The 57,671-nt window shown below is 37.0% G+C and carries 56 protein-coding genes and 1 tRNA gene (2 of these 57 only partly in view); 52 read left to right on the top strand and 5 right to left on the bottom strand.

Annotated features, from left to right (window positions below):
• From sfsA to CC204_RS07715, 20 genes are all read left to right on the top strand, one after another.
• Positions 1-74 carry the final stretch of a DNA/RNA nuclease SfsA gene (gene sfsA / locus CC204_RS07810; RefSeq protein WP_188634520.1) on the top strand. The gene continues 664 nt to the left of window position 1, outside the view, so only the last 74 of its 738 coding nucleotides appear in the window; its start codon lies off the left edge, out of view; the stop codon is at positions 72-74.
• A gap of 8 nt (positions 75-82) precedes the next feature.
• Positions 83-1,084 carry a Gfo/Idh/MocA family protein gene (locus CC204_RS07805; RefSeq protein WP_088269675.1) on the top strand — a complete coding sequence of 334 codons (1,002 nt, stop codon included), beginning with the start codon at positions 83-85 and terminating at the stop codon, positions 1,082-1,084.
• Positions 1,085-1,110: 26 nt separating this feature from the next.
• On the top strand, positions 1,111-2,388 hold the full coding sequence (locus CC204_RS07800; protein WP_088269674.1) for a DEAD/DEAH box helicase: 1,278 nt from the start codon (positions 1,111-1,113) through the stop codon (positions 2,386-2,388).
• 36 nt (positions 2,389-2,424) lie between these two features.
• Positions 2,425-5,139 (top strand): sigma 54-interacting transcriptional regulator, encoded by a 2,715-nt coding sequence (locus CC204_RS07795; RefSeq protein WP_088269673.1) that lies wholly within the window; start codon positions 2,425-2,427, stop codon positions 5,137-5,139.
• A gap of 149 nt (positions 5,140-5,288) precedes the next feature.
• Positions 5,289-5,609 (top strand): PTS sugar transporter subunit IIB, encoded by a 321-nt coding sequence (locus CC204_RS07790; RefSeq protein ID WP_088269672.1) that lies wholly within the window; start codon positions 5,289-5,291, stop codon positions 5,607-5,609.
• Between the two features lie 36 nt (positions 5,610-5,645).
• Positions 5,646-5,963 (top strand): PTS lactose/cellobiose transporter subunit IIA, encoded by a 318-nt coding sequence (locus CC204_RS07785; protein WP_087641064.1) that lies wholly within the window; start codon positions 5,646-5,648, stop codon positions 5,961-5,963.
• A 99-nt stretch (positions 5,964-6,062) separates the two neighbouring features.
• Positions 6,063-7,337, top strand: a complete 1,275-nt coding sequence (locus CC204_RS07780; protein WP_088269671.1) for a PTS sugar transporter subunit IIC — start codon at positions 6,063-6,065, stop codon at positions 7,335-7,337.
• A 605-nt stretch (positions 7,338-7,942) separates the two neighbouring features.
• Entirely contained in the window at positions 7,943-8,143 is a 201-nt protein-coding gene (locus tag CC204_RS07775) for a cold-shock protein (RefSeq protein ID WP_088269670.1), read from the top strand.
• 427 nt (positions 8,144-8,570) lie between these two features.
• On the top strand, positions 8,571-9,068 hold the full coding sequence (locus tag CC204_RS07770) for a hypothetical protein (RefSeq protein WP_088269669.1): 498 nt from the start codon (positions 8,571-8,573) through the stop codon (positions 9,066-9,068).
• Between the two features lie 62 nt (positions 9,069-9,130).
• Positions 9,131-9,613 (top strand): tetratricopeptide repeat protein, encoded by a 483-nt coding sequence (locus tag CC204_RS07765; protein ID WP_088269668.1) that lies wholly within the window; start codon positions 9,131-9,133, stop codon positions 9,611-9,613.
• A gap of 73 nt (positions 9,614-9,686) precedes the next feature.
• A complete protein-coding gene (locus CC204_RS07760; RefSeq protein ID WP_088269667.1) occupies positions 9,687-9,938 on the top strand; it encodes a hypothetical protein in 252 nt (83 codons plus the stop codon).
• A 664-nt stretch (positions 9,939-10,602) separates the two neighbouring features.
• The gene (locus CC204_RS07755; RefSeq protein ID WP_088269666.1) at positions 10,603-10,923 is read left to right on the top strand and encodes a PTS sugar transporter subunit IIB; all 321 of its coding nucleotides are present in this window, start codon (positions 10,603-10,605) and stop codon (positions 10,921-10,923) included.
• Positions 10,924-10,960: 37 nt separating this feature from the next.
• Complete coding sequence (locus tag CC204_RS07750; protein WP_087641070.1) at positions 10,961-11,281, top strand: PTS lactose/cellobiose transporter subunit IIA; 321 nt, start codon at positions 10,961-10,963, stop codon at positions 11,279-11,281.
• A gap of 127 nt (positions 11,282-11,408) precedes the next feature.
• A complete protein-coding gene (locus tag CC204_RS07745; RefSeq protein WP_088269665.1) occupies positions 11,409-12,860 on the top strand; it encodes a PTS sugar transporter subunit IIC in 1,452 nt (483 codons plus the stop codon).
• Positions 12,861-12,941: 81 nt separating this feature from the next.
• A complete protein-coding gene (locus CC204_RS07740) occupies positions 12,942-13,160 on the top strand; it encodes a hypothetical protein (protein ID WP_088269664.1) in 219 nt (72 codons plus the stop codon).
• 21 nt (positions 13,161-13,181) lie between these two features.
• Positions 13,182-13,379, top strand: a complete 198-nt coding sequence (locus tag CC204_RS07735; RefSeq protein WP_088269663.1) for a DUF3188 domain-containing protein — start codon at positions 13,182-13,184, stop codon at positions 13,377-13,379.
• Entirely contained in the window at positions 13,379-13,792 is a 414-nt protein-coding gene (locus CC204_RS07730; RefSeq protein WP_088269662.1) for a DUF3284 domain-containing protein, read from the top strand. Before CC204_RS07735 ends, CC204_RS07730 begins: the two co-directional genes overlap by 1 nt.
• Positions 13,793-14,068: 276 nt before the next feature.
• Positions 14,069-15,472 carry a PTS sugar transporter subunit IIC gene (locus CC204_RS07725; RefSeq protein ID WP_088269661.1) on the top strand — a complete coding sequence of 468 codons (1,404 nt, stop codon included), beginning with the start codon at positions 14,069-14,071 and terminating at the stop codon, positions 15,470-15,472.
• A 170-nt stretch (positions 15,473-15,642) separates the two neighbouring features.
• Positions 15,643-16,785 (top strand): GNAT family N-acetyltransferase, encoded by a 1,143-nt coding sequence (locus CC204_RS07720; protein ID WP_229677511.1) that lies wholly within the window; start codon positions 15,643-15,645, stop codon positions 16,783-16,785.
• 280 nt (positions 16,786-17,065) lie between these two features.
• Positions 17,066-17,139 (top strand) — tRNA-Arg (locus CC204_RS07715).
• Positions 17,140-17,279: 140 nt separating this feature from the next.
• Here the strand turns inward: CC204_RS07715 and CC204_RS07710 are convergent.
• The 3 genes from CC204_RS07710 to CC204_RS07700 form a co-directional block, all read right to left on the bottom strand.
• On the bottom strand, positions 17,280-17,786 hold the full coding sequence (locus tag CC204_RS07710; protein WP_088269659.1) for a GNAT family N-acetyltransferase: 507 nt from the start codon (positions 17,784-17,786) through the stop codon (positions 17,280-17,282).
• A 13-nt stretch (positions 17,787-17,799) separates the two neighbouring features.
• Positions 17,800-18,726, bottom strand: coding sequence for a hypothetical protein (locus CC204_RS07705; RefSeq protein WP_088269658.1), 927 nt, complete (start codon positions 18,724-18,726; stop codon positions 17,800-17,802).
• A 269-nt stretch (positions 18,727-18,995) separates the two neighbouring features.
• On the bottom strand, positions 18,996-19,616 hold the full coding sequence (locus CC204_RS07700; protein ID WP_088269657.1) for a Crp/Fnr family transcriptional regulator: 621 nt from the start codon (positions 19,614-19,616) through the stop codon (positions 18,996-18,998).
• An 822-nt stretch (positions 19,617-20,438) separates the two neighbouring features.
• Here CC204_RS07700 and CC204_RS07695 point away from each other — a divergent pair.
• Positions 20,439-21,293 carry an Ig domain-containing protein gene (locus CC204_RS07695; protein ID WP_162288332.1) on the top strand — a complete coding sequence of 285 codons (855 nt, stop codon included), beginning with the start codon at positions 20,439-20,441 and terminating at the stop codon, positions 21,291-21,293.
• An 86-nt stretch (positions 21,294-21,379) separates the two neighbouring features.
• Here the strand turns inward: CC204_RS07695 and CC204_RS07690 are convergent, their stop codons facing one another.
• Entirely contained in the window at positions 21,380-22,618 is a 1,239-nt protein-coding gene (locus tag CC204_RS07690; RefSeq protein ID WP_088269655.1) for an aminopeptidase, read from the bottom strand.
• Positions 22,619-22,872: 254 nt separating this feature from the next.
• On the opposite strand from CC204_RS07690, the gene CC204_RS07685 reads away from it, so the two are divergent.
• Positions 22,873-23,445, top strand: a complete 573-nt coding sequence (locus CC204_RS07685; RefSeq protein ID WP_088269654.1) for a TetR/AcrR family transcriptional regulator — start codon at positions 22,873-22,875, stop codon at positions 23,443-23,445.
• 56 nt (positions 23,446-23,501) lie between these two features.
• Here the strand turns inward: CC204_RS07685 and CC204_RS07680 are convergent, their stop codons facing one another.
• The gene (locus CC204_RS07680) at positions 23,502-23,945 is read right to left on the bottom strand and encodes a flavodoxin (RefSeq protein ID WP_088269653.1); all 444 of its coding nucleotides are present in this window, start codon (positions 23,943-23,945) and stop codon (positions 23,502-23,504) included.
• Between the two features lie 356 nt (positions 23,946-24,301).
• Here CC204_RS07680 and map point away from each other — a divergent pair, with 356 nt between their 5' ends.
• The 30 genes from map to CC204_RS07535 all read left to right on the top strand — a co-directional run.
• A complete protein-coding gene (gene map, locus CC204_RS07675) occupies positions 24,302-25,066 on the top strand; it encodes a type I methionyl aminopeptidase (RefSeq protein ID WP_087641081.1) in 765 nt (254 codons plus the stop codon).
• 25 nt (positions 25,067-25,091) lie between these two features.
• Entirely contained in the window at positions 25,092-26,006 is a 915-nt protein-coding gene (locus CC204_RS07670) for a YihY/virulence factor BrkB family protein (protein WP_088269652.1), read from the top strand.
• A gap of 132 nt (positions 26,007-26,138) precedes the next feature.
• On the top strand, positions 26,139-27,275 hold the full coding sequence (locus CC204_RS07665; RefSeq protein WP_088269651.1) for a glycosyltransferase family 4 protein: 1,137 nt from the start codon (positions 26,139-26,141) through the stop codon (positions 27,273-27,275).
• Positions 27,276-27,537: 262 nt separating this feature from the next.
• Positions 27,538-28,320: a glycosyltransferase family 2 protein gene (locus CC204_RS07660; protein WP_088269650.1), complete on the top strand. Its 783-nt coding sequence runs from the start codon at positions 27,538-27,540 to the stop codon at positions 28,318-28,320.
• Positions 28,320-29,153: a glycosyltransferase gene (locus CC204_RS21370; protein ID WP_188634515.1), complete on the top strand. Its 834-nt coding sequence runs from the start codon at positions 28,320-28,322 to the stop codon at positions 29,151-29,153. The genes CC204_RS07660 and CC204_RS21370 overlap by 1 nt, the downstream gene beginning before the upstream one ends.
• Positions 29,154-29,867 (top strand): glycosyltransferase family 2 protein, encoded by a 714-nt coding sequence (locus tag CC204_RS21365; protein WP_188634516.1) that lies wholly within the window; start codon positions 29,154-29,156, stop codon positions 29,865-29,867.
• 128 nt (positions 29,868-29,995) lie between these two features.
• The gene (gene rfbA / locus CC204_RS07650; RefSeq protein WP_088269649.1) at positions 29,996-30,865 is read left to right on the top strand and encodes a glucose-1-phosphate thymidylyltransferase RfbA; all 870 of its coding nucleotides are present in this window, start codon (positions 29,996-29,998) and stop codon (positions 30,863-30,865) included.
• Positions 30,866-30,878: 13 nt separating this feature from the next.
• Positions 30,879-31,451, top strand: a complete 573-nt coding sequence (rfbC, locus tag CC204_RS07645; RefSeq protein WP_088269648.1) for a dTDP-4-dehydrorhamnose 3,5-epimerase — start codon at positions 30,879-30,881, stop codon at positions 31,449-31,451.
• A 24-nt stretch (positions 31,452-31,475) separates the two neighbouring features.
• The gene (gene rfbB, locus CC204_RS07640) at positions 31,476-32,504 is read left to right on the top strand and encodes a dTDP-glucose 4,6-dehydratase (RefSeq protein WP_088269647.1); all 1,029 of its coding nucleotides are present in this window, start codon (positions 31,476-31,478) and stop codon (positions 32,502-32,504) included.
• Positions 32,505-32,693: 189 nt separating this feature from the next.
• Positions 32,694-33,536, top strand: a complete 843-nt coding sequence (rfbD, locus tag CC204_RS07635; protein ID WP_088269646.1) for a dTDP-4-dehydrorhamnose reductase — start codon at positions 32,694-32,696, stop codon at positions 33,534-33,536.
• A gap of 119 nt (positions 33,537-33,655) precedes the next feature.
• Positions 33,656-34,384: a glycosyltransferase family 2 protein gene (locus CC204_RS07630; RefSeq protein WP_088269645.1), complete on the top strand. Its 729-nt coding sequence runs from the start codon at positions 33,656-33,658 to the stop codon at positions 34,382-34,384.
• Positions 34,384-34,725 carry a DUF2304 domain-containing protein gene (locus tag CC204_RS07625; protein WP_088269644.1) on the top strand — a complete coding sequence of 114 codons (342 nt, stop codon included), beginning with the start codon at positions 34,384-34,386 and terminating at the stop codon, positions 34,723-34,725. The genes CC204_RS07630 and CC204_RS07625 overlap by 1 nt, the downstream gene beginning before the upstream one ends.
• Positions 34,725-35,069, top strand: a complete 345-nt coding sequence (locus CC204_RS07620) for a hypothetical protein (protein WP_088269643.1) — start codon at positions 34,725-34,727, stop codon at positions 35,067-35,069. The genes CC204_RS07625 and CC204_RS07620 overlap by 1 nt, the downstream gene beginning before the upstream one ends.
• A 151-nt stretch (positions 35,070-35,220) precedes the next feature.
• Entirely contained in the window at positions 35,221-36,015 is a 795-nt protein-coding gene (locus tag CC204_RS07615; RefSeq protein ID WP_088269642.1) for an ABC transporter permease, read from the top strand.
• Between the two features lie 51 nt (positions 36,016-36,066).
• Complete coding sequence (locus CC204_RS07610; RefSeq protein WP_088269641.1) at positions 36,067-37,284, top strand: ABC transporter ATP-binding protein; 1,218 nt, start codon at positions 36,067-36,069, stop codon at positions 37,282-37,284.
• A complete protein-coding gene (locus CC204_RS07605) occupies positions 37,274-40,417 on the top strand; it encodes a glycosyltransferase (RefSeq protein WP_088269640.1) in 3,144 nt (1,047 codons plus the stop codon). The genes CC204_RS07610 and CC204_RS07605 overlap by 11 nt, the downstream gene beginning before the upstream one ends.
• A gap of 105 nt (positions 40,418-40,522) precedes the next feature.
• Positions 40,523-42,667 carry a glycosyltransferase family 2 protein gene (locus tag CC204_RS07600; protein WP_088269639.1) on the top strand — a complete coding sequence of 715 codons (2,145 nt, stop codon included), beginning with the start codon at positions 40,523-40,525 and terminating at the stop codon, positions 42,665-42,667.
• A gap of 40 nt (positions 42,668-42,707) precedes the next feature.
• Positions 42,708-44,669, top strand: coding sequence for a DUF7657 domain-containing protein (locus CC204_RS07595; RefSeq protein WP_188634517.1), 1,962 nt, complete (start codon positions 42,708-42,710; stop codon positions 44,667-44,669).
• A gap of 29 nt (positions 44,670-44,698) precedes the next feature.
• Positions 44,699-45,853: an EpaQ family protein gene (locus CC204_RS07590; RefSeq protein ID WP_088269638.1), complete on the top strand. Its 1,155-nt coding sequence runs from the start codon at positions 44,699-44,701 to the stop codon at positions 45,851-45,853.
• Between the two features lie 133 nt (positions 45,854-45,986).
• A complete protein-coding gene (locus CC204_RS07585) occupies positions 45,987-47,381 on the top strand; it encodes a sugar transferase (protein ID WP_088269637.1) in 1,395 nt (464 codons plus the stop codon).
• A gap of 14 nt (positions 47,382-47,395) precedes the next feature.
• A complete protein-coding gene (locus tag CC204_RS07580; RefSeq protein ID WP_088269636.1) occupies positions 47,396-48,220 on the top strand; it encodes a glycosyltransferase in 825 nt (274 codons plus the stop codon).
• A 205-nt stretch (positions 48,221-48,425) separates the two neighbouring features.
• The gene (locus CC204_RS07575; protein ID WP_088269635.1) at positions 48,426-49,307 is read left to right on the top strand and encodes a LicD family protein; all 882 of its coding nucleotides are present in this window, start codon (positions 48,426-48,428) and stop codon (positions 49,305-49,307) included.
• A gap of 3 nt (positions 49,308-49,310) precedes the next feature.
• Positions 49,311-50,015, top strand: a complete 705-nt coding sequence (locus CC204_RS07570) for an IspD/TarI family cytidylyltransferase (protein ID WP_088269634.1) — start codon at positions 49,311-49,313, stop codon at positions 50,013-50,015.
• A 9-nt stretch (positions 50,016-50,024) separates the two neighbouring features.
• Positions 50,025-51,077 (top strand): NAD-dependent epimerase/dehydratase family protein, encoded by a 1,053-nt coding sequence (locus CC204_RS07565; protein ID WP_188634518.1) that lies wholly within the window; start codon positions 50,025-50,027, stop codon positions 51,075-51,077.
• 7 nt (positions 51,078-51,084) lie between these two features.
• Entirely contained in the window at positions 51,085-52,065 is a 981-nt protein-coding gene (locus CC204_RS07560; protein ID WP_088269632.1) for a glycosyltransferase family 2 protein, read from the top strand.
• Between the two features lie 29 nt (positions 52,066-52,094).
• Positions 52,095-53,471: an O-antigen ligase family protein gene (locus CC204_RS07555; RefSeq protein WP_088269631.1), complete on the top strand. Its 1,377-nt coding sequence runs from the start codon at positions 52,095-52,097 to the stop codon at positions 53,469-53,471.
• Positions 53,468-54,292, top strand: coding sequence for a LicD family protein (locus tag CC204_RS07550; protein ID WP_088269630.1), 825 nt, complete (start codon positions 53,468-53,470; stop codon positions 54,290-54,292). The genes CC204_RS07555 and CC204_RS07550 overlap by 4 nt, the downstream gene beginning before the upstream one ends.
• 24 nt (positions 54,293-54,316) lie before the next feature.
• Positions 54,317-55,237, top strand: a complete 921-nt coding sequence (locus CC204_RS07545; protein ID WP_088269629.1) for a WaaS/CpsH family glycosyltransferase — start codon at positions 54,317-54,319, stop codon at positions 55,235-55,237.
• Positions 55,238-55,329: 92 nt separating this feature from the next.
• On the top strand, positions 55,330-56,754 hold the full coding sequence (locus CC204_RS07540; RefSeq protein ID WP_088269628.1) for a lipopolysaccharide biosynthesis protein: 1,425 nt from the start codon (positions 55,330-55,332) through the stop codon (positions 56,752-56,754).
• Between the two features lie 198 nt (positions 56,755-56,952).
• A protein-coding gene (locus CC204_RS07535) for a C39 family peptidase (RefSeq protein ID WP_088269627.1) crosses the window boundary here: on the top strand, positions 56,953-57,671 show its 5' end (the start). Its footprint extends 1,663 nt past the window's final position; 719 of the gene's 2,382 nt are visible here — the first part of the coding sequence; its start codon is at positions 56,953-56,955; its stop codon lies beyond the right edge, outside the window.

The following is a 57,671-nucleotide window of genomic DNA, read 5'->3' as shown; positions in this document are numbered from 1 at the left end:
ATACAATAGCAGTAGCGCATCAAGTTCCATTTGATGTAACGAAAAAGTTTGAAGATCCAAATTCAGAAAGGTGAGGGTAAAGATGATTCACTTAGGTATTATTGGAACAAACTGGATAAGCCATCAATTTGTCAAAGCAGCATTGGAAACAAACCGTTACGATTTAACAGCGGTTTATTCACGCAAATTAGAAACGGCACAAAAATTTGGAGAAGAGTACGGTGATGTAGAGTACGCGACTGATCTGAAAACGTTCTTCGGTATCGCACACATGGATACCGTCTATATTGCTTCACCAAATTCCCTACATTTTGAACAAGCAAAACAAGGAATTTTAGCAGGGAAAAATGTGATCGTCGAAAAACCAGCCTTTTCTACACCAGAAGAAATGGCTGAAATCATTGAATTAGCGAATCAACAAAAGGTCTTTTTCTTTGAAGCTGCTCGAAATGTTCATGAAAAAAGCTTCAAGAAAATTGCAGACCTATTACCGCTTAAAAACCAAATCATGGGTGCAAACTTTACCTATATGAAATACTCTTCCCGTTATGACCAAGTATTGGCTGGACAAGAACCAAATATCTTTTCTCCGCATTTTTCTGGCGGAGCAATCGCTGATTTAGGCGTGTATCTTGTTTATGCGGCAGTTGGCTGGTTTGGTTTACCGAATGAAAGTCATTATTTTGCTCGTAAGCTGCCGACAGGAGTTGACGGTATGGGTACAGCGATTCTACGTTACGATTTGTTTGATGTGACGCTGCAAACAGGGAAGAATGCTGATGCCTTCTTAGATTCTGAAATTTATTTTGAAGGCGGCACATTGATCTTAGATAGTGTGAATGCAATCAGTAAAGCTGAATTTCATGATCGTAACCACCAAGAAAGAGACATCCTCTCGATTACGACAGAAGAAAATCCAATGATCGAAGAAGCACACGATTTTGCAGATGTTCTCGAAAATCCCAACGATCCAGTTCAAGGCGTCCGTTATGAAGAATGGGTCGAATTATCCCGCAATGTCAATAAAGTATTAACAACCTTAAGAAAAAGTGCCGGCATCGTTTTTGATGCAGATAAAGAATAAATTAGTTTAAAGAAGAAAGGATCATTATGACATTTATCCAGAATACACCAGAAGCTTGGCAAGAACATTGGCAAGCTTCTGGTTTTAGCGAGCCGTCGATCATTCAAGAAAGAAGCTTTGAGCCGCTAAAAGAAAAGCAAAATGTGTTAGGCATTTCGCCAACAGGCTCAGGTAAAACATTAGCTTATGTGTTACCGCTCCTTTTAAATGTAGAAAAAGATCAAGGCAGTCAATTATTGATTTTAGCTCCATCTCAGGAATTAGCAATGCAAATCAGCCAAGTCGCACGTGATTGGGCCTCCTTGCTCCAATTGAAAACACAACTGCTGATCGGTGGTGCCAACGTCAGCCGACAAGTTGAAAAACTAAAAAAGAAACCAGAAATTTTGGTAGGAACACCAGGCCGAGTGCTGGAGCTGATCAAAGCTAAAAAAATCAAAAGCCATTTACTACAAACAATCGTAATGGATGAGGTCGATCAGCTTTTTCATGAAAAAGAATTGAATTTGACTAAACAGATTTTGACGAGTGCACCGACTGATTTTCAGCTTGTCTTTTATTCTGCGACAGCGGATCGAGTAACTGAAGAAGCACAGAAACTAGCAGAGCAGCTGACGATCATCGATGTGACGGACGAAGATCATTCTGCTGGAACAGTCAATCATTATTACATGAACCTATCTCCGCGAAAGAAAAGTGCATATTTGAGAAGTTTGTCTTATACATCAGATTTTCGTGGTATGGTCTTCTTTAATCAAGTGGCCGATTTAGGCGTTGTAGAAGAAAAATTGATCTATGAAGGGCTACCTGTTGTTAGTTTAGCTTCTGATCAAAATAAAGCCTTACGCAAATTAGCGATCGACCAGTTTGCAGGTAAAAAAGCGGTCATGCTTTTAACCACAGATATTGCTGCCAGAGGGTTAGACTTTGAAGCAGTACCGTATGTTGTTAACACCGATGTTCCCTTATCTGAGGAAAGTTATATTCACAGATCTGGTCGCGTAGGAAGAATGGGTGCATCTGGCACAGTCATTACATTCGTCAATGATGCAACGAAGAGAGATTATCAACGGATATTGAAGAAAATTGGTTTGACAACACAAGAAATTTTCCTCTATGAAGGTGCCTTACACCTGACTAGAAAAGAAAAAAATGTGACTGAAGAAAAACCAACGCCTAATGAACGCCCTAAAAAAGCGCTGGTCGAACAACGAAAAGAAAAACCGAAAGAAAAATCAAAAAAAAGACCTAAAAATTCTAAGAATAAAGGGGCTAGACGTAAACCTTCCCCAGAGAAAAAATAGCACGTTCGTAAAGGTCCTGATTTAAGGAGGATATCCATGAAGTCTAGAAAAGATGAAATTCTTTCAGTATTAGAATCAAAAAAACAGGGAATGACAGCAGCGGATGTTGCTGAAGAATTGATGATCGATCGCAGTAATGCCAGCCGTTATTTGAGTGAATTATACAAAGAACGTAAAATCATTAAAAGTGACGGACGTCCAGTCATCTATTCCATTGCTGTAGAAGAAGAGAAAGTTCATGTCGATAGTTCCAGTGAAGTGACCTTTGACAATTTAGTTGGTGCCAATGATTCATTAAAAGTCAGTATCCAACAAGCCAAAGCCGCCATTTTGTACCCGCCACGCGGATTGCATACCATTATTTTCGGAGAAACCGGTACAGGGAAGTCCTTATTTGCTGAGTGTATGTACCATTTCGCCGTGGATTCTAACACGCTATCACCTGGTGCACCGTTTGTTTCCTTCAATTGTGCCGATTATGCTCAAAACCCTCAACTACTCTTCGGACATATCTTTGGGGTAAAAAAAGGAGCGTATACCGGCGCCAATGAAGATAGTCCCGGCTTGATGTCTGAAGCCGATGGCGGGATTTTGTTTCTCGATGAGATTCACCGCTTGCCGCCTGAAGGTCAAGAGATGCTGTTTACTTTTATTGATAAAGGCATTTACCGCCCGTTAGGTGAAAGTGGGCAAACCTATGAAGCATCGGTTCAAATTATCGGTGCAACAACGGAATCTTCAGAAAGCTTCCTAACAACGTTCAACCGGCGAATTCCAATGGCGATCACCTTGCCTTCATTAGACGCTCGTTCACTTGATGAGCGATATGAAATTATTTCTCTTTTTATCAAACAAGAAGCGAACCGTTTAAATCAACGAATCGATATCAAACGCGATGCGATCCTCGCCTTCATGTTGTATGATGCGGAGGGAAATATCGGTCAGGTAAAACGTGATTTGAAATTAGTTTGTGCCAAATCTTTTCTCCATTATCGAACACATAATGAAGAAAGCTTAGTCATTAGAAAAAGTGACCTGCCGCTGCAAGTTCAAAAAGGGTTACTGAAAATCAAAGAAGTCTCTGATCGTTTGGATCGATTTGTAGACAGTAAAAGTAATTATCTTTCATTTGAGCCTGGTACAAACGAAGTCGTCTGGTCCCAAGATCCAGCGCGTGATATGCAAGTGTATAATGAAATAGAAGAAAAAGTGGCGAAACTATCGGCTAATGAACTGGAAAACGTTGACTTAGAACAATTGATTTCCAGTGATATGGATGCCTATTTCCAAACCTACGTGGATGAATTGACCCAAAATCCTGTGCACAAAGAATTATTGCCGGAGCCTATTTGGAAATTGACCGATCGACTGTATGATATTGCCGAAAAAAGATTAGAGCGTACCTATAACGAAAAAGCACGTTTTGCCTTTGCACTGCATTTACAAAGTACGATCGAGCGTGTGCGTGAAGGGCATGTTATCGTGCATCCTAATTTAAATAATGTACGTAAAAACATGAAAAAAGAATTTCAAGTCGCGATGGATCTTTCTGCGATCATTGAAGAAGAGAACAATATTGAGATTCCCTTTGATGAAATTGGCTTTATCAGTATGTTCCTATCGATCAATCTTGGCAATAAAGAAAAGGTCCATGTCAATAATGTCGGTGTAGTCGTACTGATGCATGGCGATTCAACTGCTTCAAGTATGCTGAAAACGGCGCAGGAACTTCTGGGAACTGAAACGGGCGTGGCGATGAACATGCCATTGACGATGGAAGTCCAAACGATGTATGAACAGCTGAAAAACTTTGTGTTGTCTCATCGGGACGAACTGGCAAATGGTATGCTGCTGTTAACGGATATGGGTTCATTGAATTCTTTTGGAAACTTGATTTTCGAAGAAACTGGGATTCGTACAAAAGCCATTACGATGACGAGTACGATGATCGTTTTAGAAGCGATTCGGATGGCAAGTGTGGGCAGAAGTTTGGAAGATATTTATCAAAATATCCAAATGTCCTTTGAAAGTATCATTAGAGAACAATTCCGAACGAGTCCGCAGAATCAAAAAGAAATCAAAAAAGCAGTGGTCGTGACTTGTTTTACCGGCGAAGGTGTCGCTGCAAAACTATACCAGCGAATTTTACCTGTGATCGATGAAAATAAAGTTGAGATCATTCAAATGCAATTTTTAGAACGTGAAGCCTTTAAAAAACATATCGATAGTTTGATGGAAGAATACGAAATCAAAGCGATTGCTGGCACAGTAGACGTTGAATATCAAAATATTCCATTCTTCTCTGCCTTCGATATTTTCGACGATGAAAAATTGAATGTGCTAAAACGCATTGCAGGCGACGAGGTTCCAACAGAAAAAATCGTGAAATCATTAAGTGGTACGATTACTGCAGTGGATTCATTACAAAAGCTAATCGTCCTGCTGCAAAAGACGGTCCATCAAATCCAGACAGATATGCATATTATTGTAGAACCTGGTGTGGATGCAGGGATCGTGATTCATCTAGCCTTTCTAGTAGATGCTAGTTTAAAAGGAGAACCGACCAAAGAATTTGATAATTTGGCAGAGTTCATGAAGAAAAATCGCTTAGAAGCAGATGTTACGAGAACCAACTTAATGGTGATCGAAAAAGCGTATCGGGTTTCTTTCACAGAATCCGATGTCGCTCATGTAACAAGAATGTTTTTAGAAAATAAAATAAAAACGACGACAGCATACACACACAATTAACGAGTGTGTATGCTAAAAAATAACAGTGTGTACACAAAAATATATAGCTGAAATCCTGATTATTGCTGGGTTTTTAGCTATATATTTTTTTGGCACGCTTCTTGCTTATATAAGAGTATAACCAAATAAAAATGAAGGAGTGTCAGAAAATGGCTCAAAAAACAATTATGTTAGTTTGCTCAGCAGGAATGAGCACAAGTTTACTAGTAACAAAAATGCAAAAAGCAGCAGAAGAACGTGGGATGGAAGCGGATATCTTTGCGGTTTCAGCATCAGATGCAGATAACAATTTAGAAGCAAAAGATGTGAACGTCTTATTATTAGGCCCGCAAGTTCGTTTCATGAAATCACAATTTGAACAAAAATTAGAACCAAAAGGAATTCCGTTAGATGTGATCAACATGTCAGATTACGGTATGATGAATGGCGAAAAAGTGTTAGACCAAGCAATTTCTTTAATGGAAAAATAATCACGAAAAAATAAAAAGCGGATAGGAGTTTTACAAATGGAACAACAAAATTTAGAAGCAGTTATGGGTTTGATCATGTTTGGTGGAAATGCTAAAAGCGATGCAATGGAAGCGATCGCAGCAGCGAAAGCTGGTGACTTCGAGTTAGCAGATCAAAAAGTGAAGGATGCAGAAGAATCTTTAGTACAAGCTCACCATGCGCAAACAGGAATGCTGACACAAGAAGCACAAGGAAACCACATGGAAGTTACATTATTAACAGTTCACAGCCAAGATCACTTGATGACATCGATTGCGTTCACTGACTTGGCAAAAGAAATCATCGACTTATATCGTCGTATGGACAACAAATAGGATCCAAAAGATACACAACGTTTTTGAACGGGACGTTGTCAACACGATTTGAAAAGCATTTTGCTTTTTAGATAAATATTGTTTAGGGGGAAACACAAAATGAACAAATTTGTTCAATGGATGGAAAAATACTTTATGCCCAAAGCATCTGTGATTGCGGCACAACGTCATCTAGTGGCTATTCGTGACGCATTTGTCGTAACGATGCCGTTAATGATTTTAGGAGCACTTGCGGTGCTGATCAATAACCTACCGATTCCGGGATTTTCAGATTTAATGGACAAACTATTCCCAATGATCGCCAATGATGCGCCGATCTGGAAGAGTTTTGGCGGAAATATCTGGAATGGTACATTTGCTATTTTTTCAGTTTTGATTGCCTTTTTAGTTGCTTATAATTTAGTAAAATCTTACGGTAAAGACGGTATTGCTGCCGGTACTGTATCTGTCGCTTCATTCTTCGCAGTTGGCGGACTTAGCGGCATGGATGCAACAGGATTATTTATTGCTTTAGTTATTGCACTTATTTCAGGAGAAATCTTCCAAAGATTAGTTGGAAACGAAAAATTAGTCATCAAAATGCCAGACGGCGTACCGCCAGCAGTGGCTAAATCATTCGCTGCATTACTGCCAGCAATGATCACGATCAGCTTATTCAGCTTGATTACATCTATCTTCTTAGGATTCGGCGTTGAAAACATCGTTATATCATTCTATGAAGCAGTTCAAAAACCATTTATGGGCTTAGCAAACAGCTATCCTTCAGCATTATTGTTAGCATTTATTACACCATTCTTATGGTTCTTCGGTTTACACGGTGCAAACATGGTCGATCCATTGATGCAAACAATCAACGTACCAGCGATCGATGCAAACATCAAAGCACTTGAAGCGGGCGAAAAAATCCCGTATATCGTAAACAAACCTTTCTTTGATTCATTTGTAAACTTAGGAGGAACAGGTGCTACATTAGGTCTGTTGATCGCAATCTTTATCGTAGGGCGCAAAAACAAACCTTACAAAGTCATCACAAACTTAAGTTTAGCGCCGGGACTTTTCAATATCAATGAGCCTGTGATGTTCGGACTTCCGATCGTTTTAAATCCGATCATGTTCATTCCATTTATCATCACGCCAATGGTTCTTGTAACAACCGCTTACGTTGCTACAGCGAGCGGATTGGTACCAGGTGCGACATTCATGCCACCTTGGGTAACACCACCGATCATCGGCGGATTCTTGGCAACGAAGAGTATTGCCGGCGGAGTTTTAGCCGCAGTCAACTTATTGATCTCAGTTTTGATCTACATCCCATTTGTTAAAGTGGCAACAGATCAATTCTTGAAACAAGAACAAGCAGAAGCAGCGAAGTAATAAGTAAAAAACGCTCGATCATTTCTTAATGATCGAGCGTTTTTGTATGATATAAAAGTTATTTGATAGGATGTATGGTAGTTTTATTAAAAAATCACACATCGAAAATGGAAATCAATGTGTGGTTCGATTATTGAATTCTAACGTGGGCTTATTGACCTTGTATTTGCTACAATAACTAGCTGTATATATATATTAGGTGTTGATTTTATTTATATTGAATAATGAGGCAGTAACTATAGGATAAAACTATTATTTTAAAAAGGATATGGCTAAAATATTATGAGTATAAGTAGAAATCAGCCTTTTTTGATTAGATGCGGAAGGATCGTTTTCTTTGAGTGGGGACTAAGTGTAAAAAATACCTATACCAAAACCATTCGTTCTTAATACAAACTAACAGCTCGATAATAAGCTAGACAAAGAATAAATGCACTGCTAATAGAAAATCAAGCATTCGATCCATTTTTGTGTTATACTACATAAGTAATCGATTTTGAAACGTAAATTATAGTGTTATACATAAATAATATAATTCTTACTTTTGCTTATCAAATATTTATTGCAACAATTAGCATACTAGATATGCATCAGGAGGAATATATATGAACAACGGTACAGTAAAATGGTTTAATGCAGACAAAGGTTTTGGTTTTATCACAGGAGAAGATGGTCAAGACGTGTTTGCTCATTTTTCAGCTATTCAAACAGATGGTTTTAAAACACTAGACGAAGGCCAAGCAGTAACATTTGATACTGAAGAAGGTCAACGTGGAATGCAAGCTGTTAATATCCATAAAGCATAAATAATTAAAGCCACCTCGTGTGGCTTTTTTTTATTGGAACTGATAGGATCCTATTGTGGATAAATTAGGGCGCACTTCAAACTAAAAATCTGTTTTGTTTCGCACTCTAATTCTTAATAAATAATGGTCAAAAGTCAGGTTCTTTGGCAATTTCCTTAAAATCGAACCTAAATGACTATTGGCTCAACCCTTTTTGTATGTAACGATCTTTGAAAAAATAGTATTTCGTATTGCATAAATAAATTTATCTATTAATTTATGAAAAGAATAGTAAAATCTATTTTCAAGATAAATGAGAATAGATTATTGATCCACATACTCTCTCTTTTTTTGATCATCGTGAGTTGTTATTAATCAGTGGTTATGAGATAAAGTAAATGTAACAGCTGGTTTAAAAAGGTATAGTAAAGGAAAGGTGGCAATCTATTTGCGTAAAGATAATTGTTTTAAAATGAAAAAAATGATCGTAATTCTTATTGGGTTCGTTTTCTTGATGGGGTGTAGTTCGGAAAGTAATCTCAATACAAAAGAAGTAGAATCAACTGAAGAAAGTAATATATTTGCCCATATGTCTAATTTGGGAGAAGGGAAATTTAATATTTCAAGTGATCAGGGAAATTCTAAAGAGGGAACTGAAGTAGTTATTAGATATGATAAAGACACAGAACAAACGCCAATAAAAATAGAAACAGAAGGCATAGATGGAAGTATGATTTCATATATATATGCAGATGGTCAATTGTTGGACAAGCTAAATTTAACTGATTCCAAAGAAACTCTTAATTTGCAAAAAGTACCTAATGCAGTTACAGAAGGCATACATGAACTTGTATTAGTTCAATATAGTGATGAACGAACAAAAAGCAGTATACCGACTTTAAAAAAACAAAAATATACAGTTGCCAAAAGAGCCGTAGGTCAGTAGTTTAGAAGAAAATTTAGCAAATTAAAAAGATAATATCAAAAACAATAGCAAGGAGGTAACTAATGAAGAACAATATAAATGCTGCTCTACAGTTTAGAGAAGAAGGAAAACTAGAAAAATCTAACCAGTTGTTATTGGAATTATTAAAAAATGAAGAGGATGATCCTTATTTAAACTATCAGATTGCTTGGAGTTTTGATCTCTTAGAAAAAGAGTCCGAAGCAGTGTATTATTACGAAAAATCAATCAAGAATGGTTTAGAAGGTACCGATTTAGAAGGGGCATTTCTTGGTCTAGGTAGTACATATAGAACATTGGGCAATTATGATTTAGCCGCAAAAACATTAAAGAGTGGGATCGAAAAGTTTCCAAATAATAATGCTCTTAAAGTTTTTTATTCAATGGCGTTATATAACTTGAATCAGTATTCAGAAGGCATGGAAATTTTGTTGCGTTTGATTGCCACAACTTCTGGAGACAAAGAAATCAAAGCTTATCAAAAAGCGATAATGTATTATTCAGATAAATTGGATAGAACTTGGTGAGAAGAGTTCTATTGAGATACGCATAGAGAATCTAGTTTTTTTTACAAAAAGAATTAAATGGAGAGATTCAAAGATGAAGGGAAAACATAAATTAGGCGACTATCTGTATAAAAATGGAAATATTTATAAACTCGTTCCACATCAGGAGAACCATTTTATTTCAGAGTTCTATTCGATTTTCTTAGAAGAAACGACAGGCAAGATGTTCTGTAGTCCTTATTTAATAAAAAATAATGATTCTAGTTATAGCGATGCAACGGAAGAACAAATAAAAAAATTTGATTTGACTGAAAAAACTATGTCAATAGTTTTCAAAAAGGACTAGAAAAGATAAGAATTAGAATGAAGAGGTTTTGTGTATGAAAAAGAATATAAGTATCAATTAAGCTAAATATGTTAATTGATGGTGAAAACTTTTTTCACACGAATGAACAATTTAGATACTACAAACAATGGTTAGTAAAAGAAATCAAGCAGTTTTAGAGTAGCTTATCAAAAAAGATCATAATGGAGAGCGGAAAAAAAGAACATTGTATATTACTAGTTACCATGTGACTATTTTTTGAATGAGTGGATGTTTTAATAGAGGTGCAAATAGGAGTGATGAAAGTCAAAAAGGATACATTGAGAATAAAACGATCATTTTCAATAGGTCAAAATATTTCCAGTTCTGCTTTGAAGAGATGATCAGTCTCAGCATTCATTAAAGCGTCAAAATTACGATCTGAATTTATTAGGAGACACATAAGTAGTGATACAATCTAAACAACAAATATAAGTGCAAATATTGAAATCGCTTCAAACGCCTTAGATACAACAAAGAAAACGCACACATTTTATACAGTGTAACCGAAAAGAATTAGTGTGTACACAAAACGTATAGACCAAAACCTTGATATTACTGGTTTTGGTCTATACAATTTTTGGCACGCTTTTTGCTTTATATAAAAGTGTAAGTACAACAAACAACTTAGAAGGAGTGTCAGAAAATGGCTAAAAAAACAATCATGTTAGTATGTTCAGCAGGAATGAGCACAAGCTTATTAGTAACAAAAATGCAAAAGGCAGCAGAAGAACGTGGAATGGAAGCTGATATCTTTGCGGTTTCAGCGTCAGATGCAGACAATAATTTAGAGGCGAAAGATGTAAACGTATTACTTTTAGGCCCGCAAGTTCGTTTCATGAAATCACAATTTGAACAAAAATTAGAACCAAAAGGAATTCCATTAGATGTGATCAACATGTCAGACTACGGTATGATGAACGGTGAAAAGGTATTGGATCAAGCAATCGCTTTAATGGATAAATAAGCAAGAAAAAATAATCGATGAACGGAGTTAATAAAAAGTGGAAGATCAACAAAATTTAGAAGCTGTTATGGGCTTGATCATGTATGGCGGTAATGCTAAGAGTGATGCAATGGAAGCAATTGCCGCAGCGAAAGCTGGAAATTTTGAGTTGGCAGATCAAAAAATCGCGGATGCAGAGGAATCTTTGGTGCAAGCCCATCATTCTCAAACAGGAATGCTGACGCAAGAAGCGCAAGGAAATCATATTCAAGTCACATTATTAACGGTTCATAGTCAAGATCACTTGATGACATCGATTGCGTTTACAGATTTAGCGAAAGAGATCATCGATTTGTATCGTCGTATGGACAACGAATAAACTGTTTTATTTTCTTTTTTGAACGGGAGAAAGTAGACATTGGAGTTTTTTGAACGGGACTTCAGTCAAACGGGTTTGAAGAGTAGTTTACTCTTTAAATAAATATTATTTATAGGAGGAACAAAAAATGGATGGATTAACAGCCTGGATGGAGAAGTACATTCTGCCGGTAGCTGGTAAAATCGGTGCACAAAAACACTTAGTTGCGTTACGTGATGCTTTTATCGGTACAATGCCAGCAACAATGGCCGGCTCGATCGCCGTTATGATCAACGCGATCATTCGTGATCTGCCGCAGCAATTCTTCTCAGACTATGCAGCAAACCTTGCTGCAGACAAAGGATTCTTCGCAGTTATTAATGTCATTATTGGGATCAACGGATTTGTTTGGAATGGGACGTTGGCGATTGCCGGTTTGATTTTTGCCTTTTCTTGGGGCTATAATTTAGCTAGAGCATACAAAGTAAACGACCTAGCGGGTGGTATCGTTGGTTTAGCTACATTGATTCAAGGGATTGCTTTTGCTTATTCTAATACATTAGAAACAGCTATTCCTAAAGAGTTGATGAACACGATCAATGAAAACTCAGCAACAACTGGTTGGTCAGCAACAGCTGAAGGCTTAACAGCAGGCGGCTGGGGTTGGTTGAAACTTGACCACTTAAACGGAAATGCATACTTCACAGTAATGATCATGGGAGCAATTTCAGTTATCATTTTCTGTAAATTAATGTTGGCGAACATCACGATCAAAATGCCTGATTCAGTACCGCCGGCAGTATCAAAAGCGTTCGCTGCGATTTTACCAGCAACGATCGCATTATATGTTATCGCAATTATTAACTTTGTCGTAGGTAAATTAACAGATGGACAATTGATCATCGATCTAGTTCAAAAATATATTGCAGAACCGTTCTTGGGCCTATCTCAAGGAATCGGCGCAGTGTTGATCGTAACGATCTTTGTACAAATTTTCTGGTTCTTCGGTATCCATGGTCCAAACGTATTGGCACCAGTATTAGAAGGTATCTGGGGACAAGCACAATTGATCAATATCGATATTTTCCAAAAAGGCTACAAAGGCTTAACTGGTACACCAGCGGTCTTGAAAGCCATTGATGATGGAAAAGCGTATATGTGGGTACGTGGTTCATTTGACGCATTTGCATGGTTCGGCGGATCTGGCGGAACGATCGTTCTGATCATTGCGATCCTGTTATTCTCTAAACGTGCAGACTACTTAACTGTAGGTAAACTGTCATTAGGACCTGGTATCTTCAACATCAATGAACCAATCATGTTTGGTTTACCGATCGTATTGAATGCAATCATGTTTGTACCATTCTTGGTTGCGCCAGTAGTAGCAACTACAATCGGTTGGTTAGCAACATACTTCGGTTTAGTAGCACCTGTATCACAACAAGTAACATGGGTTGTACCGCCGCTATTGCTTTCATTCTTAGCAACAGGAGCAGACTGGCGTGCACCAGTAGTTACCCTTGTGTGTATGGTCGTAACATTCTTGATCTGGACACCATTCGTTATTGCAGCGAATAAGATGGAACCAACAGATCTGTAAGAAGAAAAATTAAATAGCATGTTGCTTTCACTTTTACTAAGTGAAAGCAGCTGCTTCATTGTTTAAAAGGGAGAGGTTAACATGATTACAATCGCAAGCGCAATGCAGCAAGAAGAAATCAAAGCATTATTAGAAAGTTATGATGGTGGAGATTTCACGTATAAGTTTAGTCAAAAACAAGGAATCAAATTAGTGTTTGAAGTAACTGGAGACAAAGAAGAAGCAGCTAAGAAAGCGAAAGAATTGATCAAAGCGCAACCTTGGGGCGGTGTCTTATACTTCCAGGCAGCAGCAGTTTAAAAAAGATTGGATGGATGTAAAATGGTAAGGAATGGCTTATTTGTATGCAGTATCGGTTCATTGATCATCTTATATGCGCTAAATCCTGCATCGATGACGTATGATTTGTTAAGTATGACGACAGGAATTTTCTTAGTCGCAGTCGGAGGATACTTTTTCTTTAAAGGAAAAAAGAAAGAAGAGCAAAATAAGAAAGAGAATAACGAGGTGAAACGATAATGGAAATCGTAAAAACATTAAATATTCCAGCATCTGTTTTTTATGGCCAAGTCATGGATTCTGTTTTGTTTGACGTACGCAAACATACTGGTAAAAGCCTAACAAGAAAACAACTAAACAATTTTGAATATGTCAAACAATTCTCAAAGAATAGTCGGGCACGCATCAAAGTCGAAAAAGTAGTTGAGAATACAGCTTACCATTTTAGAACGTCTACAACCAAAAATGACTTTTTAGTTCAATATGATATCAAGCCGCTGGATGACAAATCTTGTGAGATTCACTATATTGAGAAAATGGAATCCTACGGGTTTTTACAAAAAATCAATGATGCAGCAGTTGGAACGATCATGATGTTCTTTAAAAAACGTCAGTTCAATAAAATGTTAAAAATGATGGAACAATCATATTGAGTAAGAGTGTCATAGAGACGCTCTTTTTTTTGTGCACTTTTTACACACAAAAAATACACTGTGCATTATTATTTTACACAGTGTAAAAAGAAAGCGCTTTATATATAGAGCGATTTTATAGGTTGTTTTGGTCTAGATCACTTTGGCATACTAATTGCTTATTATAAGAATGTAAAGTTATATTGTTGTTATCTTTCGTTGAGTATTTTGAGGTTGGGGATTTGTTTTAAAAAGTAGTTACTTTTTAAATAAATAATGTTTAGGAGGAAGAAAAGAATGAATGGATTAACAGCTTGGATGGAGAGGTATATTTTACCGGTAGCTGCGAAGATCGGTTCGCAGAAGCATTTAGTTGCACTGAGAGATGCCTTTATTGGGATGATGCCAGTGACGATGGCGGGGGCAATTGCAGTGTTGCTAAATGCGTTCATGCGTGATTTTCCAAACACATATTTGGGTGAAGGGAATGGGATTACAACATTTTTTACACCTGTAATCGCAGTCAACGGGTTAGTTTGGACGGGAACATTAGCCATTATGGCGGTTGTTTTTGCGGCTTCGTTGGGATGTAATGTTGCAAGAGCCTATGATGTTGATGTTTTATCAGGAATGTTAGTTTCGTTAGCAGCTTTCTTTATTGGCTTGCCGCAAAGTGCAACAACGACCGTTACTTTAGCTGAGAAATTGCCAAAAAATATTACACAACTTTTCACAGATGCCGGAGCAACTGTCAATACAGTTGATGGCGTATCGGCGATCGAAGCTGGCGCTTGGGGGTATTTCCCTTTTGGTAAGTATATGGGCGGAACAGGTTTGTTTACAGCAATGATTTTTGGGTTTATCTCTGTTATTATTTTTGCGAAATTGATGAAGAAAAACATTATTATCAAAATGCCTGATTCAGTACCGCCGGCAGTATCAAAGGCGTTTGCTGCTATTATTCCAGGAATCGTTGCGTTGTATGTATCTGCAATGATTTATCATATCTTTGAAAAAATCACTGGGAAACTATTGATCGACTGGATCTCTGAATCCATTCAGACGCCATTGATCGGCTTGTCTCAAGGGTATGGAGCAGTCTTCTTGATCGTACTGCTTGTCCATGTACTGTGGTTCTTTGGTTTACACGGTACAAACATCATGTCACCTGTTTTACAATCGATCTATGGTGTAGCGATGGTCGATAATACCAATGCGTACCAGCAAGGACAAGAAATTCCGTACAAGTGGGTTGCTGGTTCATTTGAAGCGTTTGTTTGGCCGGGTGGAGCTGGTGTTACGTTGGTCTTGATCATTTCGATTTTACTTCTATCTAAGCGTGCGGACTACAAAACGGTCGGAAAGCTTGGCGTCGGCCCAGGGCTGTTCAATATCAATGAGCCTGTAATGTTTGGGATGCCAGTCGTGCTGAATCCGATCATGCTGATTCCGTTTATCGTCGCACCATTAGCAACAGCTACAATTGCTTATTTTGCAACGATGGCCGGCTTGGTCAATCCAGTGGTCGTAAATGTGATCTGGGTGATGCCGACGATCATCAGCGGCTTCTTAGCAACCGCAGGTGACTGGCGTGCGATCGTTCTGACTATCGTCAATCTAGCTGTGGCATTTGTGATTTGGGCGCCGTTTGTTATTGCTGCGAATAAAATGGACCCAAGTTTAGGCGAACCGGAAGAATAAAACAATTAGATGTGAAGCAAACGGTTGATCCGTTTTGCTTCACATCTATTTTCTTTTTTTCTGGTGCCTAGATTTAACTTGGAGTACAATGAAAATGAAGTTTACTTTAGTTGGGGTGAAATGATGTGGAAAAAGAAATTCGTCAAATCGGTATAAAAGAATTAAATGAAATGTTTGACTTAGCAGCTTATGCATTCAATGCAGAGACAACAGAAAAACGAAAAGAACATTTTAAACAAATCGTTGCACATTCACAAAATTATGGTTGTTTTTCAGAAGAAAAATTAATGAGTCAGGTGATTTCGACACCTTTCACTGTTGATTTCCATGGAACGGTTCATCAAATGGCGGGAATTGGCTGTGTGTCTTCTTATCCTGAATATCGGGGGCAAGGTGGTATTTCAGCAATCATGTCCAAATTATTAGCTGATTTAGCGGATCAGGGAGTGTCATTGGCCTATTTGGCACCATTTTCATATCCTTTTTATCGTAAGTACGGGTTCGAGCAGCTATTTGAACAAATTAGCTACACAGTCAAAGCGGAAAACTGGCCAAACGTAAAAGTCGGCTCAGGAAAGATGAAGCGAGTAAATTTTGAAGAGATCAAACCTATTTGCCAAACTATTTATGCGGGCTTAGAGAAAAATCAGCGTGGAGGCATGGTTCGGGAAGATTGGTGGCTGGACTATAGTTTAGGCTCTGATGAAAAAAATTTATTTGCAGTCTATGAAGATGAGCAGGGAACACCTACTGGTTATTTGGTGTATCAATCTAGCGCAGCTCGTTTTACGATTAAAGAATGGGGCTATTTGTCCTATCAGGCATGCCAAGCACTTGTCGGCTTTATTGGTTCTCATAGTGGTTCTTCTCAAGAATTTTATTTTGAAACAGGACAAACAGGACAAGATGTAAGTCATTTGATGCCAGCTCCTCTCGTTGATATGAAGCTTACGCCTTTTATGATGGGAAGAATCGTCTCGATCGACGCCTTTTTAAGCAAGTATCCTTTTAAGTCGGGAGAAAAAGAGACTTATTATTTTGAGATAGAAGATCGTTATGGAGCTTGGAATGAAGGAATATGGAAGCTAGTGATCGATGAAACCGGTCAAGGAACGGCAAAAAAATGTACGGAGAAAAAAGGTGCATTAGCAGGATTTAGAGGTTCGATTCAAGCGTGGACTCAGTTGTTTATGGGCTATCGTACTAGTGAGGATTTATTGTTTTACGAAAAAGTGAGTGGCGATAGAGAGCAACTACAAGCATTAGAGAACCGTTTAGTGAAAGGGAAACCAGTTTTAGAAGAATATTTCTAAGCATAAATTGATTAACTTAACTGGAATGTTCTAGGTGTTGACATCGATTGGAAAGACTTTTAAAATAAAAACAGGTGTTTTCGTTGAAGGATGAGAACATCTGTTAGATTTCTATAGTCTAGCAGCTTAAATAGTAGCTTATTCAATTTTTAAGAGACTGGATATTGAATGTTTATTAATTGAAGTTTGCCCTTGTAATTAAATGGGGATAACAGACCCCTCTTAAGGGGAATGTGACATTCTCCCTAGAGGGGTAAAATTGAATATTTGCTAATGATAGGTCCACGTAGCTCAGCTGGATAGAGCACATGCCTCCTAAGCGTGGGGTCGGAGGTTCAAATCCTCTCGTGGACGTCATAAGTTATGATTAAACCCTTTATTTATAAAGGGTTTTAGGCTTTTTATATAGTTTTAGTGAGTTGTCTTTCTAGGAATATTCAATAGAGGATAAAAATTTATTCTGTTATTAAAAAGTAGGTTAATTCTAATAAATGTTATTGCGGTCGAATTAAACTATATATAAGGCAATCAATCATGTTTTTATTCTTTATTATGGAATTGTGACAGTATCCTTCAATCTTAAAACCACATTTTTCCAATACTTTACTTGACCCTCTATTGTAGGAATATACATTAGCATGAATTTTGTTAAGATTGTATTTTTCAAAGGCAATTTTGCATATTTCTTTTACTGCATTTGTTGTTATCCCTTTGCCCCAATAGTTCCTAGCAAGCCAGTAACCTAATTCAGCATTTTTATTAATAGAGGTACCTTCTTCAAAAGTTAGGCTGATACTTCCAATAGCCCTTTCTTGATAAAAAATAGCGTAGCTAAGTTGTTTAACATCTGGAGTTGCCAAACAAAAACGAATAAAATCTCTAGCGTTTTGCTCTGTATAAGGGTGGGGGAAGTTGTCACGAAGATTCTTTGCAATTTCTTTATCATTCGCAAACTCAACTAAATCGGTAATATAAGCATAATTCCACTCTATAAGTTCCATTTTTCTCCTCCTTTTATGAAATAGCTACAAGAAATCTTTCTAAGCCGATACCACTTATCAAACAGCGTTCTTTTTTATTTCCAAGCATTTGATAAGTCCAGTCAACAAATCCACCGTCAACTATTTCAACGGTTTCATTTCCTTGTTTGACCGATAATTTGAAATTGATACCTTGATAATAATTATTATCAACATCATCATTATGAATGGATAACTCTATATTAGGAAAAATAAGTTTGATAGTTTCAACCATTCTGTCGAGAAATCCGTCATTATCTTTGTATCCGTTTCTTTTTCGTAGAATAATAGAGAAACGAACATTTTCTATTTCACTTAATAGATCTTTATAATAGTTTAAGTGCTTTTCTAACAACATTTTTTCACAAGTGTAAGACCCTGTATCTATACCAGATGAAACCATACAATATAAGCCAAAATGTGAATATATACCTTTACCTACAAAATTTTGTGCTCTTACTGCCCTAGCAGTAGTAGCTATGTGGATAGGTATGCTATTATTTTCTTCTTTTCTTTTTAATTTATCAGCAATAATTATTGCCAACATATTTGAGGGGTCTGAAAGTGTTTCTGTCCCTCGTAGAGCACTTACTACGTTATATTGATCTACGGAGCCAAAAACGCTGCAGCTACCTAATGGAGCAGAGGGAGAAAGCATAGTCGTCTTGATATCCATATTGCGTGCTTTTCTTAATAATTTTGATTCCAAAGTATGAAATTCTTCTGGGTCTATACTGCTAGGGATAGTAAATCTATTTAGCTGGTATGACTTTAGGATATCAGTTACAGTCAAAGTATTTGCTTGTCTATCAAACACTTCTAATAGAAGTGAGTTTAAATCTGATTTTGATAGAGCTGATAACTTATCAACTATATTCTTATCCCCAATTTTATTTGAAATTCTACTTAAAATATCATTCATAGTTAACCTCCTTACTGTTACTTTCAAAATAATTATAGAAGGGTTACACCAACTAATCTAGGTCGTTTGACCCAAAATAAAAAAGAGGCTGAGACAAAAGTGTTTAGCTCCGAGAAATAAGAAGGAATTCACGAAAATTGCTCTTCAAATTTTTGTGAGTTTCGGCTTATTTCCGAAGGATTTGCTTTTTTCTCGCCGTTTATTCGGGTTTAGAGAGCGAATCAAAACTAATTTTTAGTTTTGTCCCGCTCTCTTTTTTGAAATTATCCTTATGTTGTAGGAAGATTCTTTAATACCTCTCGCTGATTAATTACACTAAATCTTTTGTTTTCATAAGCAATTAGATGTTCTTGGACACATTCATTTATAGCACGATTAATGCTTCTAATTGGAGCGTTTACTTCGCTAACAAGCTGTTTTTTTGTAAGCAAATTTAATTCACTTCTATAATAGTGTAAGGATATACACCTCAGAAGTCGTTCTTTAACACTTAAAGATGATAATTCTTCAATTAATTCAGCATTTACAACTAATTTACTAGTTATTTCTCGAATCAGAAATTTTGTAGCTTCAAAATCTCCCTTTAACCAGTTTAAAAAATCATCTCTATGAAGTTTATATACATTACAATCTGTGAAAGCGACAATTTCAACGGGTTTTTTCCCATCATTAAATTGTTCCATTTCTCCAAAAAAACTACCACTTCTATAAAGATGAATAGTTGAGATGTTTCCTTTCAGATTTAAGATGAATGCTTCTGCAATACCGTCAATCATAAGAATGACATATTCATTTTCTTGCTCAGCAAAAAGAATAGTCTCTTTCTTTTTATACGTTTTTTTAATAAGCTTCTTTTTAATATCTTCATTCATAAAATCAATTAAATGCATATTCATCCCTCCTTAGAAAATTTTTGGTTAAATTATATCATCTTTCAATTCGTTAGTTAAGATAGTAAAAATAATTTTATATAGAAACTATGCCATTATTATTTCCCAGTTGTCATTTTTCTGCAAAGTAAGCTCAAACTGGGAAAGCTGTGTAACTTTGGTTTCCTTATCAAGGGCATTTTCATTGATCTATGTCACACTCCATACTTGAAAGCTGTTGACAATAGAACTAGTAGGAATATCCGAGCGAACCATTTCAGTATTCAACTGTTACAGGTTTTCAGTCAGATAATTCTTCAAGCGTTCAATAAATACATATAGAAAGAGACGCTCAAATTAATGTGAACGCCTTTCTCAATAGATTTTTTCCACAAATGAATATTTCAAATCCAAAGATAATTGAGTACATTGTTAAGAATTTGCTAATTGGATATCATAAAACAGGGGAGTTAGACATAAAACCAGAAGATATCAAATGCGACTTGAATCGCTCGAACCCCCTGTAATAGACAGTATTTCTTAACATTTAATGATAGTGTGAGGTATTATGTAAAAATCGGTTAGTTTTGCTTCTAAGGGTCAATTTTTGGTCAGGGGTATCTTTGGGATTTTGTCGAGATACTTTATTAATAAGGTATCTCGACTTTTTGTATGTTTACTGATTCGAAGGTTATTTCTCAAACTTATGTGTTTATTTTTTTATTTTATTCATTTTACACAAAATAAATATGAGAAATTGGATAATTTGTGTTAAATGACTATTGTAATATAATGAGTAACTATTATATAATTATGATGTTACAAAGAAAGGAATGTGAGAAAATGAAAAAGGTAAGTCTATTGTTGTTAGGTTTAGTTGGAGCTGCTATTTTTGGTACATCTTCTGCTCATGCGGAAGAGGAAATCAGCATTACTCCGTATGGTAACTTTGAAAGTGAGAGCGTTTTAGAGGATTCTGTAGCGCCAGCTGCGGCACCAGCTACTGCTCGTGCTGCTGGGGTACCAGAAGTTACGTATCGCACGCATGTACAAGATATCGGCTGGCAAGGATGGAAGAAAAACGCACAAGTTTCTGGTACATCTGGACAGAAAAAACGATTAGAAGCAATTCAGTTAAAGGTAAACTCTGGTTATACGGGTGACATCCAATATCGTACACACGTACAAGATATTGGTTGGCAAGCTTGGAAAAAGAACGGCCAAACATCAGGAACTTCTGGTCAAAAGAAACGTCTAGAAGCGATCCAAATTAAATTGACTGGTCAATTAGATCAAGTTTATGATGTATTTTATCGTGTCCATGCGCAAGAATTTGGCTGGATGGGCTGGGAAAAAGGCGGACTTCCTGCTGGAACATCAAAATATTCTTATCGCTTAGAAGCAATCGAAGTCAAATTAGTACCTAAGAAAAATTATTTAACCATCAATACTTCTGGGAAGACATCTTATAGAGAAAATAAAAAATACGCTGGTGAACTAGATCCTAAAAAATTAGGTGTACCAAATTCCTACTTAAAAAATGGAATGAAACTATTTAAAGATGCTAAATCAATTGAAGCGTACGCAGTATCAGTATTTAATGACAAAAACCGTAAAGCTATTTCTTGTGATATTTATAAAATTACACAAGGGTTGAAAACGATCGGTTATACAGTAGAATTTTATTTCCCATATTAAACTAAAAAAACCTGTGAAGCCAATGTGCGCTTCACAGGTTTTTTTTAGTATCGATTTGTTAGTAGTATTAAAAGTCAAATGACTTCTTATGCCCAATCACCATTACGGAAAATCGGAACTTTCGTGCCGTCTGCCCGAATACCATCAATATTCATCTGATCTGAACCGATCATGAAATCAACGTGTGTTTGGCTACGGTTTAGTCCTACTTTTTCTAATTCTTCTTCAGTCATTTCAGTACCGCCTTTAACATTGAATGCATAAGCGGAGCCGAAGGCTAAATGGTTAGAAGCATTTTCATCAAACAAAGTATTATAAAAAGTGATACCAGATTGAGAAATAGGAGATGGATCAGGAACTAAAGCGACTTCACCTAAATGACGAGCGCCTTCATCTGTGTTGAGTAATGACTCTAAAACTTCTTGTCCTTGTTCAGCAGAAAAATCGATGACTTTGCCATCTTTAAAGGTAAAGGTCATACCAGAAATGGTCGTTCCAGCATAACTTAATGGTTTTGTACTAGAAACAACGCCGTCCACACGGTGACAATCAGGTGCAGTAAAGACTTCTTCTGTCGGCATATTTGCCATGAATTTTTCCCCACGCACATTATCACTGCCGGCGCCTTCCCATAAATGATTTTTAGGTAATCCGATCACTAAATCAGTGCCAGGGGCTGTATAATGCAGTGCATCAAATTGCTCTTCATTTAATTCAGCCGCTTTTGTTGCTAACTTAGTGTCATGTGCTTGCCAAGCCGCTACTGGATCTTCTTCATATACGCGAGTTGTTTTGAAAATCTCATTCCAAAGTGCATCAACTTGCTGTTCATTGTCTGCTAAGTCTGGGAAAACTTTCGCTGCCCATTCTTTACCAGCAGCAGCGACAACACTCCAGCTGACTTTATTTGCTTGTGTTGCTTTTCTTAAATTCATCAAAGCTTTGCCTGAGGCCGCTTGGAAAATAGCCACGCGCTCCGTATCCACACCAGATAAAGCGTCAGGATTAGCAGAAACAACACTGATTCTGCTAGCACCTTTATTGACCCAGTCGTCTGTTTGGTCGATTTTATATTGTGGAATATTTTCTAAATATTTTTCATCGGCATGCAGCAAGAATTGACGTTGAACCTGATCATCGGTCCATTGAACGATCACTTCTCCTGCTCCTAGTTTGTATGCTTCTTCAGTGATTAGTCGAGCTAAGGGTGCTTGATCCACACTGATTTGTAGAACAACGCTTTGGCCTTTTTGAACGTTCACGCCTGTTTCAGCAATTAAACGGGCATATTTTTTTAACGTTTCATCAAAATTCGGTAATGTCATGGTGTAACCTCCTAATTTTCATTCATCTGACTGTGAATATCATAACATGGGGAACGTGTGAACTCAAACGATCGAGCATCGATTTTTGTTTATTTAATTCTAGAAAAAAGAGCTATAAAGGCACGTATAATTGAATAAATAAAATAATATGAAATAAAGGACTAGTATTTTGCAGAAAACTTAAATCGTGTTACAATAACTATAGTATTTATATGGAAGCGTTGTAAAGGATAGGTAGAGGGGATTGAAGAATTATGGCAAGAAAAAAAACAATTACTAAAGATCAGATTTTAAATGCTGCATACGAAGTAGTGGCCAACGAAGGCTTTTCAAAATTCACCGCACGTAACATTGCAACCCAAATGAAATGCTCAACACAACCTATTTATTTAGAATTTAAAAATATGGATGATTTAAAAGAAGAACTCTTCGAAAAAATCCATCAATATTTAGCAAACGAAGTATTCCCTGTCGCTCACACAGGAAATACGATTGTCGATCTAGCGTTGAATTATATCCACTTTGCTAAAAATGAAAGTAAATTGTATCGCGCGTTATATTTGGAAGAATATGGCGGCGGAAAGAGAATGCAGGAATTTTCGTACAATTATTTTTCAAATGCAGTCAAACAAGATCCAGATTACGAAAAACTGAATGATACTGAGATCAATTCTTTGCATATGGGCACATGGATCGTGGCGACAGGGATCGCAGCTTTGATGACATCTGGGATTATTCATCCAAGTGATGAACAAATCGAACGCTTGATGCTGGAAGCTATTGAACAGATTCTTGAACGGGATACACCAATCGATATCGACAACTAAAAAAATAGACGAGAAAAAAATCATGAATAATGTTTTTTTCTCGTCTATTTTCTTGATTATTTAACAGCTTCTGCTAATTTTTTAGCAAACGCTTCTAAATTTTGGATATCCTCTTCTTCTGCCGCTAAATCAACTTTTACATTATCTGCGCCTTTAGTTGCACCGATTTTTGCGAAAACTGCATCAAAATCATCTACAGATTTACAAAAATCATCATAGAAAGTATCCCCAGAACCACAAACACCATATGTTTTTCCAGAAAGATCGATTTCTTGAAGTTCTTCATAGAAGTCAACGATCTCGTCAGGCAACTCACCGTCTCCATAAGTGTATGTAGCAACAACGCAAATATCTGCATCTTCAAAATCTTCAGGATCCACCTGAGTACATTCGTTGATTTCAACTTCAATATCTAAGTTCTCGAAAGCTTCTGCAACGATATCAGCGATTTCTTCTGTATTTCCAGTCATACTTGCATAAACAATTTTAGCTAAGGTCATTAGAATTTCCTCCTTCAAGTAATACAATCATGATTATAGCAGAAGAAGGAAGGTCGTGTAAATTACAAAATGAGGCATTTCTGAGAAGTAGTCTATTATGTGAATAACCCTTTGATACCAAGTAATTATCTGCCTTTATTCAGTATAAATATGGGTTGTGCAGGATTTCGAAACGACTTTTCAGTGAAATTTTCACAAATTATGATAAAATACTCTTAGTATAAAGATTATCTTAGTCTCTAAAGATATGAAAAAGGCTAAAATATATCGCTGACCAAAAGCGTCACCTGGGGCTATTTTTCTACCAGAGTTGAACGAGCCCGATACGCTTTTAAATTTTAGGAGGAAGAGATTGAATGATTACACTAAAATCACCAAGAGAAATTGAAATGATGGATGAATCTGGAGAATTATTGGCAGATGTTCACCGTCATCTACGTACATTTATCAAACCAGGGATCACAAGCTGGGATATCGAAGTTTTTGTTCGTGACTTTATCGAAAGTCATGGCGGGATTGCTGCCCAAATCGGCTTTGAAGATTATAAATATGCGACCTGCTGCAGTATCAATGATGAAATCTGCCATGGTTTTCCGCGCAAGAAACCACTGAAAGACGGAGATTTGATCAAAGTGGATATGTGTATTGATCTTAAAGGGGCTGTTTCTGATTCTTGCTGGGCATATGTCGTTGGTAACTCAACACCAGAATTAGATCACTTAATGGAAGTGACAAGAAAAGCGTTGTATTTAGGAATTGAACAAGCCAAAGTTGGGAATCGTATCGGCGATATCGGTCATGCGATCCAAACATATGTTGAAAGTGAAAACTTATCTGTTGTCAGAGATTTTGTAGGTCACGGCGTTGGTCCGACTATTCATGAAAGTCCTGTGATCCCGCATTATGGAGAAGCTGGGAAAGGCTTGCGTTTGAAAGAAGGGATGGTCATTACGATCGAACCGATGGTCAACACAGGGACTTGGCGTATGAAAATGGATCCGAATGGCTGGACAGCCTATACGCTAGACGGCGGCCTTAGCTGTCAATTTGAACACACATTAGCAATCACCAAAGAAGGTCCTAAAATTTTGACTTCTCAAGGTGAAGAATTAACATATTAATAAGAATGAGTAGAGGAGAGTATGCATGAAACTAGTGGACAAAGTAAAAAACAATGAAAACTTAATGCGTTTCATTGAGACGACACAACGCCGTATGGTTGATTCTGAGATTGGCAATACTTCGGTAGTGGTGGCTTATTATTTACTTTTGTCTCTCTTTCCTCTATTGATTGCGGTGGGGAATATTCTGCCGTATTTACATATTGATCCAAACGAGGTGCTTCCGTACATCGCAGAAGCGATACCAGAAACGATTTTCAATGATTTACAATCAGCGATCAAATCGCTTTTGACTCAGAGATCGGGGAGTTTGTTGTCTATTTCAGCGTTAACTGCTTTATGGAGTGCGAGTCAAAGTATCAATGCGTTACAAATCGCCATGAATAAAGCTTTTGGTGTGGAGCAACGGAAAAACTTCATTATTGTCCGTTTGATGTCCCTGTTTGTGATCGTTTTATTATTGACAGCAGTGGTCGGTGTAGTTGGTGTGTTAGGTCTTGGGAAAACGATTTTAGATCTTTTGCAGCCAATCTTCCATTTTTCAACTGACGTTATCGATACATTTCAAACGCTGAAATGGCCAATAACTACGCTCGTTTTGATGGTCATCATGTGTTTGATTTATCGTGTAGTGCCAAATGCCCGCTTGAATTTCCGGTCGATCATCCCCGGCGCGGTCTTTTCAACGATCGGCTGGATGCTTTTGTCACAAGTATTTGGGTTGTACATTAAATATTTTAGTTCAAAAATTGCCAGTTACCAAATCATCGGAAGCTTTATTATTTTGATGTTGTGGCTGAATTTTGCTGCAACGATCATTATTTTAGGCGGGATCATCAATGCCGTGGTCAAAGAATATACATCTAATGAAGAAATCGAGCATCGTTATGGCGTGATCAATCGATTAATGGATAAAATAAAAGAAAAAATCAAGAAATAGCTTAAACGCATTTGGATGAGTGGCTGTTCACCAGAGTCTTTTCTCTGCCTTGACCGAAACACTTGTTCCAACTTGTAAATGTGAAATGATTCGGTATAATATACGATGTACATTAAGAAAGTAGGTTCCTTCATGTCAATGTTTATTTACGAAATTTTTATTCGTCTTTTTTTGACGTTTATTTTATCCTTGATTGTTACGCCGATCGTTAAGTTATTGGCTTTTAGAATAGGCGCATATGATGCACCTGGGGAAAGAAGAGTAAATACAAAGAATATGCCGACAGCAGGTGGGTTAGGCATTTATTTTGTCTTTTCATTTTCTTGTTTAGTTTTGTTTCAATCGATCATTCCGACAGATTATATTTTGCCGATCATACTAGGGGCAGGAATCGTTGTCGCTACAGGGCTGATCGATGATATTTATGAATTATCACCAAAGAAAAAAACGTTAGGCATCTTACTAGGAGCACTAGTCATATATTTTGTTGCAGGTATTCGTATCGATATGGTTACCTTACCGTTTTTCGGTCATATTGATTTACGTTGGTTGAGCTTACCGCTGACTTTATTTTGGATATTAGCGATCACAAATGCGATTAATCTAATCGATGGTCTGGATGGCTTAGCTTCTGGAGTATCGATCATCAGTTTAGCTACGATCGGTGTCATTGGTTATTTTTTTCTTCATGCAAAAACGGTTTATATTCCTATTGTTATCTTTGTATTGGTTGCAAGTATTGCAGGTTTTTTCCCATATAATTTTTATCCCGCGAAGATTTTTTTAGGGGATACAGGTGCGCTGTTTTTAGGATTTATGATTGCTGTCATGTCTTTGCAGGGATTGAAAAATGCCACGTTTATCACCGTAATTACACCAATGATCATTTTAGGTGTGCCGATCACAGATACGGTTTACGCAATTATTCGACGTTTAATGAACAAGCGGCCGATTTCATCTGCAGATAAGATGCATTTACACCATCGGCTGCTATCTTTAGGTTTTACTCACAAAGGGGCAGTGATGACTATTTACGGCTTAGCGTTGGTTTTTTCGTTTGTGGCGCTGCTTTTTAGTTATGCCAGCCATTTAGCGTCGATTCTGTTGATTGTATTTAGTGCGATCGGGTTAGAACTGTTCATTGAAATGATTGGATTGGTCGGTGAGAATCATCAACCATTGATGTTTATTTTACGCATGTTTGGAAATCGAGAATTTCGCCATCAACAACTTGAAAAGCGGCTAGGCAAACATTCTAAAAAAAAGTAAAAGTGTTTAGAAGAATCTTTGCTGACTTTTTCAGCTATGTTATAATTTAGTCATTAAGTAAAGTAAGAGAGCGGGACAAAACAAATCAAGTTTTGCTCCGCTCTCATAAGATTCACTTGATTATAAAAAAACGAGTCACATTAAGAGAGTTATCAATAGAAAGTACTGCTGAGAAAAACGTGATAAATGAACGAGTTAGTAAGGGATAATGAACGAAACCTAAAGACTCATCAGACTGTTACTTTTAATGAGGGGCAAAAATATGAATGATAGAATAACGATTTCCATTGTTACTCACAATAGCCGTCATATTTTTGACGTGCTTGATAATTTAAAGAATGAGCTAGGTTCAAAGTCAAAATACGATATACATATATTCGATAATGCATCAGAGCAAAACTACATAGAACGTTTAAAAAGTTATGGTTCGTTTATTTCACTCCATTTGTCGGAGGAAAATAGTGGATTTGGTCATGGGCATAATCAAGTATTGAAGCAAGTCGACACTCGGTTTGGCGTGATTTTTAACCCGGATGTTCTGATTACAAAAGCAGTTTTGGATCAGCTAGTTCAACGCTTGAAAGAAGAAGAGCAGCTGGCTGCGGTTTGTCCCAAAGTGCTGAATACAGATGGAACGACGCAGTATTTAGTCCGTCAAAAATTAGATGTGTTTGATTATATGCTTCGCTTTGTACCTTTTCAGTTTGTCAAAAAGCTGTTTGATAAACGATTAAGCTACTATGAGTGTCGTGATTTGCCTGAGGATCGCACAACGTATATCAAGATGGGCTCTGGCTGTTTGATGCTGGTCGATATAGATAAGTTTAAAGAAATAGGCGGCTTTGATGAACGCTTCTTCATGTATTTTGAAGACAATGATCTGTGTATGAGTTTTGGTAAGGCCGGCTATAAAATTTTGTATACACCCTTTGAAACAGTGGTTCATTTATATGAAAAAGGTGCGCATAAAAACAAAAAGCTCTTTAAAATCTTTTTACAATCGATGGTTAAATTTTTTAATAAATGGGGCTGGAGGTTTTTCTGATGTCAAATAGTCTGGTCATTGCGATTGTTTTATACCAAACTGAATTTGCACAGACTCCAAGTTATTCTTTGTTACGGAAGTTTTTAGCGACAGAGAAATCAATGCACTTATTTGTTTATGATAATAGTCCTAAAGCCCAAGAAGATATGTTGTTTCATGAACATAATGTCCATTACTTCCATGATGAAACTAATCTTGGTCTTGCTGTAGCTTACAATGCTGCAAAAGACTTCTGTATAGAAGTTCAGGGAGACTTATTATTATTATTGGATCAAGATACAACGATCAAGGCTTCTTATATCGAAAAGCTCCTTGGACTAACTGTTACTATAGATATTGGGGCATATGTTCCGATCGTCCAATCACATGGTAGACAAATCTCGCCTGTGTTGTCAGAACACTATATCGGTCGATCATCCACTTTTCCAGAGGCAGGGATTTATACAGAGAAAATCATGAGCATCAACTCTGGCACGGCACTTCCTAAGGAAACATTGCGGCTTTTAAGGACATTCAATTTAGAATTTCCACTGGATTTTTTAGATCATTGGTTATTCTGGCAGCTTCATCGATTGCAGAAAAAGATTTGTGTGTTAGATGAACATGTCGATCATGAGTTGTCTGTGTTAGATTATTCAGCTGTTAGTCTTAAACGCTATGAATCGATCATTCAGGCGGAATCACTTTTTTACCAAAAATACGAGCATGATAAATTTACTGAACATAAAAAGCATTTGTTGCTTAGAACCATCAAACAGTTTTTACGGGTAAAAAATCGAGCGATTTGGCGCCGTACATTTTCAGAATATCGCAAATTGTCGAAAGGAAAATAAATGATCTCAGTTTGTATTGCCACGTATAATGGCGAAAAATATTTACAGGAACAATTAAATAGTATTTTGATACAGCTGTCAGAGGAAGATGAAGTGATCGTTTCTGACGATGGGTCGAAAGATGAAACGTACACTATACTAAAAGAATATGCAGCAAGTGATCCACGGGTCAAGTTGTTCAAAGGGCCTGGAAAAGGTGTGATCGCAAATTTTGAATTTGCTATTGAGCAAAGCTGTGGGGAGTATATTTTTTTAGCAGATCAAGATGACGTTTGGCTTCCAGAAAAAGTTCAAACAACGTTGGCTTTTTTTGAGAACCATCCAAAAATCGACTTGGTCATCAGTGATTTAGTGATTGTGGATGAGCGGTTGGATACGATCGAGCCTTCTTATTTTACATACCGCAAGGTCAAACTGGGCTTTTTCCACAATATAGTGAAAAACAAATATATTGGCGCAGGGATGGCTTTTAGGAGCGGATTGAAGGCAAAGATCTTACCAGTTCCAGCAGAAGTTCCGATGCATGATATGTGGATAGGCTTGATTGCAGCGTATAAGAAAAAAAGCGCCTTGATCACACAACCACTGACTTTATATAGAAGACATGATGCGAATGCGAGTGAGATAAACACTAAAGCGAGTTTTTATCAACAGCTGAAATGGCGATTCGCCATCAGTTATGCACTGTTGAAACGCCTTCTCTTTAATGTCTAATAAGTGACTATTTTACAGTTGTGTAAAATATCGTTAAAATGAATGACAATTAAAGGTAATAATGCAATAATAACTAGTGATGCGAATGAAAAAGAAATAAAATAAAATTAGTAGTAAGGAGTTTTTTCATGAAAGGGATCATCTTAGCTGGAGGAAGTGGAACCAGACTATATCCATTAACGAAAGCCACATCAAAACAACTAATGCCGGTCTATGACAAACCAATGATCTATTATCCAATGTCAACACTAATGCTGGCAGGAATCAAAGAAATTTTGATCATTTCAACGCCGGATGACACACCAAGATTTGAAAGTCTTTTTGGAGACGGAAAAGATTTGGGGATTCATATTGAATATGCGGTTCAAGAAAGCCCGGACGGACTGGCTCAAGCCTTTATTATTGGCGAAGAGTTTATCGGTGATGATAGTGTTTGTCTTGTATTAGGAGATAACATTTATTATGGCGGAGGCTTATCTAGCATGCTTCAACGAGCGGCTTCAAAAGAAAGCGGGGCGACTGTTTTCGGCTATCACGTGAATGATCCGGAACGCTTCGGTGTTGTTGAATTTGATGGGGAGATGCAGGCTCTTTCGATTGAAGAAAAACCAGAAAAACCTAAGTCAAACTATGCTGTTACAGGTCTTTATTTCTATGATAACGATGTGGTGGAAATCGCCAAAAATATCAAACCATCTGATCGTGGCGAATTAGAGATCACAGATGTGAATAAAGTCTATTTAGAAAAAAATAAATTATCTGTAGAAGTCATGGGTAGAGGCTACGCTTGGCTAGATACAGGAACCCATGAGTCATTATTAGAGGCATCGACATTTATCGAAACGATCGAAAAACGCCAAAACTTGAAGGTCGCTTGTTTAGAGGAAATCGCTTATAGAATGGGCTACATCACAAAAGACGCATTGATCGAACTAGCACAGCCGCTGAAGAAAAACGGTTATGGACAATACTTGTTACGATTAGCAGAAGCAGAGTAGGGGCGAGAAATAGATGAAAGTTATTGATACAAAATTACAAGATGTAAAAATCATTGAGATGGACGTGTTTGGCGACCACCGTGGTTTTTTCACTGAAAGCTATTCAAAGGAAAAATTTTTGGCGCACGGACTAGACTTTGACTTTGTCCAAGATAACCATTCTCTATCAAGTGAAGCAGGCGTGTTACGCGGGCTGCACTTCCAAAAAGGAGAAGCCGCTCAAACCAAATTGATTCGTGTGGTGACTGGTGCAGTTCTGGATGTTATTGTAGATATCCGTAAAGGCAGTCCAACGTATGGTCAATGGGAAGGGTACATTTTATCTGAACATAACCATCGTCAATTGTTAGTACCTAAAGGCTATGCACATGGTTTTGTGACGTTGACGCCAAATGTCAACTTCATGTATAAATGCGACAATTACTATAATGCTCCTGCTGATGGCGGAATCGCATTTGACGATCCAGATTTATCGATCGACTGGCCGATCGATATTCAAAAAGCAATTACGTCTGAAAAGGATAAAAATCACCCGACATTAAAAGAATTTGAAGCAGAAAATCCATTTGTCTATGGTGAAATCTAAAAAAGTTTAGGAGAGATCTTAAAAATGAAAAAGATCATTGTTACTGGTGGAGCAGGCTTCATCGGATCAAACTTTGTTCATTATGTGGTGAACAATCATCCGGAAGTACATGTTACTGTCTTAGATAAATTAACCTACGCAGGAAATGAAAAGAACCTTGAAGGACTACCGAAAGACCGTGTGGAACTGGTTGTCGGCGATATCGCTGATGCTGAACTAGTCGATCGCTTAGTCAAAGAAACAGACGCAGTCGTTCACTATGCTGCAGAATCGCATAATGATAATTCATTGAACGATCCATTTCCATTCGTTCAAACAAATATCATTGGGACATATACGTTGATCGAAGCATGCCGTAAACATGATGTTCGTTATCACCATGTATCGACAGATGAAGTGTATGGTGACTTACCATTACGTGAAGATTTACCGGGACATGGAGAAGGAGCTGGAGAGAAGTTTACTGCGGAAACACCTTATAATCCATCAAGTCCATATTCTTCCACAAAAGCTGGATCAGATTTATTAGTGAAGGCTTGGGGGCGTTCGTTTGGCTTAAAAGCAACGATTTCAAACTGTTCAAATAACTATGGTCCATATCAGCATATCGAAAAATTCATTCCGCGTCAGATCACTAATATTCTAAGCGGAATCACACCAAAATTATACGGTGCTGGAAAAAATGTTAGAGACTGGATCCATACAAACGATCACTCTTCTGCAGTTTGGGCCATTTTAACGAAAGGTCGCCTTGGCGAAACCTATTTGATCGGTGCTGACGGAGAAGAAGACAATAAAACTGTGATCGAAATGATCTTAGAATTGATGGGACAACCTAAAGATGCTTATGAGCATGTGAATGATCGTGCGGGTCACGATTTACGTTATGCGATCGATTCAACAAAACTACGTGAAGAATTAGGCTGGTCACCAGAATTTACGAATTTCCGTGACGGTTTAGCTGACACGATCAAGTGGTATACAGAGAATGAAGACTGGTGGAAAGCAGATAAAGATGCTGTAGAAGCCAACTATGCGAAAAGCGGTCAATAATCGATATCATTTTACCGATGTCATGTACCTGATTTTAACCAAGTAAGATTAAAATAGTGACTTATTGAGCGTGGGACAAAACTAAGCATTGGTTTTGCTCCACGCTCTAAATACGAAATGACAAAGGAATGCAATCATTAGGTGAATGTCACTTGGTGGTCCCTTTGTTTCTGAGAGGAGCAATTACGAATGATACTTTTAACTGGCGGAAATGGACAACTAGGAACAGAATTACGTCATTTACTTGATGAACAAGGTTTAGAGTATGTGTCAACAGATTCAAAAGAGATGGATATCACTGATGCAGAACAAACGATGGCCTTTATTACAGATTTAAAGCCCGAGGTGATCTACCATTGTGCAGCCTATACAGCAGTTGATAAGGCTGAAGACGAGGGTAAAGAACTAGATGAAAAAATCAATGTAGATGGCACGCGTAATGTGGCTCTTGCGGCACAAAAAGTCGGTGCAACCTTGGTTTATGTAAGTACAGATTACGTATTTGATGGAACGAAAAAAGAAGACACCTACAAGACGGACGATCAAACAAACCCTCAAAATGAGTATGGGCGTACAAAACTATTAGGGGAACAAATCGTACAAGAAATCATGGAAGACTATTATATCATTCGGACATCTTGGGTGTTTGGGCAATATGGACATAATTTTGTCTTCACGATGCAGCGCTTAGCAGAAACAAACAAACAATTGACTGTGGTAGATGATCAATTTGGTCGTCCGACATGGACAAGAACATTAGCTGAATTTATGACTTTTGCTATTAAAGAGAAAGTACCTTATGGCGTCTATCATTTATCGAATGACAACAGTTGCAGTTGGTATGAATTTGCCAAAGAAATTTTAAAAGACAAGGATGTTGACGTTTTGCCTGTGGATTCAAGTAAGTTCCCACAAAAAGCGACTCGACCTAAATACTCTGTGATGGATCTTGATAAAACAAAAGCCTTAGGGTTTAAGATTCCGACTTGGCAAGAAGCCTTAGCAGCGATGTTGACACAAGTCACAAAATAAACTAGCAATAGACAAACAGACAATAGAAGCAGTTATTTGATTCTATTGTTCTGTCTGTTGTTGATGTGAACTAGAGATACAATAAAAGAAAGTGAATATTACTGGATGGAGGGCTTATCTTGCGGATTCTTTTGATTATTCCTGCGTATAATGAAGAAGAGACGATCTTGAAGACGATTCGCTCAGTCGAACAATTCAAAGAAGTCCATAAAAATGATTATTCTTATACGATCGATTATGTTGTGATCAACGACGGATCGACGGATAAAACGCAAGTGATCTTAAATGAACATCAGATCAATTCGATTCATTTGGTCATGAATCTGGGGATCGGTGGAGCGGTGCAAACAGGCTACCGTTATGCTGAGAAAAACAAGTATGACATTGCTGTACAATTTGACGGAGATGGGCAGCACGATATTCGCAGCCTAGATGCGGTGGTGCAGCCGATCATAAAGCAACAAGCGGACTTTGTTATTGGTTCGAGGTTTTTACCAAATGAAAAGACAGCCTTTCAAACAACCTTTATGCGGCGTGTCGGCATCAGGATCCTTTCATTTTTGATTTATCTGTCTTCAGGAAAAAAAATCTATGATGTAACATCTGGTTATCGGGCGTGCAATCGAGAAATCATTGCTTACTTTGCAAAGAAATATCCTACGAGTTATCCTGAACCTGAATCAACGGTTCATTTGCTGAAAAAGAAATTTACGATCAAAGAAGTTGCAGCGAATATGAGAGAACGTTCTGGCGGTCAATCTTCGATTCGCGCATTTACATCAGTCCGTTACATGTTTGAAGTTAGTTTGGCGATTCTTGTATCAAGCTTTATGAGGGAGGGAGATTAATGAGCGGCATTTTACGTGTTGAGATGGTTTTGTTCTCATTGATTTTCTTTATTTACATTATTCGTTCCATTAATAAAAATGTGTTTTTGTTAAAAAATGCGATTCGCTGGCTGATCATTTCCGTTGGCTTGGTCGTAGTTGCGATATTTCCTGAATTACCAGAATGGTTAAGCAAGAAGTTGGGGTTTGAAACCACATCGAATTTTTTGTTGATCATGGCGATCTTTGTATTGCTTTTTATTGAAATCAAGAATTCTGCCCTACTATCAAAGCAGCAAAACCAAATTAAATTATTGACTCAGGAACTATCTATTTTAAAAGATAAAAAGGAGAAAAAATAATGCTACTATTTTTAATCTATGTTGTTTTATCTACATCGGGTCTGATCTTAGTGAAATTAGGATCACAAGCGACAGCGATCCATTTTACGAATGCTGTTTTTTCTTTTTCGATGTCTCTAACGACGATCATTGGTTTTTTATGCTACATGTTTAGCTTTGTGCTATGGATGGTCATCATCAGTAAATCGGAAGTTTCTTACATCGTCCCATTAGGTGTTGCATGTACGAATATTGCTGTATTATTAGGTTCAAAACTGATTTTGCATGAGCAAGTGACCTTGGGAACTGTGATCGGTACAGCGGTGATCATCCTTGGGATCGTGATCATTCAATTAGCGAAATAACTGTACTTAAAAAGAGTACCGCTTTCGTAAATCTTAAGAAAATACTTACATAACTTGAAAAAAGAGTACATATTCTTTAAACTAGTAATGTTATGCAGCTTATTTTTAACGAAGAATATCAAGCAACGGAAACAAGAAAGGAAAAGAGTCAATGATACGAGCGACACTATCGATTTTTAAAAATATCTTTGAGAATAGAAAACTGCTGGTCCAGTTTTCATTTAACGATTTTAAATCAAAATATGCAGGTTCTGCACTGGGGATCGTGTGGGCGTTCATTACACCTCTTGTGACCGTGTTGACATACTGGTTTGTATTTTCACAAATTCGTGCACGGGGAGCGGACGAAGCGTATCCGTTTATCGTTTACCTAGTAACGGGATTGATTCCGTGGTTCTTTTTCTCTGATTCATTATTATCCGCTACTAATGTTTTTAGAGAATACAGCTATCTTGTTAAAAAGGTAGTGTTCAATGTACAGATTTTACCAACGTCAAAAATTTTATCGAGCTTGTATACCCATCTATTCTTTATCTTGATCGGTTTCGGGATCACTTCATTGAGCGGAGTTTTCCCAACATTGAAAGCTTTGCAGTTAATCTATTACTTGTTCTGTCTGATCATTTTTTTAACAGGCGTGACGTGGTTAACGGCCTCAACACAGCCTTTCTTACCAGATATCATGCAGTTTATCAATGTGGCGATGCAAACGATCATGTGGACTTTGCCGATTCTTTGGTCACCAAGCGGCTGGATTGAAAAACTATTAAAAATCAATCCGCTGTACTATGTTATTCAGGGCTATCGAGATTCCTTTACAAATGGTCCTTGGTTCTGGGAACGCTGGCAATACGGCTTATATTTCTGGGGCTTTACGATCATTCTTTTATTAGCAGGTTCAGTTGTATTTAGACGCCTAAAACCGCATTTTTCAGACGTATTATAATCAGTACGGAGACAGAAAATACGGGACAGGTAAGTACAAGGAGAGTAAATCATGGCAGAGTATGCAATCGATATACAAAATATTACAAAAACTTATAATATGTACAAAAAACCGTCAGATCGGTTTAAAGAAGCACTTAATCCGCTCAAAAAGAGCTATCATGATCTTTTTTATGCATTAAAAGATGTAACGCTTCAAATTGAAAAAGGTGAAATGATCGGTTTTGTTGGTGAAAATGGTTCAGGAAAATCAACGATCTTGAAAATCATTACAGGGGTTTTGACGCCGACTGCAGGAACGATGAAAATCGATGGCAAGATTTCGGCTTTATTGGAATTAGGATCAGGCTTTAACCCAGAATATTCAGGATATGAAAATATCTTTTTAAACGGAATGGTCCTTGGTTTTTCTAGAGAAGAGATGGAAGAACGTGTGGATGATGTGATCCAATTCGCAGATATCGGTGATCATTTGTATCAGCCGGTCAAAACCTATTCTAGCGGGATGTTTGTGCGCTTAGCTTTTGCTGTAGCAATCAATGTCGATCCGGATATTTTGATCGTTGATGAAGCATTAGCTGTTGGAGATTTAGAGTTCCAACTGAAGTGTATGGAGAAATTTACTGAAATCAAAAATTCAGGAAAAACGATTTTATTCGTCTCCCATGATGTCAATTCGATTCGTCGTTTTTGTGACCGAACGTTTTGGTTGAAAAATGGTGAAGTTGTTGAGTCTGGTGATACGATGGATGTCACGACGAATTACGAAAACTTTTTAAAGAAAAAATCGATCAAAACAGTGGATCGAGAAAAAACGATCCAAAATCAAGAGACAGTTCCAGATATCATCGATATCGAAAAAGCGACATTATTGAATGCAGCATTGGAACCTTTAGAGATCGTAACACAAGATGAAAAAGTGATACTTAAAATTGAATATACAGTGAAGAATGAGTCGATCAAATCACCGGTCTGCGGTGTTGCGATTCGAACGGTAGATAACAATTATGTCTGTGGACTAAATACATTGCTTGATGAAATCAAGATCCCTTGGAAAAAAGGGAAAAATGTTTTTTATTTAGAATACGGCAAAATGTCACTTTTAACGGGAGAATATTATTTTGATATTGCTTTCTTTGAAGAACACGCTACAGTACCTTTAGTTTATAAAACGAAATACCTGAACATGTTTATTAGCGGTCGCTATGCAGGCGAAGGCATTGTCATTTTAGATCATGAATGGAAGGATACTATTAAAGATGAAGTATGATTTTGAGATGGAAGTTGACGAGAGTACCAGTGTTGGTAAAATCGTCGCTCAAATAAAAGAAAATAGCAATGTGTTGGAGTTTGGCCCAGGTAATGGTCGAATGACCAGCTATTTAATGGAGGAAAAGCACTGTTCAGTTTCTATTGTGGAACTGGACAAGGAGCTTTTTGACTATGTCAGTGAGTTTTCTACAGATGCTTTTTACGGAAATATCGATGAAGAAGCATGGACGAAGTATTTTGAAGGGCAAACCTTTGATTATATTATTTTTGCGGATGTTCTTGAACATCTGATGGACCCGAAAAGTGCGTTGAAGAAAGTGAAACCTTTCTTGAGCGAGGGAGGACAAATTCTGATTACCTTCCCTAACTTGGCGCATAATTCTGTCTTGATCGATCTATTCAATAATAAATTAGATTGGCGTGAAACAGGTCTATTGGACGCCACCCATAAGTCTTTCTTTGTTCAAAGCGGCTTTGAAAAAGTCTTTGAAGAGGTAGGCTTATTTATCGTTAAAGAGGACTTTACGATCAATCAAGTCGGTTATAATGAACTTGAATCAACGTATGAGGATTTGCCTGTAGAAGCGCGCGCTGCTTTTAAAGCTCGCCCATTCGGAGAAGTGTATCAATATTTTTATGCGCTTAGTGCGACAGCAGTCGATGATCCTGTTCGGGTCATTCCAGAAAACTCAAGCTATAGTAAAAATATTCACTTTTTGTATGACTGTGGCGAAGAAGAGCAAATAGAATTTGATATTCAAATAAATAATGTTACAGGTGAGAATAAAACATTTACGATCGATATTCCTGACAACATCAAGCTACTAAAAATTTTCCCGAGCATGACGGGTGCAGTAGTCGATATTTCGATGACTTCCTCTGATACGGAAGTCAAGCCAAGTGCAACAAATGCGGTTTATGCTAAAGAGAATCGTTACTTCTTTTCAGATAATCAAGTACCTGTAATGGAGATCAATGACAAAAAGATCGCAGGTAAGCCAATGACGCTTAGCTTTGATTACCAATATGAAGGTGAATTTTCTGAGATCGTTCATGAGTTGATCGATTACGCAATTGAAAAAAGAGATGAACAGAATGAATTAAAAAATAAAAATTCGATGGTGCGTGGAAAACAAATGAGTAAATATAAAAAAGTGTCGATCAGTAAATTTGATTCGTTCGTTTCATTGAACATCGATGATATCGTTCGTCATGTTGAAGAGAAAAAGACGGTCATTCGCGGCTGGGCTTATTCTAGAGAAGATAAACTTCCTGTTACTTTTGAAGTGACGGCTGAATCAGCGGTTGAGTATGCTGTGACAACAGAATATCGTCGTGATGTGATCGATATGTTTGAACTAAAAGGGGATCAGGATTACGGTTTTGAGATCGAGGTCAAAGATCCAGAAGATCAGCCAACCTATATTTTGAATGTTGCTGCCAACAATGGTCGGAAATTACAATATCGCTTAGAAAAACCAAACATGGTACAACCGGGCGGAAAAGTTCAACGTGCATTACGTTCGATCCAAACAAGAGGGTTAGTTGGATCAATGAAATGGTACTTCAAACGTCAAGAACAATTAGAAACACCTGTCGATGCAACGGCTATTTTAGAAGAAATCAAAACATTTACTTATCAGCCAAAAATCTCAGTGGCAGTACCCGTTTATAATGTAGAAGAAAAATGGTTGGATGCCTGTGTTTCTTCTCTTCAAAACCAATATTATGAAAACTGGGAACTTTGTTTAGCTGATGATGCGTCCCCAAGTGCTTATATCAAGCCATTACTTAAAAAATATGCGGATGCAGATGATCGAATCAAAGTGATCTATCGTGAAGAAAATGGCCATATCTCTGAAGCGACCAATTCAGCATTGACGATCGCAACGGGTGAATATATCGGCTTTATGGATAATGATGATGAGCTTGCGCCGCAAGCATTATATGAAGTGGTCAAAGCGCTGAATGAAGATCAAACGATCGATTTCATTTACACTGATGAAGACAAAGTCACTGAAAGCGGCAAACGCTTCAACGCTTTTTACAAATCTAAATGGAATCCTGAATTGATTTTGAATCATAATTACATTACTCATTTTGTTGTAGTCAAACGTTCAGTTTTAGAAAAAACGGGTGGATTGAATACAGAATTTAATGGTGCACAAGATTATGATTTCGTGTTACGGGCAACAGAAAATGCAGAGAATATCGCACATATTCCAGGGATGATGTACCATTGGCGTGCGATCGAATCGTCAACGGCCTTGAATCCTGAAAGCAAAGGCTACGCGTATGTCGCTGGTCAAAAAGCGTTGCAAGCGGCGATGGATCGCCGTGGGATCAAAGCCAACGTTGAGATCGCCGAGTTTTATGGCTCATATAAGGTCAATTATACGTATGAAACTGTACCAAAAGTTTCAGTGATCATTACAAATGACACAGCAGATATCAATGATTATCTGAAAAAAATTCTTGAAAAAACAATTTACGAGAATTACGAGATCGTCTTACCGGAAGCTTTGAAACAAACCGTACAGTCGACCAGTAATAAACTTGTTTATCATGAAGGACAAACAAGAGACGCATTGATCAAAGCAAGCTCAGGGGAATATATCGTTCTTTTAGATGCAGGTCTTGTTCCAACTAAAAGTAACTGGCTGCTTGAGATGATGAATATGGCGCAACAACCGTCAGCCGGCATCGTCATGGGTCGAATCGTCGATTATCGTTATCGCATCGAAAATGTAGGGATGTCGATCGATTTAGAGAAAAAACGTCTTCAGTATCCAGAAGAAGGAACACCTGGCAAGAGCTTAGGGTATTACTACCGAATTGCATTACCAAGAAATATCCAGGCGGCAACAGAAAGATGTATGGTGTTTAGAAAGGCCGATTACCTTGCAGTTTCAGGAATCGATGAAGGATTAGGTAAAGATCTGATGGGAACAGACTTATCCTTGCAGTTTGCTAATACATTAGATAAAACGATCATTTACTGTTCGTATGCTATTTTCAAGGCAGATGAAAAAATCAAAAATCTTGATAAAAAAGGCAACTTCAAAGAGTTATCAAGCAAATGGTCTGAAGCAGAAATGACTGATAAATATAGAAATCCTAAGCGATTATAGAATTGTATTTCAAGTATAAAGATAACGACAGCTATTATTTATTTTAAGGGCGCCAGCCCGAAAAATAATAGCTGTCAAACCTTTAAATTATAAGGAGAACAAATCATGAACGATGAGATCAAAGTCATTATTGATAGTATCTATCGAGAGAAACAAACCAATAATTTAACGATCACCGGTTGGGCATTGGATACGGAATCAAATACCAGCCCGGAAATTTCGGTTATCAATCAAGAGCAAGTGACTTCATATGACGTTAAGCGTGTATTGAGAGAAGATGTGAACCAGATTTACGAAACGGATGCTTCTGTTTTGGCTGGATTTGAGATTAAACTAGAGGGCTTATTAAAGAAAGATAAGCTGGAGATTCGTTTTACATCAAATGAAGGCAAAATAAACGATTCACAATGGATCGATTTAGGTAAAAAACATCCCTTGATTCCCGGAACAGAAGACAAGATGGCTCGATTGATGATCAATGTACATAAAGGAATCAGTTACCTAAAAAGAAATGGTCTAAAAGGCACGATTCAGCGTGTCAAGATCGAAAAAATCCGCAGACAGTCCTCGTATCCTAGTTGGTTGGAACGAAATGAGCAGTTTGATTTTGAACAAATCAAGTCAGAAATCTCAGCCTTTGATTATCAGCCAAAAATTTCGATTGCGATGCCCGTGTACAATGTTGAGGAAAAATGGCTGCGTCGTTGTATTGATTCGATTTTGATTCAAGATTATACGAATTGGGAATTGTGTATGGCAGATGATGCTTCTACTGATCCTAAAGTTAAAGAGCTTTTGACAGAATATCAGGAATCTGATGAACGGATCAAAGTCATTTTTAGACAAAAAAACGGACATATTTCAGAAGCAACGAATTCTGCACTTGAGCTTGCGACAGGTGAGTTTGTCGCTCTTTTAGATAATGATGATGAGTTACCTAGAATTGCTTTTTATGAAGTGGTCAAAGCACTGAACGAAAATCCAGCGCTTGATTTACTTTACAGTGATGAAGACAAGATCGATATGGAAGGCAACCGATCAGATCCGTCATTTAAACCAGATTGGTCACCAGATCTACTGTTAGGAACAAATTATATTTCTCATTTAGGTGTATACCGTAGAACGATACTCGAAGAAATTGGCGGCTTCAGAAAAGGCTATGAAGGATCTCAGGATTATGATTTAGTCCTTCGTTTTACCGAAAAAACATCAGCTGACCGAATCAAACATATTCCAAAAGTTCTTTATCATTGGCGGATGCTGCCGACATCAACTGCAGTCGATCAATCAACAAAAGGCTATGCTTTTGAGGCTGGATTAAAGGCTGTTCAGGATGCTCTAATACGACGCGGCATCAAAGGACATGCGAAACATGGTCGTGCCAACGGGTTATACGATGTCTATTATGATATCGAAATACAAGAGCTAGTTTCGATCATTATCCCGACTAAAAATGGCTATAAAGATGTGAAACGTTGTGTCACTTCGATCATCGAAAAGACGACCTATAAAAATTATGAGATCATTATTGCAGATAATGGCAGCACAGATGAGAAGATGAAAGAACTTTATCGGTCATTTGAAGAAATGCTTCAAGAACGGTTTCGAGTGACGACGATCGATATTCCATTCAATTTCTCTAAGATCAATAATATTGCTGCTAAGGATGCAAATGGCAAGTACCTGTTATTCCTAAATAACGATACAGAAGTGATCAATGCAGACTGGCTGAGTTTGATGGTTTCATTTGCACAATTGGAACGAGTTGGTTGTGTTGGCGCAAAACTGCTATATCCTAATAATACGATCCAGCATGCAGGAGTCATTTTAGGACTTGGCGGAATCGCAGGGCATGGGCATTATGGATATCCTCACGGAGACCTAGGTTATTTTGGAAAATTAGCGTTGAATGTTGACTATTTAGCAGTGACGGCAGCTTGCTTATTAATGAAAAAAAGCGATTTTGATGCCGTTTCAGGTTTTGACGAAGATTTCACCGTTGCATTCAATGATGTGGACTTATGTTTAAAAGTCAAAGAGCTTGGCCGTGATAATGTTTGGCTTCATGAAGCGGAACTCTATCATTTTGAATCTCAAACTAGAGGCTATGACGATAAAGGGAAAAAGAAAAAACGGTTTGAACAGGAAAAAGCGATGATGGAGCAAAAATGGGCAGGCTTGATCGACAATGATCCATTTTATAATCCGAATTTGACTAGAGAGATTCCGAATTTTTCTTATCGAAATTAGTGTATAAAAAGTGAGTATGACTAGGAAATGGAGTTAGAAAATGGAGATACATCAAGCAAAACATAAGCAAAATAGTGCGATCAAACAAGGGATTCAGGCCTTGCTTGATCAAATCATCAGAGCGCGATTCATTATTGCTTTAGTGGTATTTATTTTAATGCTGGTTTTCAAAATTCATGGCAGTTCTTTAGCCATGTGGGATCAATATGTTTCTGATTACGCTAAAGACGGCAATAATGAAAGTGTGATTTTAGGAGAACCGAGACCGATAAGATCAGATGAGTGGATGGTTCAAACACCTTACAGCCTGTCACAAACACAAACAGGCTTAAAAAATCATAACGAAGTGATCACAGTAGATGGCCAGGATATGGTCATTGGCTATAATTCACCTGCATTAAATTTAGCTACATTGGCAAAACCGTTTACTTGGGGCTATGTTCTTTTAGGGAAAGAGCGTGGGCTGTCTTGGTATTGGGGGCTAAAATTAATTGGGCTGATGTTGCTGTCTTTTGAAATGGGTCTGATTTTGACTAAGCGCAATAAGTATTTGGCGTTATTGACCAGTGTTTGGATTCCATTTTCAGCAGCGATCCAATGGTGGTTTGTTTCTCCAGTTGGAGATTTAGTCTTCTTTACCTTTGGATTTTTAGTAGGTATGTATAATTATTTCTATGCACATGAGAAAAAATGGGCGCGTTTAATGTGTGCTGTACTAGCTGCATTATGTGCCTCCGGATTTATTTTAGTCTTGTATCCGGCTCTTCAAGTGCCTTTCGGTTATTTGATCTTATTATTTTTACTTGGCTTTTTCTTCGAATTTCGTAAGAAAGTAAAATTAGATAAATTTGATGGTCTGTTTATTGGTTTAGCTGTATTGATGACAGGAATCATCGTAGGTGTCTCACTTGTTACGTCATGGGATTCACTGATTCGAGTAATGCATACGATCTACCCGGGAAATCGAGTAAGTCTTGGCGGTGATTTTGCTAAAAAGGATCTATTTAACTTTTTAGTCAATTGGAAAATGTCATTTAAAGATGTCGTTTATGAGAACAACTCTGAACTAAGTAGTTTCTATCACTTCTTCTTTGTGATTTTGTTCGTGTCACCTTGGCTATTCTACAAAAAAATCAAAGAAAATTTATACGGCTTTTTGCTATTCGTTTTTTGTTTATTTAATATTGTTTGGATGAGTTTACGTTTTCCAACAATCCTTGCTAAAATCACGATGTATTCTTATGTTCCAGAAGAAAGAGCGAATCTAGCGTTTGGCTTTGCAGCGATTTTATTGAGTATTTGGTTTATTCAATATGTGTGGGAACAGAAAAGACTAGTATTTAAATGGCAAGTACCGATCATTATAATTAATCTGGTTTTATATTTCTTTGCGCTTTATAAAGGAAATCTAGGCTTGTATTTAAGTCGGATGGATATTATTTGGACACTTCTAGTTGCAGGTTTATTGATCGTTTTATTATTGAATCAGCGGAAATATCTGTTTTCCTTAGTGTTGCTTGCTGCAGTATTAGTTGGAGGGACGACAGTCAATCCAGTCAGCAAAGGGGTTAGTCCTGTTTATGATAAACAAATTGCTCAGAAAGTGATGGCGATCGAAAAAGAGGATCCAGGGCAGTTGTGGGCTGGAGAGCGAATGATGCATGCTTTCTTACCGATGCTAGGTGTTCATAATTTTAATGGAACAGCTTTTACTCCGAATTTAGATTCTTGGAAACCTCTCGATCCTATGGGAAAATATGAGAAAATCTATAATCGTTACTCTCACATTTACGTTGAAATCAGCACAGAGAAACCGCAATTTGAATTACTTCATGCAGATGCGTTCAAAGTGCGATTGAGCTTGGAAGATTTGATGAAATACAATATTCATTATCTAGTCACCTATGAAACGATCGATGAGTTGGCTACAGAAGAAATCCAAGTCAAACAATTATACGGACCAGATACAAATAATGCGTATATCTATAAAGTGAGTTATTGATCACATACGCTTATTGAAAGGATGTCAAGATGGATAAAATCTTAAATAGAATAAGTAACCTGATTTTACTGGTTACGATTGCTGGTTCATATTTAATGTGGGTCGTTGGGATCAGCACGCCTACAACTGGCTGGATTTATACAAATAGCGTCTATCTTTTATCAGCAGCCATTGCGCTGGTTCTTTTATTGAAAATAAAATCATTGACCAAAGCAGACTGGATACTGATTATACTAGCTGTAGCGATTTTTGTATTTTATACACTAACCTCTTCTATGAGGCATAGTAATCGGTTTATCAATGCATCAATTCCATTGATTATTCTACTACTGCTTTGCTTTAAAAATACGAAGTTTACTAAGGTCGATTTAGGTCTGTTGGCCGGTATTTCCGGGACAGCACTGTTTGTGACGATTTATAGAATGTATGTCGAGCTGCCTAAATTGATCGATCCTGCATTGATTTGGAAAAATGACAATAAGCTAGAAGCGATTTGGATCAATACAAATACGATCGGTATGACGATTTTCTTGTCAGTGATGATGTTGACGATCATTATCAAGTCATTTAACATCGGCTATTTTAAATTATTGGTCATTCCTGTCTATGCTGCCGGACTTTTAGGTGTTTGGGTATGTCAGTCGAAAGCATCTCTGGGTGCGTTGATTTTCTTTATTTTAGTCGACAACATCGTTCCTAAGAAACTATTAAAAAATAATTATCTACTGCTTGCCGGTTTTGCACTATTCTTTATAGCTGGTCCATTTATTTTTTATCAGTTTGCCAAATCAGATGCGATCAATTTATTCACTGGTAGAGAAACTATCTGGGCGGAATTTTTTGAAAAATGGTTTTCTAACACTCAAAATATGCTGATAGGAATGGAACCCTTTACGGCTTCTTGGAAATCATTGGGTACACATAATAGCTTTATTTATACGTTAAGCAATTACGGTATTATCGGTTATACGCTGATTTTTAGCGTGCTGCTTTACCTATTAGCGACTAATGTATTCACGAAAACAAAACTTTCTCCGCTTCAAGTGAGTTTACTTTTAGCCTTTTTAGCGATTTGTATTCAAGCAACGATGGAAGACACGTTACTTGCGAATTACTGGTTGCCGATCGTGTACTCCTTTGTTGGACTTGCACTGCAAAAAAGTGAAGAAAAAGCAGTAAAATGATGGAATCATTTAGATAAATCTCCTCTGGATGAGGGAGAGGTTATTGTTTTTTTTAGTCTCATTGTGGTAACATGAAACGGAAAGTTTTTATCAGAAAAACAGGCTAAACGTTTATTCAGGAAGGAAGGTAAAAATGACAACTAAAAGTGAATGGAATAATGCAAAGCGAATTGCGATTATTATTATTGACGTACTTGTCTTTAATTTTTCGGTATTGGTTGGATTTTGGATTAAATTTGGATTTAACATTCCTTCATATAATTTTGTATCCTATGAGAAATCTGCTATCTATATTTCGCTGTTTTTTATCTTTTTAAATATGCTGTTGGGTGCGTATGTGTTCTATAATCGAACGATCAATGATATTGTTTTTGTCACTGTGATCGGTCAATTTTTGACGATCTTGTTTATCATGACGATCACATTTGCAGGTAGATGGTTTACGTTTCCTCGATCAGTACTTGTGTATACCTTTATCGTGGGTATCATATTGTTGAGTTTATGGCGGATTTTGGTTTACTTCTTATATTTAAAAGTCAGCTCGATCAAAAAAGTCGTGATTATAGGAACCGAGGAAAGTGTTGTCTCTGCAGCACAAAACTTTATCAGTCATAAAAATAAAAAACATCAGGTGACTAAAGTGATCGTGGATCATTACTATGAAAATTTAGTCAAGCTACTTGATGAGATCGACATTGTATATATATCTAGTCATATTGATGAAAACGAAAAATTTAAAATCTATAAACTTGTAACAAAAGCTGAGAAGAAACTATTTTTAAACACCAGCTTTGAAAATCTAATTATGTTAAAACCGAACATGATGAATTTTGAAGACGAAAGTATCATTGAGGTGTCTGATTTTAGAATCAAAGGAGAAGACAACTTCATTAAGCGTTTGTTTGATATCATGCTGTCATTTGTATTGTTAGTTATCGCTTCGCCTTTGATGCTGATTGCAGCGATCTTAGTGAAAGTAACATCTCCTGGTCCTGTGATTTATAAACAAACAAGAATCACATTAGATCAAAAAGAATTTCCAATTTTAAAATTTAGAACAATGTCTGCAACTGCAGAAGCTAAATCTGGTCCAGTTCTATCAACCAGTAATGATGCTCGTGTCACGGCTGTCGGTAAATACTTACGCGCTTTAAGAATCGACGAATTACCTCAATTGATCAATGTGATCAGAGGAGATATGGCGATTGTTGGTCCACGGCCGGAAAGACCCTTTTTCGTAGACCAGTTCAATAGTGAAAATCCTCAGTACTACTTGAGACATAACGTAAGAGCAGGAATCACTGGCTATGCACAGGTTTATGGGAAATATGCGTCAGATTACAACAGTAAATTGAACTTTGATTTATTGTACATCAAAAATTATTCATTGTTATTAGACTTAAAAATCTTATTGCAGACGATCAAGATTCTTTTTGATAAGGTGTCGTCTCAGGGTGTAGAAGAGGTTGAACGCAGTACAAAAGATCTGTCATTCTTAAGTGACAACAAAATTGAGCTATTTAAATAAAGTGAGTGAATAAAATGCAAACAATACCTGTTAGTGTGCTGATGTCTGTCTACATGAAAGAAAAGCCAGAATATTTTACCCAAACAATGGAAAGTACGCTTGCGCAATCAGTGCAGCCGGATGAAATTCTTCTTGTTGAAGACGGCCCTCTGACAGAGGAGTTGTATGAAAAGATTCAGTATTATCGCGATCGTCTAGAGGATCGTTTGACTGTGATCTCTTTAAAAGAGAATCAAGGATTAGGCACTGCATTAGCAATTGGCGTCAAGAATTGCCGCAACGAGTTGATCGCTCGAATGGATACGGATGATATTATGGCTGATGATCGTTTAGAGAAGCAATATCACGCTTTTCTCGAAAACAGCGATTTAGCAATCATCGGTTCAAATATTATTGAGTTTGAGGGAACGATCGACAATGTGTTGGCAACCAAGAAAATGCCGCTAACGAATGAAGAAATTCGTCAGTTTTCTAAAAAAAGAAATCCGTTCAATCATATGACTGTTATGTACAAAAAAGAGGCGGTCATAGCTGTTGGGAATTATCTTCCTTTACAGGGATTTGAAGATTACTATTTGTGGGTCAGATTATTGAAGGCGGGCTACGAGGGTCGGAATTTACCAGAGTTTTTAGTATACGCGCGCGCAGGTACAGAGATGTACAATCGACGCGGCGGACTGAACTATTTGATGCCTGGTTTGAAGGCAAGAAAGAAAATCTATCAAGAGGGATTGGGGAGTTTTACTGATTTCTTTTCTGTATCAGTGATTCATGTTGGCATTTGTCTGATGCCTACCCAACTACGGGGGAAGTTTTATAAACGAATGCTTAGAAAATAGCATGTTATTTCTGTATCAAAAAGAGTACATCATATAACGATTGGTTATATGATGTTTTTTTGATTTTTCCTACATTCAGAGTACTCCGACTTGTTTACAGTTGTATTAAGAACACTGGTAAGTTGTTGAAAGTTTTTATCAGATGTGAGAAAATAGACCAGATGTATTCTGAAAACAGGTACTTTGAGGAGTTTAGTATTGAACGATGAATAAGATAGAAGACACAGAACAAATCAAAAGAATTCAAAGAGTCAATTTAGAAATGGCAAACTATTTCGTCAGCTTCTGTAATGAACACGATTTGTTGTGTTATTTTTGTGGCGGCGGCTGTATTGGAACAGTCAGAAATCAAGGCTTTATACCTTGGGATGACGATTTGGATTTTTTCATGCCGCGTAAGGATTATGAAAAATTATCTGACTTATGGCAAGTACATGCGGATGTAGAAAAATATCCATTGATGAAGCCCTCTAAAACCTTCATTGATCATAATTCCTTTACAACGATCCGAGCTGCGGACACGACATTTATCAAACCCTATCAGCAGGATTTGGATATGCCTCACGGCTTGCCAATCGATATTTTTCCACTGGACGGCGCGCCGGACGGAAAATTTAAGAGAAAGATACAAAAGCTTTGGGCATTGGTTTATGCGTTATTCTGCTCACAAGTGGTTCCAGAAAAACACGGTGGAATCATGGCGTTCGGTAGTAAAGTCCTCCTAAAACTGATTCCTACCAAAAAAGGTCGTTATCGAATCTGGTCATTTGCCAGTAAGCAGATGTCAAAATATGATTTTTCTACATCTGAATACGTGACTGAACTTTGTGTAGGCCCACGTTACATGGGCAATTTGTATAAGAGAACAGACTTTGAAAAGGCAGTATACTTGCCTTTTGAAGATACAACGATGCCTGTACCGATCGGGTATGATCATTATTTGACTCAAGTATTCGGTAATTATATGGAGTTGCCAGATGAAAAAGATCGTATTTCTCATCATGATGCAGTGTTTATTGATACAGAGAACACATATAAAAAATATAAAGGAATCTACTATTGTGTGGATCAATCGAAGGAGGAATAATTAATGATTACAGCGTTGATTATTGCCGGCGGTGTCGGCAAAAGAATGGGACAGGATATACCAAAACAATTTATTATGGTTGAGGATAAACCGATTATTATTTATACATTGGAATCTTTCCAAAAGCATCCAATGATCGATAGAATTTTAGTAGTATGTAAAAAAGGTTGGGAAGATACGTTATCTGCTTATGCAAAAGAATACCACATTGATAAACTTGAATGGATCATTGAAGGCGGCAATAGTGGCCAAGAATCTATTCGAAATGGTGTGGACTTTTTAAAAGCTCATTCTGATAAAGACGATACAGTCGTGATCCATGATGGTATTCGCCCATTAGTGGACGAAATCGTTTTATCTGATGTGATCGTAAAATGTAGAGAATTCGGTAATGCTGTTACTTCAATACCATACAACGAACAAATTTTTGTTAAAGAAACAGAAGAAACAACGAAACAATATATCAATAGAGAAACATTGAGAAGAGTATCTACCCCTCAAGCATATCAATTCGATAAGCTCGCTTGGGCTTATGAGAAAGCCTTCAAAGAAGGCATTGGTATCTCGGAATCATCATACGCAAATACAATGATGGTCGATTTAGGAGAAACTCTTTATTTTGCTGTGGGTTCTGATAAGAATATCAAACTAACGACACAAGATGACCTGCAATTATTCAAAGGCTATCTTCGAATGAAAGAAGAATAGGAGAACATGATGTTTTCAAATAATCTTGATTATCAAAAAGATATCGAAAAAGTTGTTCAGGAACAATTGGCTTGGGATAAATTAAAAAATAAATCGATCTTGATTATCGGGGCTTCAGGTATGATCGGAACTTTTTTGATCGACTGCTTAATGGCTTTGAATGAGAAACAAGCTCTTAATATCTCAGTTTATGCGATGGGAAGAAATCTAGGCAAACTTGAGTCACGGTTTGCTAAATATCTAGAGGATCGACAGTTTCATTTAGTAGCAGGAGATATTTTAGAACCACTAGCTTCTGATCGTACGTATGATTTCATTGTTCATGGTGCAAGTAATACCCATCCCAAAGCATATGTAGAAGATCCAATCAATACGATCATGACGAATATCAAAGGAACCGAACAAGTACTGGAATATGCAGCGAAGCATTCTGTTGAACGGGTATTGTTTCTTTCTACTGTTGAGATATACGGAGAAAATAGAGGCGATGTAGAGAAATTTGATGAGCAGTATTGTGGGTATATAGACAGTAATACATTAAGAGCTGGTTATCCAGAAGGAAAACGGGCAAGTGAAGCGTTATGCCAAGCGTATATCCAGCAGTACGGTGTGGATGTCGTGATTCCTAGATTATGCAGAATCTTTGGACCAACGATGCTGAAAGAAGATTCTAAAGCTTCTTCTCAATTTATTCGAAATGCTGTGAATGACGAGGATATCGTCTTAAAGAGTGCAGGAACACAATATTATTCTTACTGTTATGTTGCTGATGCAGCTTACGGATTATTGTATTTGCTTCTTGAAGGTAAATCTGGCGAGGCGTACAATATTGCCAATAGCCAATTTGACTTAACGCTAAAAGAGTTGGCAGAAAAGCTAGCTGCGATCGTTGGTAGAAAAGTGATCTTTGAAATTCCAGATCAAACAGAAGCTGCGGGTTATTCTAAAGCAACGCAGGCGATTCTAGCCACTGATAAGATCGAACAATTGGGGTGGCAGCCGATTTATTCCTTAGAAGAAGGCTTAGAACAAGTCATAAGAATTATGAAAACCGAGGAGTGAAAAAGTAGTGCCTGAGATAAGTATTATTGTTCCGGTATATAAAGTAGAGCAATATTTAGATAAGTGTGTAAAATCCATTTTAGCGCAAACCTTTCAGGATTTTGAACTGATTTTAGTGGATGATGGTTCGCCGGATAATAGTGGGAAAATGTGTGATGAGTATGCGAAAGAAGATCAGCGGATCACTGTTATCCATCAAGAAAATGGTGGTTTAAGTGCAGCAAGAAATGCTGGAATCGAAGTAGCTAAAGGTCGTTATTTTGGCTTTGTTGACAGTGATGATTACATCATTGAAGATATGTATGAACTTTTATATAACAATCTAAAAAGAGAAGATGCTGATTTAGCGACTGTCGGATTTTTAGATGTTTATGCGGGGAAAGAACCTGTAATCAAAGAGAAAAAATATATCGTAACAGATATGGTCGGCGCAGCAAAAATAATGTTTGAAGGAAAGCTAAGTACGATCAGTGCGACAAACAAGCTATACAAAAGAGAAATATTTGATCATGTTCGTTATCCAGTCGGTATGATCACAGAAGATGCAGCAGTCATTTTAGACGTACTTGAAGAAACTAAAAAAGTAGTCATCGACACTAGTCAAAAATATTGTTACTTTCATCGTGAAAATAGTATCTCCAGCAACCACTTTACACACAAAGACTTGGATATGATCAAAGCATGGGAAAATAATGAAACACGTGTTGTCGCTAAATATCCTGAATTAGTTAATGTTGCTCACACTAGAGTCTGCTGGGCTTATTTTACTGTCTTGGATAAAATGATGGATAGTCCTCTGACAAACGAAGATCAGGAGACACAAAGACAAATCATCAAGTTTTTACGTAGCAATTTTACTTTTGTACTTAAAAATCAATATTTTACTAAATCAAGAAAAATAGCGATGTTCGCTTTAAAAATACATCCATACTTTTATAAGCTTTTATCACGTTTTGAGAGTAGAATGGTAAGGAAAATAAATAAGTAGATTTTAATTGAGTTAAGGAGATAGGGTTAATGATAAAAAAAGCTAATGAAGTTCTTGATAAGGTAGAAATACCTTTTATTCTCGTTTGGGAAATTATGTTAATCATGCGTATGATCAGTACTTATAGTCTGATTCCATCAAAATTTGACAGTATTATTTTTTCTGTTATTTCATTAGCTGGGGGATTATTATTCATTCGTAACGGGTTTGATTGGATCAAAAGACGTGAGAAGCCAAGTTTCTTGTTGCTGATCTTTACTTTTGCGTTGGTCATTTCTTCTATCGCAAATGCACCAACAGGGTTAGTTGCTAATTTTAAATTGATTATATGGGAGGTACTTCTTTTCTTCGTAGCATACGAACTTGGGAAGAAAAACCGCAAAGATTTATTTTCATTAGTAGAAAAAGTTTTAGTGTTCACATGGTTTGTTTTGTTAGTCATTTCATTAGGAATGTTTTTTGTACAATTCCAATATACAATGCCTTTAGATAAATTGTATTATGGGATTCGGATGGGCTTTTTTGAAAATCGTTTGTATGGTGTATTTGTAGATCCAAACTATGCTGCAACCATTTCTGTTGTTTCTTTTTGTTTTTCTATACATCTTTTCAAGAAGGCACAGTCAAAACTATACAGAGGGTTCTTGATTACTAATTTAATCGTTGCTTTCTTTTTCGTGGTCCTTTCAGGTTCAAGAACAGCAATGATCGAAAGTATGGCGATTACGGTTGTCTGGGTCTTTTTCTATTTCTATTATAATAAAAAAGCGATGGCACTTTTCAAACGCCTCTTACTTTCAACAGGTCTTGCATTAGTTGCTGTTGTGGTTCTTTCTTTGACTATGACGGTCACTCAAAAAGTCTCTGTTGTTACTGCTGAAGCTGTCAGCAAAGTGATCGTGATCAAAACAAACGATGGAAAAGATGATATCTCTTTATATCGTCCAGATACAGGTGAGGATTCAGATATTTCTAATAGCCGCTTTAAACTATGGAAAAGTGCGGTTGAAATATTTGAGACTAAACCATTGATCGGGCCATCTCCAAAAGGATTACTTCACTATGCTCAGAAAAATTTACCAAATACTTGGATTGCAATAAAAGAGCAAACACCGCATAATTTTCTATTTTTCTTATTGGCGACGACAGGGCTTTTAGGAACAATTCCATTTACGCTGTTCGTTTTATATAATATGATCAAAGCATTGATTACTCTTTTCAAAATGAACAGAAGTAATTATCTTGAATATTTATTCTACAGCTTGATCGTCTTGACGGTTTTGATATCTGCATGCTTGATCCCGGATATTGTATTAGTGAATCGATTAGGTGCATTAGTATTCTTCCTTTATATTGGTAGATTGAACTCCAAAAATGAGCTGGAAACGAGTGAATTAGAGCTATGAAAGAATTGAGTATTAATGAAATACAGGAAATTGGTGTCGAAATGCTTGTGTATATCGATCAGATTTGCCGAAAGAATGACATTGAGTATTCTGTTTATTACGGGAGCTTGATTGGCGCAGAAAGACATCAAGGCTATATTCCTTGGGATGATGATTTAGATATTGTGCTGACGCGTCCTAATTATGACCGTTTGATAAAGCTTTTAGCGAAAGACGAAACGTATTTGTTGTTGAGTTTAGAGACACGTACTGAATATCGTTATCCATTTGCAAAGTTGATCGACAAGAGAACATGTATGAAAACAAAGCAATTTTATCATAGTGAAGATCCAGAATTAGGCGTTTTTGTAGATATTTTTCCAATAGATGGTTTTCCATCGGACCAAGCTGAAAGAAAAGCTTTTGGAGATCGTTGTATGTTTTATTTAGATAATATGCTAGCAACGTTGAATGCTTCTTATGCAATCTCCAAAACTAGATGGAAAGCTTACGGAAAAAGAGTCTTATATTATCCAAAGTATCGTAAATTGTTGAAGCAAGGAAATTATGCTCATTGGAGAAACTTGCTTATGAAAGAAATAAATAAGTATCCTTTTGAGAAAGCTGAAATTTGTGGCTATATCGAGTTTATTGATGAAGAATGGGGAATTTTCCCAGCAGATTGGTTTAAAGAGTACGAAGACATTACCTTTGCTGGTCAAACGGTTCGTGCAATCAAAGATCGCAAAAAGTTTTTAACACTGCGTTATGGTGATTACATGGAGTTACCGCCTGAATCAGAGCGAGTGACCCATCACCCTTATACTTTTTATTGGAAATAAGTGAAACGAAGGAGTCTAAGATCAATGGACTATAGCCGCATGATGATCATTACGTTGGATGAAAAATCTGTTTTATTTTCAACGGATGCACAGAAATTGGGCATCCATGTGGAGAAATATTTTGAACGACGGACATTTATAATCAAACTGCTCAATTATCTAGATAAAAAATTGAATTTACAATTGGCGTCTTTCTTTTATGGAAACTGGAAAAAAAAACTGAAAGAGATTGATTTCATCTTATTAAATTCACATTTTTTTTCTCGTCCATTGATTAAGTATTTGAACCGGCATTATCCTGACATTCGGATTGTGGTTTGGTACAGCAACCCTGTTGTTAGAGATACACCCGTTTCTTTTTATTCGGGATTGAATTGTGAACTATGGTCATTTGATGAAAAAGACTGTGAAAAATATGGGATGCATCCGAATAATCAATTTATTGATCGAACAAAGCTAATCGTTACAAAAACAGATGATAAGTATCATTCAGATGTTTGTTTTATTGGTGTGGATAAGGATCGGTTACCGCTTTTATTGGAACTGGAGCAATACTTTATCAGCAAACAAATAAAACCGCTGATTTATGTTGTCGATTCATCTAAAAATTCTCGAACAGACTATGCATATAAAGAAGCATTGTCATACAGCGAGCTAATTAATTATGAGGGGAATACAGGAGCTATTTTAGATATCGTTCAAAGTAATCAGCAAGGGATTTCCCTTAGACCATTAGAAGCATTGTTTCTTAATAAAAAGCTGATCACGAATAACCCAAGTGTACAGAAGCTAGATTTTTATCGATGGGAGAATATGTTTATTTTGACTGAAACAAATCAAGAAGAGCTAGCTGCTTTCCTTGAAGTTCCTATGGTTCCACTTCCAGAAAGTGTCACACGAAACTATCAGTTTAGTGGCTGGTTTGCTAATTTTTTTAAGAAATAAGGTAGAAGTTTAGATGTGTAATGCAGAATAAGAACGATAGTTGATTTTACGTATCGTTTGGACTAATTGAGAGAAAATAAGAGGAATGTATTATGAATGAAAAGGCTAAATCAGTCATAAAAAATCTATATTATACAGTTGCAGCTAACTTTGCTACGTTAGGGATCTCTGTTCTGTTAAATTTGTTTGTTCCAAAATTATTAGGTGTCAGAGAATATAGCTATTGGCAACTGTATGTTTTTTATTCATCTTATGTTGGTTTTTTTCATTTAGGCTGGATCGATGGCATTTATTTGAAAATTGGCGGAGAAGAATACGAAGATCTGGACAAGAGAAATTTAGGCTCTCAATTTTGGTACTTAGCAATATTTGAAGTCATTCTTTCATCCTTGGTGATTATATGGGCCTTTTTCTTTTTACCACCAAGCAACAAATCACTTATTTTAATATTAACGGCTGTCGTCTCTTTGATTACTATTTCAAAAACATTTATTCTTTTTATTTTTCAATCAACAAATCGTATCAAAGAATATGCGCAATTATCTAGAACCGATCGGTATTTGTATGTTATGTTCATTGGTGTTTACCTACTTATGGGCGGGCGAAACTTTTTCTGGTTGATCACGATGGATATTTTTTCTAGACTGATCATGACAGTTTGGGGGATGTATCGAATTAGAGATATGCTCAGCTTAAAAATGATTCGTTTAAAAAACGTCTTGCCTGAAATCATGGATAATATCAACATTGGAAGTAAATTGATGATCAGTAGTATTGCTAGTATGTTGATCATAGGGACGATTCGTTTTTTTGTTGAAAAAAAATGGACGATCGAAACATTTGGGAAATTGTCTTTCACGTTGAGTATTTCTAATATGTTTTTGACCTTCGTCAATGCAGTTGGTGTTGTTATGTTTCCACTCCTTAGAAGAACGAACCAAGAAAAATTACCGAACCTCTTTGTTACGCTGAGAAATTTATTTGTTCCTATTACGTACGGGATTTTATTATTCTATGTTCCAGCAAAATATATTTTGGCTGCGTGGTTGCCAGAATATGCTGAGAGCTTGAAGTTCATGGGGATCTTATTCCCGATCATTATTTATGAAGGTCGAATGTCATTATTGATCAATACGTACCTAAAAGCGTTGAGAAAAGAAAAGACGATCTTATTCGTTAATTTAACGACATTGTCATTATCGCTTATTTTGTCGATCATCATTATTTTTGGTTTCGGCAATCTAACTTGGGCGGTAGGCCTTATTTTGATCAGTTTGGCCTTTAGATGTAACTTTGCAGAATTGTTTTTGTGCAAGTCGATGAATATTCCTATAGTCAACTCTCTAGTTCTAGAGACTTCGATGACTATTTTGTTTATTTTAAGTAATCTATTTTTCGGCGGTAGTTTTATTAGTACGGCTGTGTATGGAGTATGTTATTTACTTTATCTTTTAGTAAATCATAAAAAAATGCTTCAAAGCTTCAATGAGTTCCACGGATTATTAAAGGGAACGTAAAAAACGTTATTTATTCTTATCGAATGGCAGAGAACTGATATGAAAAAATCAGTATCGCTGCCATTTTTATTATGATCAAAAGAATGTAAAATAAGATTTAAAGTTAGTTTTAAATAACTAAAAGTATTAATTAAGTTTGTGGACAAAAAGAGTTAACTTTGTTACAATTATTTTATTGAAAGATGAGGGGTGGAAAAGTTGAAAAAGAAGCTAGGGTATTTGTTCATCGGTATGATAACTTCTGTTATTTTTATGCCGTCTATGGTTTTTTCGCAAGAAGAGACGAGTTCGATGAGTACGGTGGAAGAATCACAAGTTATATCAACTAGTAGTACAGAGCAAACGATGGAGACGACAGTTACAGAGACAACTCAAATGAACAGCGTTGAAGAAAGTCTTGATTCAGTAGAGGGAAGCAGTCAATTAGAAAAAAGCACAGCTCCTCTTACAGTTAACTATTCAATCTACAATGAAAAACTAGGCTGGCAGTCAGAACAAACAAATGGTGCACAAGCTGTTATTTCAGATGGTCGAATCGAAGCGCTAAAAGTGACAGTTGTCGGAGGCGAACCAGAACAAGGCAGCATCCAATATCGTGCACATGTAGCAGACATTGGCTGGCAAACTTTTACAGATGCTGATAGTATCAGCGGTGTTTCAGGCAAACGAATGGAAGCGATTCAAATCCAACTGACAGGAACGCTTAAGGAAACGTATGATGTTTACTACAGAGTCCAGGCACAAAATTTTGGCTGGCTGGATTGGGCAGTCAATGGTCAAAATTCCGGAACAACAGGTTTTTCGTATGAGATCAAAGGTATCCAGATCCAACTAGTAGAAAAAGGCCAATCTGCACCTGGGAAAACAACACGTTCTTTTGTTCAATATAAAAAGCCGAATATAAAATACCAAAGCCA

Origin of the sequence: Enterococcus wangshanyuanii (assembly GCF_002197645.1) — a bacterium.
GTDB lineage: Bacteria > Bacillota > Bacilli > Lactobacillales > Enterococcaceae > Enterococcus_L > Enterococcus_L wangshanyuanii.
Note: the sequence above shows the minus strand (reverse complement) of the source record. Positions and strands in the feature narration are given on the sequence as shown.

Coding starts and splice junctions, on each gene's coding strand:
- CC204_RS07805 (WP_088269675.1), top strand. CDS start 83: ATGATTCACTTAGGTATTATTGGAACAAACTGGATAAGCCATCAATTT.
- CC204_RS07800 (WP_088269674.1), top strand. CDS start 1,111: ATGACATTTATCCAGAATACACCAGAAGCTTGGCAAGAACATTGGCAA.
- CC204_RS07795 (WP_088269673.1), top strand. CDS start 2,425: ATGAAGTCTAGAAAAGATGAAATTCTTTCAGTATTAGAATCAAAAAAA.
- CC204_RS07790 (WP_088269672.1), top strand. CDS start 5,289: ATGGCTCAAAAAACAATTATGTTAGTTTGCTCAGCAGGAATGAGCACA.
- CC204_RS07785 (WP_087641064.1), top strand. CDS start 5,646: ATGGAACAACAAAATTTAGAAGCAGTTATGGGTTTGATCATGTTTGGT.
- CC204_RS07780 (WP_088269671.1), top strand. CDS start 6,063: ATGAACAAATTTGTTCAATGGATGGAAAAATACTTTATGCCCAAAGCA.
- CC204_RS07775 (WP_088269670.1), top strand. CDS start 7,943: ATGAACAACGGTACAGTAAAATGGTTTAATGCAGACAAAGGTTTTGGT.
- CC204_RS07765 (WP_088269668.1), top strand. CDS start 9,131: ATGAAGAACAATATAAATGCTGCTCTACAGTTTAGAGAAGAAGGAAAA.
- CC204_RS07760 (WP_088269667.1), top strand. CDS start 9,687: ATGAAGGGAAAACATAAATTAGGCGACTATCTGTATAAAAATGGAAAT.
- CC204_RS07755 (WP_088269666.1), top strand. CDS start 10,603: ATGGCTAAAAAAACAATCATGTTAGTATGTTCAGCAGGAATGAGCACA.
- CC204_RS07745 (WP_088269665.1), top strand. CDS start 11,409: ATGGATGGATTAACAGCCTGGATGGAGAAGTACATTCTGCCGGTAGCT.
- CC204_RS07740 (WP_088269664.1), top strand. CDS start 12,942: ATGATTACAATCGCAAGCGCAATGCAGCAAGAAGAAATCAAAGCATTA.
- CC204_RS07735 (WP_088269663.1), top strand. CDS start 13,182: ATGGTAAGGAATGGCTTATTTGTATGCAGTATCGGTTCATTGATCATC.
- CC204_RS07730 (WP_088269662.1), top strand. CDS start 13,379: ATGGAAATCGTAAAAACATTAAATATTCCAGCATCTGTTTTTTATGGC.
- CC204_RS07725 (WP_088269661.1), top strand. CDS start 14,069: ATGAATGGATTAACAGCTTGGATGGAGAGGTATATTTTACCGGTAGCT.
- CC204_RS07720 (WP_229677511.1), top strand. CDS start 15,643: ATGTTTGACTTAGCAGCTTATGCATTCAATGCAGAGACAACAGAAAAA.
- CC204_RS07710 (WP_088269659.1), bottom strand. CDS start 17,786: ATGGAACTTATAGAGTGGAATTATGCTTATATTACCGATTTAGTTGAG.
- CC204_RS07705 (WP_088269658.1), bottom strand. CDS start 18,726: ATGAATGATATTTTAAGTAGAATTTCAAATAAAATTGGGGATAAGAAT.
- CC204_RS07700 (WP_088269657.1), bottom strand. CDS start 19,616: ATGCATTTAATTGATTTTATGAATGAAGATATTAAAAAGAAGCTTATT.
- CC204_RS07695 (WP_162288332.1), top strand. CDS start 20,439: ATGAAAAAGGTAAGTCTATTGTTGTTAGGTTTAGTTGGAGCTGCTATT.
- CC204_RS07690 (WP_088269655.1), bottom strand. CDS start 22,618: ATGACATTACCGAATTTTGATGAAACGTTAAAAAAATATGCCCGTTTA.
- CC204_RS07685 (WP_088269654.1), top strand. CDS start 22,873: ATGGCAAGAAAAAAAACAATTACTAAAGATCAGATTTTAAATGCTGCA.
- CC204_RS07680 (WP_088269653.1), bottom strand. CDS start 23,945: ATGACCTTAGCTAAAATTGTTTATGCAAGTATGACTGGAAATACAGAA.
- map (WP_087641081.1), top strand. CDS start 24,302: ATGATTACACTAAAATCACCAAGAGAAATTGAAATGATGGATGAATCT.
- CC204_RS07670 (WP_088269652.1), top strand. CDS start 25,092: ATGAAACTAGTGGACAAAGTAAAAAACAATGAAAACTTAATGCGTTTC.
- CC204_RS07665 (WP_088269651.1), top strand. CDS start 26,139: ATGTCAATGTTTATTTACGAAATTTTTATTCGTCTTTTTTTGACGTTT.
- CC204_RS07660 (WP_088269650.1), top strand. CDS start 27,538: ATGAATGATAGAATAACGATTTCCATTGTTACTCACAATAGCCGTCAT.
- CC204_RS21370 (WP_188634515.1), top strand. CDS start 28,320: ATGTCAAATAGTCTGGTCATTGCGATTGTTTTATACCAAACTGAATTT.
- CC204_RS21365 (WP_188634516.1), top strand. CDS start 29,154: ATGATCTCAGTTTGTATTGCCACGTATAATGGCGAAAAATATTTACAG.
- rfbA (WP_088269649.1), top strand. CDS start 29,996: ATGAAAGGGATCATCTTAGCTGGAGGAAGTGGAACCAGACTATATCCA.
- rfbC (WP_088269648.1), top strand. CDS start 30,879: ATGAAAGTTATTGATACAAAATTACAAGATGTAAAAATCATTGAGATG.
- rfbB (WP_088269647.1), top strand. CDS start 31,476: ATGAAAAAGATCATTGTTACTGGTGGAGCAGGCTTCATCGGATCAAAC.
- rfbD (WP_088269646.1), top strand. CDS start 32,694: ATGATACTTTTAACTGGCGGAAATGGACAACTAGGAACAGAATTACGT.
- CC204_RS07625 (WP_088269644.1), top strand. CDS start 34,384: ATGAGCGGCATTTTACGTGTTGAGATGGTTTTGTTCTCATTGATTTTC.
- CC204_RS07620 (WP_088269643.1), top strand. CDS start 34,725: ATGCTACTATTTTTAATCTATGTTGTTTTATCTACATCGGGTCTGATC.
- CC204_RS07615 (WP_088269642.1), top strand. CDS start 35,221: ATGATACGAGCGACACTATCGATTTTTAAAAATATCTTTGAGAATAGA.
- CC204_RS07610 (WP_088269641.1), top strand. CDS start 36,067: ATGGCAGAGTATGCAATCGATATACAAAATATTACAAAAACTTATAAT.
- CC204_RS07605 (WP_088269640.1), top strand. CDS start 37,274: ATGAAGTATGATTTTGAGATGGAAGTTGACGAGAGTACCAGTGTTGGT.
- CC204_RS07600 (WP_088269639.1), top strand. CDS start 40,523: ATGAACGATGAGATCAAAGTCATTATTGATAGTATCTATCGAGAGAAA.
- CC204_RS07595 (WP_188634517.1), top strand. CDS start 42,708: ATGGAGATACATCAAGCAAAACATAAGCAAAATAGTGCGATCAAACAA.
- CC204_RS07590 (WP_088269638.1), top strand. CDS start 44,699: ATGGATAAAATCTTAAATAGAATAAGTAACCTGATTTTACTGGTTACG.
- CC204_RS07585 (WP_088269637.1), top strand. CDS start 45,987: ATGACAACTAAAAGTGAATGGAATAATGCAAAGCGAATTGCGATTATT.
- CC204_RS07580 (WP_088269636.1), top strand. CDS start 47,396: ATGCAAACAATACCTGTTAGTGTGCTGATGTCTGTCTACATGAAAGAA.
- CC204_RS07575 (WP_088269635.1), top strand. CDS start 48,426: ATGAATAAGATAGAAGACACAGAACAAATCAAAAGAATTCAAAGAGTC.
- CC204_RS07570 (WP_088269634.1), top strand. CDS start 49,311: ATGATTACAGCGTTGATTATTGCCGGCGGTGTCGGCAAAAGAATGGGA.
- CC204_RS07565 (WP_188634518.1), top strand. CDS start 50,025: ATGTTTTCAAATAATCTTGATTATCAAAAAGATATCGAAAAAGTTGTT.
- CC204_RS07555 (WP_088269631.1), top strand. CDS start 52,095: ATGATAAAAAAAGCTAATGAAGTTCTTGATAAGGTAGAAATACCTTTT.
- CC204_RS07550 (WP_088269630.1), top strand. CDS start 53,468: ATGAAAGAATTGAGTATTAATGAAATACAGGAAATTGGTGTCGAAATG.
- CC204_RS07545 (WP_088269629.1), top strand. CDS start 54,317: ATGGACTATAGCCGCATGATGATCATTACGTTGGATGAAAAATCTGTT.
- CC204_RS07540 (WP_088269628.1), top strand. CDS start 55,330: ATGAATGAAAAGGCTAAATCAGTCATAAAAAATCTATATTATACAGTT.